This window comes from Salmonirosea aquatica, assembly GCF_009296315.1.
Taxonomy (GTDB): Bacteria; Bacteroidota; Bacteroidia; order Cytophagales; family Spirosomataceae; genus Salmonirosea; species Salmonirosea aquatica.
This window is the reverse complement of the sequence record NZ_WHLY01000002.1, coordinates 6,185,385-6,243,055: the sequence shown is the minus strand read 5'-3', so window position 1 is coordinate 6,243,055 and position 57,671 is coordinate 6,185,385. Positions and strand designations below refer to the sequence as shown.

The following is a 57,671-nucleotide window of genomic DNA, read 5'->3' as shown; positions in this document are numbered from 1 at the left end:
CCCTGAGCGCCGGCGACCTGGCCCGGCTGGACTTCCACCGGCGCGCCGGCGAGGACGTGGCCGTGCACCTGCGTGGGCTGGACTACTTCGTGGCGGGCATCAAGGCAGGCCTGCCCCTGGGCGGATACAGCACGCTGAGCCTGTGGCGGCGCTGAATTCCCGTCCTATGAGCGCGCGCCGGCAAGGATGAATTTTGGGTCGAAGTTCACTCACCCAAAATTCAATTCCGATGAAAAAGCTCCTGTCCGTCCTGCTCCTGTTCGCCTTCTGCTTCCCGATGGCCCGGGGCCAGACCACCGTCACCTTTCCGCCTGGCAAGCTGGCCAGTGAGGCGTATGTCCGCTCCTACGTGGATTCGGTGCTGAAAGCCGCGCCTGTCGTGAAGCTTCCGCCCGTAATTCCTTCAACGCCCGAAGAGCCGGTGCTGCTGCCTTGCAAGGCCGGACCGGAAATCCGCTCCATCAGCAACGTCACCGAGCAATCACTGGTCGTCGTTTTCCACGGCGAAAAGGTGTTCGGGCTGGATTTCCAGATCAGCCAATCGGGTACCCCCCGGCGTACCGGCCAGATCGAACCCGAGTCCAACACGCTGACGATCGGCTACGAAACCCTTTCGCCGGGTACCTACACCCTGCGGTTGATTGGTAATACCTGCCAGGGTACCTCGGAGCCCAAAGAGTTCACGATCCCGAAATCCGTAGGAGAAACCTTACCGTCGGCTCCGACACCTATCCCCGACCGGACGCTGGGACCGCAGTATACCTACGTGGGTCGCACGGACACGACCTACCTGGATATCGTCCTGACCCCCACCGACAACGGCTACCTAATCACCGATCGGGCCAATTTTTCCCTGCGTGCGGGTTATGAGTACTGGTACGCCATCAACAATACTATAGTGAAGAGCGCCACGCCGTTAAAAGATTATGGGTATGCATCCCGCTCGGGAGTCCTGAGCATCACCAAGCACCATTTTATCAGCGGACTGGATTATTCGGCCCGCTGGAACACCTCAGAGCCCGGCAACACCTGGTACAATCCGAATGCCTCTTACAGTTGGGGACAGCGCTCCGACGTGGGCGGGCAGTCGATCATCCTACTCAACTCCGACGACGACGTCGCCGGTGATCTGGCCTGGCTGGACATCACGCCGGCCTGGTACCAGGGCGATCACACCATGAGCTGGCCCTACCGCGCGCCGGCCAACACCGTAGCGTCCGGCAAGATGCTGGGCTACAACGCCAGCGTCGCCGGAATATCTAGCAAGCTGCGCCAGAGCCGGGGCGAGACCCACATTACGGACACGAGTCTGCCCCTGTCCCAACAGCTGGGCCGCGTGGTGGGCTGTCGAGTACTCGGTATTACCACGACCACGGGTACCCGCGACTACTACCGGGCGGCCGCCGACCGCTGGCCCCTGCACGGGGCGGCGGCTTTCGAGACCAACGAAGGCGAGGTCTGGCTGCCCCACGGCTCCACCCAGGTCCGCCAGATCATGGAGCGATTGACCGAACGCTATAAGCAGGCGGGGTACCCGTATTTCCTCTCGCCCGACTACGGCGGCTACGGCTTCATCACCAAGCCGATCTGGGAGGCGGATCATCGCTGGAAATACAGCGCCAGCGGGCCGGAGCTGATCCTGAGGGACGAATATTTCCGCAGCTACGGCGGTACCATCAATACCGTGAACGTGAAAAACTACGGCAGCGATCCGGTGGACTTTGGTCGTTCGATCTACAACCGACTGTCGCACTACGAGATTATCAAGCGCGCGGGTTATAAGGCCATCGGCTTCACCTGGAATTTCCTGGAAATCTTTCAGCAGGGCTACGCGCCCGGTTTTGCCTGGCAAAACCAAATTTCTGGAAACACGGTACTGACGTCCTCGCTGGCGGTATTGCCCTACGAGGAAGCTGTGACCGATGGTTTTGTGAGCATGTGGTATGGTGATGGGCTCTGGGTGTGGGATGGCCAGAGCACCCGCAACCGGGATGCGACGACGCTGAATCTAAGCTATAACCCGGCGAAAACCACCTTGAACGGATTGAGAATCCGGCAGGACCGGACAGCTTTCGAGGGGGAGTTCCAGCCCGAGCCGGATGCTGCCCTGGATGGATTCTACGTCGGGGCCGTTACGTTGGCCGGCCAGTGCCAGGCTACCGAGGGAGGCCAGCGCCGGTACCTGCCTTTTTCCATCGATGGAAAATACTACAGTACCGAAGCCGACGGCTCGGACGTGCTGACGGCCAACCGCGAAAAGCGTGGCATCTGCCAGGTGCGGGTGAAAGGCAACCAGGCTACAGTCTTTTTTCTTGACCCCTACGCTGGCCTGGAATGGCGGAATTTCTCGGTGTCGATTGGTGGAAAAACCTTCACCGGAAAAGTATTTGGCAAGCGTCCCCACGTGGCCAACATCGCCTTATGAAAACCCTTCGCTTACTCCTGCTGCTGACCCTATTCAGCCTGCTGATCGACTGCCGTACGGTGCAGAAAGTCACTACCCGCGCCGACAGCACCGTCTACCGATCCGCCGATTCGGGCGAGCAGTGGCAGCGCGAGGTCATCCGCGAGTACCTGCCCGGTGCGGTCCACTATGACACGCTCTGGCGCTACGATACCCTGCACGTGCCGCAGATTGTCCGCGTGCCGGCTCCCTATCCCGTCCGCGAGATCATCCGCGAGTCGGCCGCCCGGCAGCAGTCCCAGACCGAAGAAAAACAAGTACAAACCGAAACCAAGGAAAAGGACGCCCATGTGCCCCTGGTGATCCAAGCGCTCCTGCTGCTGTGCGGCCTGGCGGTGTTAGGCGCCATTGGCCTAGCGGCCCTGACGCTTTTACGCAAATGAAACACCTGTTATTGGCGCAAGCCCTCGAACAAAAAGTAGTAGCCCAGGGCTTTGACCTGGCCCGCGACGTGACGCCGGCCTCGATGGCCGGCTACGCCTTCGCCGTGATCGTGCTGGTGGTGGGCCTGTACGTCTTCTTCAAGCTCTACGCCAAGGAGAAGGACTACAACAAGGAGGTCACCAAGGCTATGGGCGACTTCAACCAGAAGTCGCTGGAAGTGCTCGTGTCGGTGAAGGGCCGCCTGGACGACCAGCAGCGCATGGGCGACAACATCACCGAGATCCGCCACCACATGGACTCGCTGGGCAGCAAGTTCGACACGCTGAGCCAGAAGCTCGACCGCGTCAGCTGATGGGTTGGCTTCTGGCCACACTCCTGGCCCTCCATGCCTCACTGGCCCTTTTTATCTACCTGGCATTCAAAGACAAACATGGAAATCCTGCAAAAACGCGTCAAGCGGGGGAAGAACAGTACCCTGTCGATCCTGTACATTGATGGAGTCCGGCGCGGCTACGTCGTGGAAGACAAGGACCGCGACCTGACCTCCGACATGCCGCTGGCTGAGCTTATGACGACAAAAGTCCACGGGCAGACGGCCATCCCCACCGGCCGCTACCGGATCGGGCTGCGCGAATCGCCGACCTTCAAGCGTACCTACCCCTGGCTGTTAAATGTGCCGGGCTTCGAGTATATCTACATCCACAAGGGCAACTGGATCAAGGACACGCTGGGCTGTGTGCTGGTGGGCCTGAGCTGGGGCTACGAGGGCGGGGAGTACTGCGTGCGGCAGAGCAAGGATCTGTTCGACCCGATCTACGAGGAAATCACGGCGGCCCTGGCCCGGAAAGAAAAAGTCTGGTACACCATCGAACAGGCCTACGAGGATTCCGCTGGGAAGCTGCTGGTGTAGGCTACCCGTGATCTTTCGACGGATCTGGGAAAATATCCAGCGCGTCCTGATCCAGGAATAGGCCAAGATCCCGCAGGTAAATATCCGTGGTGCTGATGTCCTTATGTCGGCACTGCACCTGTACCAGTTTGATATCCTTCGTGGCCAGATAGAGCGAGATCACTCCTGTATGCTTCCAGCCGTACAAGTCGTACTCCTGGTCGGTAAACCCGGCCTTGACCAATATCTTCCGGTTGTGCGCATAGAAATAACGCTCATTGACGGGTTCCGGGCCCGGCTTGCCATCGGTCGAGAAGATGTAGTAGCCGGGTGGGTAGGAGCGGAGCTTGTACTCCTCAATAAGTGCTTCCAGTCCTGCCGGAATCCTGACGTGTTCGGTTTCGTTATTCTTGGCCAGGTCGCCCGGTACGATGATCGTCTTTTTCTTGATGTGTCGGATTTGCAAATTACGGGCTTCGGCCCCCGGCCTGAGAAAACAGTAATAGATGAAATTGACAAAAAGCCACAGCTGCTCATCCTGCTCGACGTGCAGGCAAATCCGCTTGAACTCCCGCACCTGCCAGGGCTGGTAGGGGATATGCTGGCTTCGTCCCCCCTTGCGCTTGGGGATTTTTAAAAAGGGATTCTCGTCGATGATTTGCCGCTCGATCAGGTGCGCCCACATGCCCCGCAGGGTACCGATGAAATTACTGTAGGTTTTTTTAGCGATCCGTTTCTGATCCAGGAAATCGGAAAACGCCCAGGCGTCCTGTAAGTCGAAATCGACTAAGGGGATTTTATCAATTTGCTCCAACTCCAACCAGCTCAGGAAAACCTTCAGATCCTTTTTATAGGTCTTCATCGTATTCCTGCCTACCGTGGCACTTTTGCTTTGGAGGAAAAAATCTACGGCTTTTCTCAGCTCCATCGTGGGCCTGATCTCCGGTTCCACGATAGGGATGGGCTCGACGATAGCGCCCGCCCTCAGTTCGGTATTGATGGCCTCAATGATGATCTTGGCCTGGGCATACCGCTCTTTGGCGGTGGGGTGATTGATCGTGACCCGCTTCCGGACCAGCTTCCCCTGCTGCTGCGACCAGGCGTAGTAATTGATGTACCATTTTTTCGCCAGGTCGCCGTTTGCATCGGAAAGCACGGCTTCACGAAATGGGTATTTTTCAAGATTTTTAGGCATGGAAAGGCCCGTTTTTTCAATCAGTAACTGGCACGAAATTGGCACCAAGGGTGTTTTCTGATGCCAAAAATGGCTCGAAGTGCTTGACTTCGAGCCATTTAGGGTTGGTGGAGACGGAGGGATTCGAACCCTCGTCCAGAACAGGGGAACCCTGTGCTTTCTACATGTTTAGCTTTGATTCGGTTTTCGTGCCGGACAAGGTTCAAATCAGACCTTCATCGCGACCTTAGATACTGGTGTCTCACTGGTTTTTCGTATCACTATTCCAGCCAGCGCTGCGTTTCGACACCCCTGAATCCACCCGGCAGCACGTAGGGTGGAGGGATGATGGCAAATTGTCTAATCTATCAGATTAGGCAGCCATGGCGTAGTTATACTCGCCGTGTATTGTTTGAAAGGCATTGGTTACGGAAGGTACCCTCAACTCCCGACATGCTTACACAAACCTCCAACCCGCTGTCAAAACCAGTCGCCCCCCAAGATTATTTGGAACGAGAAGTGAGGAGGAATACTCACTTCCAGATAAGTCTTACAAAATTCATCCAGGAAAAGTTCATGGAATAGGCTGATGGCCTATGGCTGTTGGTAAAAAGGTTTCTATGTTGTTAATAAATAGATCTTTACAAAATTTAATTTTCAAGGGTACTAAAACTCCCATCGGTAGCTCAGAATAGGAATCAGACCCAGTTGATACTTTTTAACGAGCTGGCGTTGCAGAATGTCATAATAACTGTACGCTTCGTTTTGGGTACCGCTGATATTCTGGATGTCCAGGGCGAGGGTACGGCTATATCCCGGGTGGTTTTTCTTCCAATAAATACGGAGATCAGGCCGAAAATAATCCCTCATTTTAAGACTAAACGCATCTTTCAGGGCATAGACGGTGGTACCCTGCTCCCGGGAGGCATCCACGTTGATGGGGGTGTCACGAAAACCGCCCATCCACAGTATCCTTGCATTCAAACCCCAGCTACCGTTTTTCTGCGTTTTGAGCTCGCGGCCGGTAGTGAGGCTGAACGTATGGTTTCCGTTGTAGCGGGTACTTCGTCGCATGCCATCCCCTGCCACGTAGGTGGAGTTATAGAGCGAACCTGATACCAGCAGATAAAAATCGTGGGTCAGGTACTTCTGATAGCTGGCTTCTATCCCGTAATTGCGGCCTGTTCCAGAATTTTGGAGGGGTAGATGCACAAATCCTTCCACCAGATTCAGCGTCGAGAACGTCGGTAGGGGACGCTCAACGAGTGTGGGATCGCCGGCAAAAACGGGTACATCGAAGATATTTTGCAAGTACGCCTCTACTTTCAGATTGGCCGAACTACTGAAATTCCGCTGATAGCCCACGACGAAATGGTGCGCGCGGGTAGGGGCCAGTTTCCGGTTGGGTTGAGGGTCCTGGCCCTTGCCGACTTGAATTACCGAAAGATAAACCGCTGGCTGCTGCAATTGACTGTGCAGACCGTAGGAGAAACTGAAAGACTGCATGGCATTCGCCTGGAAACGAAGGGCTGCTCGGGGTTCCAGAGATTGGGTGCCATTGTAGGTATAATGCAGATAATGCAGGCCAATGTCGGCCGTAAGCCGCGGGACAGGCTTCCACTGCCACGACAGGTAGGGTTGCACGATGAGGCCCTGAAGTCTGCCCTCCGAAACCTCGTCCCGGATAATCGATTTTACACTGTCCGCCTGGTAAGTAAGAAAAGCTCCCGCTTTAATTAAATGGCTGGCGTTGAATCTGTGACTAAGGGAGGTGGTGAAAGACAGTCGGGTTTTGGTATTGGCATCCTGTTCAGTCAGGAACCGGTTGTCGGTATTGGACATCGAATGCATGTAGCCCGTCCGGGAATTTTCCAAGGCAGAGGCTACCAGTACCGTTTTCAAGGCGGTTTTTGCACCTAACTGAATTGAATGGGTTATACCGAGGGCTCCCATTTTACTTTTAAAATCAATATCGTATCCATCTTTCTGATAGACCCATTCGCTGGTGTCGCGGCTGGCTTTGAATATATTACTACTCATACCCCCCATGCCAAAGACGGTAAAATCTCCGCCTTTTTGGGTAGGCAGTGAAATATTGAAAGACAAATCCTGGTAGCTGATGTCTTCACCACCGAAACTCACCCCCAATGCCGCTAGCAGTCCGGTGAACGAGTAGCGGTAATTGACCAGGTAGGAAGCCTTTGATTTTTTGGAAAAGGGCCCTTCGGCGGCCAGGTCGAAACCAATGAGTCCGGCCTGGGCGGTAAACTCGGTTTTTTCGTTGTTACCCTGCCGGAGACGCATATCCAGCACCCCCGACAAAGCATTTCCGTATTCGGCGGGGAATGCTCCTGATAGAAAATATGAATCGGACAGCAACTGGGTACTCAAGATATTGACTCCCCCACCCGTTTGGGTGGCGCGGTCGCTGAAGGTACCGGCATTGGACGTATGATTGGGGTTCACAATTTCGACGCCTTCCAGCCGCCACTGCATTCCGTTGGGCGAGTTCCCTCGAATCACCAGCCCGTTGGCCTGATCATTGGAGGTGGCCACGCCGGGGAAGGAGGTAGTCAGTCGGGCGGGGTCGAGGTAGGTTGCGGCGTACCGCAGAGTCTGCTCGGTCGTAATGGTCTGGATGCTGTTGAAGGCGATCGGGCGGGTGCTGCGCACAATGGCTTCCTCCAGCTGACGCCCCGCCTGGCTAAGGCCGACTAATACTACCTTTTCCTTGCCTGACTCCAGCAGTAGCTCAGGGAGAGCGACTGTTTCGTATCCGAGGTACGTTATTTTTAGATTATAACGTCCGACCGAAAGCTGGTCGAATCGGAAATTTCCTTCAGTATCGGTTAAGGTACCCTGGTCGCTCCCCATGATCTGAATAGAAGCTCCAGCCAGAGGTTTGCCGGTATCCGAGTCTTTCACAGTACCGCGCAGGGTAGAAGTGAGCGGTTGGGAAAAAGCCGTAGTGGCGGTGACGAAAATAATCAATAGAATTCTTAACATAGGTACTCGTTCAGGATGGATTGCGCGAAGATACGGGCAAATCGGGAATGGGTTAGTCCCCCTACCAAAGCTCATCAAAAAAAAGACACCCAAGGGGTACCTTCACTGCCAATCCAATCAAAACGTATCCCAACTACTTACACCCGATGCAAATAGCAAAACCGCCAGGGCTTTTTCGTATTTGGCACGCAGCGACTCGATTTTGACCTTGAATTCGTTAAGTTTTGATTCCCGGCTATTAACCAGAAAAAGCGAGCTTTCACCCAGCTCAAATTTTTGTAATTCAAGCCTGAGGAGTATTTCCTGATTCTGAAGGGATCTGGTTTGCGTCAGAATCTGAGCTTCCAGATTTTTGACATCATTGAAGGCAGCGGCTATTTCATTGGCTATCTCCCGTTGTACCTGCTTCTGCTCTAACTCATTTTGCATCTGCTTGATCCGGATTTGCTGCAATTTTCCCCGTTCTTTCCTTAGGAAGATGGGAAAGTAGAGATCCACCATGAATTTATAGTTATTGCTCAGGTTGAACAGACCCGTATTGCTTTCGGTGCCGTTCAGTGAAAGACCTTTGTACAACGTAGCAGCTTGTAGATTCACGGTAGGTTTCAGCATTTCGCGGCCGAGTCGTTCATCGAGCCGAAGCTGCTGACTCTTGGCCTCAAATTTGAGAAGTTCAGGATGGCGCTGTCGTGCCATGCGCAGCAGGGTGTCGAGTTCTCCTGCACTGATAATTCGTCCAGCCGTACCTTGCGGAATGGCTGCTTCGGGTAGCTCTCGGGGTAGTTGGTCCTGTCCCCACAGGTGATTGGAAAGCAGCAGCCGGGCATTGCGGAGTTCCAGTTCCGACTGCTGGAGCATCACCTGACGGTCCTGCAATGTGACAAGAGCCTCCACGGTATCGATGGCAGCGGCCTCGCCCAACTGGGTACGTTGACGGACGGCGCGGTACCTAGTGTCGGCCAATTTATAGAATTCAGCGGACAACGCATATTGGCGGTAGGAGAAGTACCAATTCCAGTAGTCTTTGGCGGCGGTCAGGACAATCTTGTTAATCATTTTGACCCGCTCTGCATCGGCCACGTCCTGAAACAGGCGGGCCTGCCGGAGCGTTGTCCGGCGATTGTCGATGAACAGCCCCTGCCCGATGGGGACGGTCAGGCCTATGTAAGAGATGCCTTCGGGTCCGGTGCGGATATCGTCGCTGAGAGTCTCGCCTACGTTGCGGTCGTAGCCGAGTTTGAGATCGGCCCCTCCCAGCCAAACGGGTACTTTCAGGAAAACATCGCCCCGGTTGAAGTACTCCTTGGCCTTGTACACTTTGCGGTCAAATGAGCCTTCGAGTTTGGGGTCGAAGCCACCCCTGGCGATCAGCAGTTCCCGCTGGGCTGATTCCGTGATCAATCCGCTGAGTTTGATCACAGGGTGGTGGGCCACAATCTGTTCGTAATAGGTCTGGTAGGTAAAAACCAGGGAATCCTGGCCCCAGGCGGTATGGACCCAGAAAAACAAGAGGATGAATTTACTGGCCGTTTTCATTATTTTTTCTTTCCATCTGCCGAAGACTTGGTCGTTATTTTGTCAATCTCACTTTGGTTAAGATTGGGAGGGAAACCGTTCAATTGCCGCCAGATCTCGTACCAGATGGGTACGTCGGAGAGCATCACCCAGCCATAAACCCCTGACCCCTGACGGATGGCGGCAGGCCATTCCTCGCCGGGTTTGGGTCGTACCAGCAAGCGGAACTTACCGTTGGCACTCCCGATGCGGTCTATGACGGCCACTTTTCCACCAAAGGTACCCACTGAAATACCCGGCCAGCCCGCAAATTGCAAAGCGGGCCAACCGTCGAATTCCAATCTCACCTCGCGACCTGGTGAGACCAGGGCTACATCCATTGGATTTACGTAGAGTTCCACGGCTATTGCGGGGTTTTCTGGCTGGAGCGTCGCGATGGTTTCGCCTTCTTTGATGGTTTCGCCGAGCCCCGCCTTCATCGCGCGCACCACATAGCCCGACTGGGGCGCCCTGACCACATAATTTCCCTGTCGAATCGCCACACTGGCGTATTTGTTTTGCAGCTTAGATAATTCAGACGCTGCTTCGGCCTGACTTGAAATAGCCGAACTACGGTCAGAACGGGCTTTAGCCAATTTCTCCCGATACTCGGCCTGCAATGACCCCAGTTCGATCCGGGCATTGAGGAGTTCCTGGCGTGCTATATCGAGTTTGTTTTGTTGCGAAACTACCTTCGCTGCTTCTTCCTGAGCTTTCAAGCGCCTCGATTCTAAATCGGTGAGAGAAAAAAGACCCGATTTGTAGCCCTCTTCGTAGCGGCCTAGCCGGTTTTTTGTGATTTCGTAATTAATCTTCACCGCCACCAAATCGGTGCTATCGCTAACTACCTTCATCTGCGACTGTTTAAGTTTATTCCGGGCTTTGTTCAGGCTCAGACCCAGAGCATCTTCCAAGGCAACCAACTGCTGACCGAGGGCGGCTACTTTGTTTTCATAACCCGTTATGCCCTGTTTCTTGGCTTCAATCTGTTCCTGTATCCGGGGAAGTACCTGGGGATCGATGTACTCGTCTTTCGTTTCGGAGAGGATGGCCAATGTGTCCCCGGCTTTGACATAATCACCTTCCTGCACATACCAGGCCTCGATGCGGCCTCCCACGATGTTCTGGACAGTCTGGGGCCGATCCTGGGTAGAAAGCGCCGTGACGCTGCCCGTGCCCGAAATGTTCTGCTGCCAGGGTAGGAAGAGGATCACGACCAGCATCAGGATTATCCCCTGCATCCAGCGGGCAAACCGGCGGGCGGTTTTGGGCGTGGACAAGGTACCCAATGCGTGCAGTTGGTACTTGTCCACCATTTCGTCGTTGACTCGGTTTCGGGAGATGTTGAGCATCTTGATTCAGTAGGATTTTGTTGAAAAAACCGGAAGTTCTATCAGTTCAGTCGATTCAACATTTCATTCAAAATGGGCTACGAAAACCGGGTTCGCTTTCACCCTATCGTATGGGCCGGTTGCAACGATTGTGCCGGCATCCATAATCAGGATGCGATCACACTGTTGCATAACGGCGGGATCATTGGATAACATAATCAATGACCAGGGATTATTTTTATGGGTCAGAGCTTTGGTTAGTACATGCCTTTCCCTGGGCGTTAGGCTATGCAGAAAATCATTGATCATCAGAATCTTGGGTTTTGTAACGATGCAACGGGCCAGCGTAACCCTGGCGATGAAACTCTCTGAAAACCGCCGTCCTCCCGGAAGCATGGTGGTACTGAGCCCATCGGGCAGCTTACTGATATAATCCGTAAGGTCAAGCAACTGTAATGCCCATTCCAGGTCGGCCAGGCTGATCTGATTGCGGCCCATGGTGATGTTTTCCAGAATTGATCCCTCAAAAATATCGTCCACGGCGATGTTCTGTTCGATGTAGGTACGTAAGCTTACCACATTGAGGTCACGCATGGAAATACCATTGAACGTAATACCGCCTTTGTAATCCCTGAGTAGCCCCGACAGTACGCGGATCAGGGTGTTCTTGCCCGAACCGTTGGAACCGGTAAGGCAGACGGAGTCGCCAGGTGCAAGAGAAAACGAAACGCCATTGAGGGCGGGGGAGTTGCGACCTTCGTAGTGATAGTGCAGGTCGGATACTTCCAGGTATAGCCCTTCGGTGTAATCGACAGGCGCAAAGCGGAACCCCTGTTCACGTTCCAGCGGCATGTCCGTCACGTACCCTAGTTTTTCTACGGCCGTCAGGGCGTCGAATATATTGTCAATGCTCTGAATGAGTTTTTCTACCGAATTGGTCAATAGTACAATAATGATTTCTGTTGCCACAAACTGCCCTAGTGATATCTGTCGGTCCACCACCAGGAAGGTACCTAGGATCAGCATTCCGCCAATCACCAGCGTTTTGAAAGCGACGGCATTCCAGAAGAAAATTTTAAGAATCTTGAAGTGCTTTTTGCGGTACACCAAATAGTTGTTCACCAGCCCGTCCATTTTTTCCATGGGGAGGTTTGCCGTTCCCGAAAGCTTGAAAGTATAGAGCGACCGGGCAATGTCTTCCAGCCATTGGGCTACCTTGTACTTGTACTTTGACTCCACCAAGCTGGTCTGTAAGCCTTTGGGGCCGTTGAAATAGACAATGAGGACAATGATCGTGATGGTAAGGAAACCGAAAGCGATGAAAAACGGGTGGTAAAAGGACAGCAGCATAATACCCAGCAGAATCTGCAGTACCGCCCCGGTAATATCGATCAGAATTTTTGGCAGGGATTTTTGTACGGTAAGAATATCGAAGAAGCGGTTCATCAACTCGGGCGGATAGTACCCAAGCAGGGATTCGGCCTTCACGCGCGGTATCCGGTAGGTGAACTCGAAAGCGGCTTTGGCGAAAATACGTTGCTGAAGGATTTCCACAAGGGTAATCTGAATGATCTGCATGATACCCGAAACGAGCACTCCACCGATGACCACGAACAGCAGCAGATAGACCGAGCTGAACACCATACCTCCCGAAATGAGGTTGATAAGTGCCTGAATGCCAAGAGGAAGTGAAAGGCTGATGAGCCCTATGACAATTGCGTAGAGGTAGATATATCCTATGTCTTTTTTCTCTTTGGCTAATAACCGGAAAAACCGCTGAACTGGAGACAAAGGTACCCTCGAGGCCAGCGTATTTTCGCTCACCAACGACTCCATTGGAAAGGCCGTTATGTACAGGGCTTGTCCGTTTTTGCTTTTCTGGGAGGTGTTTTGCCAAAGGTAGGGGTCACGAATCGGTGAAGCTACGTTTTGGACCTCACCAGTAGGCTGAAACGTAATACTCAGGGTGGAGCCGTCCAACTTTTTTCCCCTCAATACAGGGGTGACCCCGGTAGACGTTTTTTCAAAATACAAGATGGGGCTGTTCGCATTTTGCGCCAGGTCGGGCAAGTTGGGAGCGGGGGTATGGCTACTAATGAGGGTAAGGTCGTAGTCACGGGCCTTCGTAATCAGATCTCCGATGAATAGGGGCAGATCCTGCACACTATACTGCGTGAGATGCAATGAATCATATTGTTCGCGTTGGGGGATGTTTTTGGATTCAAAGGCCGAGGCCAGTTGTTGGCAAATGGACTGGATAAGCTGGGAATTCATGCAAGGGTAAATGAGTAGTGACCGAAAAGGGGATTAACGTTACTCGCATTCATTAACTGAATAGCGGAATGAATTGTTGTGGCTTGCCGATGAAAAAAGACCATTTTGAAACCGTGTCGTGTTTTGGGTAAGGTACCTTTCTAGGCGTGTACCTACCCTACAATTATTGTGCTCGCTGATGGAAATCGTGTATTTTTGGCCAAAAATTGTCAGCATCAATAATGGAAGTTGAAGAAATAGAATCGTTTTTTAAAACTCTACAGGATAGAATCTGCCACGCTCTGGAGGCGGAAGATGGACTTGGCCAGTTTAAAGAAGATGCCTGGGAACATCATTCCGGCGGCGGCGGACGTACCCGGCTCCTACAGGGTGGTAATGTCATCGAGAAGGGCGGCGTGAATTTTTCCAGCGTGCAGGGCGAGGTACATCCCCGGCTACGGGCACAAATGGAGCTCAATGCTACCGACGATTACCATTTTAAGGCTACGGGCGTATCGATCGTCATGCACCCGCATTCGCCCAGGGTACCTATTATCCACATGAATGTGCGGTACTTCGAACTAAGCAATGGTACCTGCTGGTTTGGCGGCGGCATCGACCTCACACCGCATTATGTGGTGGAAGAAGATGCCAAGCGTTTCCATAGGGAATTGAAAGCGGTATGCGATCGACACCACGCCGATTTCTATCCCCGGTTCAAAAACTGGGCGGATGAATATTTTTATATCCCGCACCGTAATGAGACCCGCGGGGTGGGGGGCATTTTTTTCGACTACCTCAAACCCGACCAACCGGGCAACGGCCAAAACTTGTCTAAAGAAGCGTTGTTCGATTTTGTTAAAGAAGTTGGAGAAAACTTTGCCCCGCTCTATACATATTTCATGCGCAAGCATCGAGAAGAGTCGTACGCCCAACAGGAAAAGCAGTGGCAGTACCTGCGCCGGGGCCGCTATGTGGAGTTCAATCTGGTGTGGGATCGAGGTACCAAATTTGGACTGGAAACCAACGGACGCACCGAATCCATCCTGATGAGTCTCCCGCCGCAGGCCCGCTGGGAGTACGATTTCATTCCCGAAGAGAATTCGCCGGAAGCCCAAACCCTTGCCCAGCTACGGAAGGGAATCGATTGGGTATGAACCTGCTACACAGTCCGCCACAAATTTTCGAGCGGGGATAAATCCCAGCCGGTATTCGGGTCGGCGTGCAGACAGCCGTGCTCCATGTACAGGGGGGAGGGGAAGTTGTTCTGGTAAATCTGCCCGGTACCCAATCCCTGAGGTAAGGTGGGATCAAATTGTGCCGTGAACTGTGCAATGGCATTGAGCCCCACATTGGACTCCAGCGCCGACGTAATCCACCAGCCAATCGAGAGCCTTTGCGCAATTTCGATCCATTCGCGGCATTGTTGGAAGCCGCCCAAAAGGGTAGGTTTGAGGATAATGAAAGGAGGATGGATGGATTTTAGGAGCGAAAATTTCTCCATATAGTCCATTTTGCCGATCAATTCCTCGTCCAGGGCAATGGGAATGGGTGAAGTAGCCACGAGTTCGGCCATGCGTTCGGGCTGTCCGGGCGCAATGGGTTGTTCGATGGAATGCAAAGAAAATTCCGCCAGCCGGTTCAGTTTTTCCATGGCATCATCCGCCCCAAACGCGCCGTTGGCATCCACACGCAGGGTGATTTCTTCGGGAGAGAACCGACTCCGGAGATTTTCCAGAATCCGGCATTCCCGATCGAAATCGAGCGCTCCTACTTTGAGCTTAATGGTAGTAAATGACCGGGCTATTTTATCGTCGATCTGACTTTGCATGAATTCTTCCGTACCCATCCACACCAGCCCATTGATCGGGATACCCTGTTTGTGGCGGGCAAAAGCATTGGGAAATGGCGTCCGATTGCCGCCCTGCATGAAATCGAGCAGGGCCATTTCAATGCCGAACCGGATGGAGGGAAACTGCTGGGGAATGACTTGCTCAAGAATGATCGGGAGGTTGAAAGGAAACACATCGAGTTCTAGACTATTAAATAGCTGACAAATCTCGGTTAACTTTGTTTCAAAGTCAGGTAGATCGTCGGTACTTAGTCCAGCCAGAGGCCCACATTCACCGTATCCAATGACGCCCGGCTGCTCCTGGTCTGAAACCCTGACAAACCAGGATGTTTTCGCTGTAAGCACTCCCCGTGAAGTACCGGCCGCAAAGTTGAACTGAAGGAGATAAGGCTGGTATTGGATTAGCAAAGGCATGAAAAACGGTGCGTCAAGCGATAAAAGAGGTCAAGTATATGAAAAAAAATACATTTCGCGGTCAACCAATTACTGAACGTAACACAATTCAATGGTTACTTGCACCTTTCAGCTGGTTATATGGGCAGCTTATGGAATTACGTAACTTTGGGTACGACCGTCAGCTACTAAAATCATTCCCAACTCCCCAATTTTCGGTCGTGGTGGGTAATCTGACCGTCGGCGGCACAGGAAAGACCCCCCTGGTCGAGTACCTTGTCCGGGAATTATCGAATACGAATCAGATCGTCGCGTTGAGTAGAGGCTATGGTCGGCATAGCCGGGGTTTTGTACTGGCTTCGCCCGATTCCACGGCGGAGGAAATTGGCGATGAACCTTTGCAATATTATGAAAAATTTGGTGGAAAAATAAAGGTGGCAGTTTGCGAAGATCGGGTGAAGGGCAGCGAAATGCTGCATGAGCGTTTTCCCCACCATGAGCTGCTGGTGTTGGACGATGCTTACCAGCACCGGGCATTACGGGCCGACAGGTACCTGTTGCTAAATGATTTCCAGCGGCCTTTCTACCAGGATTACCCTTTCCCCGGGGGGCGGCTCCGGGAAAACCGAGGTGGAGCGGCTCGTGCGGATGCGGTCATCACCACGAAGTGCCCGACGAACCTGGGGGCTGTCCGTCGTGCCGAGATCCAGGAAGAAATTTTACGGTACTGCCACCCTGCCACCCCCTGTTTTTTTTCGAGTGTCCGGTATGGTACCCTACGTAATTTTGAAAATACCGAAGTGAGTGCCCGGTCCGTTACCTTAGTAGCGGGTATCGCCCGGCCCGAAGCTTTTATCGAACAGGTCCGTAGTCAATTCACTCTGGAAGATGTAAGCCTGTTTCCCGACCATCACAGCTATACTGCCGATGAGGTCCAGGAATTGTTAAATAATGCTAAAAACGCGGATTTGATTCTGACAACCGAAAAAGACAAAGTCAAATTGCGACCTTTGGCCGAGAAAGCCGGAGCTTTGCGTCGGTTTGGCTATATACCAATAGAAATTGATTTTGGACGCGACACCGATGTTTTCCGGACCTGGCTCCGACAAAATGTGGAGGTACCCCTGCACGATCGATCGGCGAGCACGTAATTTTATATGAACGACAATACTTTTTTACGCCCCATTATCGATACCCGCATCCACGGTCTGAAGACCAAAAGTTCTGTACGGCGAAGCTGCTGGCTACTAATGACCTTGCTAGGTATGTTGTTGCTGGCTTTTACGCCGGCCGGTGCGCAAATCAGGCCGGGAGGGATTACACTACCCCAAGGCATACCTACCCAGGGAGGCGGTGGTGCGGCCCAGCAGGGTGGGGCCGTTCTGGACGATAGCACTCAGAACCTGTATGGACCCAATACTGCACTCCATTTTTTTGAAGAGGATGTGCTGAATAATCGAGACTCGGCGCGCTACCGGCTGGATACTACCCTGACGGGCATACACCGATGGTCGTATGTAAGCCGTAGTTGGAATCATCTGGTCGATCTGGGGAACCTGGGTACGGCCACGCGGCCCACTTTCTACCAACCGCATCAGCAGGTAGGGGCGCAGCTGGGCTTTCGGGCGTTTGATCCGTATGCCATCCAGGAAAATGAGGTGAAATACTACGACACCCGCTCACCGCTGACCGAAATGACTTTCATTTCGGGAGGACAGGGGCAGAACATCCTGCGATTCGGCTTCAACCAGAACATTACACCCCGTCTTAACCTGGGGTTCCGGGTGCAAAGATTCACCTCCAATAAATTATACGGTACCTTTAGTACGTTGAAAAAAGAGGCTAATCTGGTGCAGAACTGGAATTTTCTCTTTCAGGGGAGCTATACTTCCAAAAACAAAAAATACACGGCCCTGGCCCACTACCGCCACCTCAACCATTCGGTAAAAGAACAAGGCGGATTGCTCAATGTCCTCGATACGGCAGACGTGGGCGGCAAATTGTATGTCTACGATGGTGTGGCGCGACTTAGTGACAAAACCCGCTCCTGGGAGCGGCGGCATGTGTATCATCTGTACCAGCAATATCGACTCGCCAACGGTTTTCAGCTCTTCCAACAAGGCGATATGAGCTTTGTAAAAGATCGATATGAAGATGCAGACCCGCAAGTGGGTGTGGACAATGGCGTATATCCTCCCACCCGGCTCGATACTTCCTTCACCCGTCAGGCTATATTCTATCGGCTGTTCGACACGAAGCTCGGCATCAAAGGTACCTTTTCGGGTTTTAATTACCGGGCCTACTACCGACCCCGGATTTACAGCGTGCGGGGCGAGTATAATCTGACGGATTCTACGACAACGAACAGGTATAAAAACGCCCGCTTCGATAATATCGTGGGGGTGTGGCTGAGCTACTACCTCAAGGATTCGTCCCAGCATCTTATCGCCGAAGGCGAACATTTACTGGGCAAGGATTTTCTGTTGCGGGGTGAACTGTCGACCCGCTGGTTCAAGGCAGGGTACCAGACGTCATTCTGGACGCCAGATTTATTGATGCAACGCTACATCAGCAATCACCTCGTCTGGGATAATAATTTCAAACTCACCGGCGCCAATACCATTTTTGGATCTATTCCTGTCAAAGTCAAGGGGCTGGAAGTAATTCCCGAAGTACAGTACCATCTGGTTAGCAATTATGTCTATTATGATACGGCGGCTGTGGCCCGCCAGTTGAGCGGCTCGTTCAGTTTGCTCAGGTTGGGTACCACCCTGAACTGGCAGGGCGAAAAATTTGCTTTTCGGGGACAGGGCTACTATACCATCAATTCCAACAGTCGGGTACTTAGGATTCCTTCCCTTTTCGTATCAGCCGAGGTTACCTACGACTTTGTGTACGCCAAGGCCCTTTATGTGCAATTAGGACTAGCGGCGCATTATCGCTCGTCGTACCTGGCGGATGCCTACATGCCCCTGACGCAGCAGTTTTACCTACAGAATGACTTTCTGGTCGATCGCTATCTGGTGGCCGATGCCTTTGCGAGCCTCCGGGTTAAGCGGGTGCGTCTGCTGCTCAAAATGTCACACATCAACGAAGGACTGGGGGTACCTGGCTATTACGTGACTCCCCGGTACCTAGGTATGCAGCGCACATTCAGTTTTGGAGTCTACTGGCCTTTGTTCGATTAAGGGTACAAGATTTCGTGTAAATAGTATTACCCAGTAAAAATAATATTGGATAAGCTATTGATTTAAAATAAGATATATTTTATTCAACTGTCAACGTGCCTACGTCCTTAACTACCCTCGGCCTTCAACTTCCCACCGACCCGCGCTGGGTCAATGTGGCGGAAATGAACATTGGCAAAATTCTGGTCGACCATGCCTACTGTGAACAGAAAGCGGCTTCGGCTTGCATTTCCCTGATCGTCCATTTCCCCGGCCGCGCCAAACTGGTGGAAATGTTAACACCGATTGTGAGTGAGGAATGGGGACATTTTCAACGGGTACTGAAAGAGCTGAAAAAGCGTAAGGTACCTCTGGGTCACCAGCGGAAGGACGAATATGTGCGTCGGCTTCAGGAGGTATTACACAAGAAAGGCAATGGTGACGATGTTTTCCTGGATCGGCTGCTGGTGTGTGCATTGATTGAAGCCCGGAGTTGTGAGCGGTTCAAGCTCCTTTCCGAACAATTGGCTGACGAAGGGCTGAAAAAATTTTATCACGAACTGATGGTGTCCGAAGCCGGGCACTACCGCTGTTTTATCGAATTGGCCGAGACGTACCTACCCAAAGATCAGGTTCGTCAACGCTGGAAAGAATTACTCGCCGCTGAAGCGGAAATCATGCGCACGCTGGACGTTCGCCCCGACCGGATGCACTGAAGGTACCCCCTCCGCATCCTGGCGGTTAATATTAGTAGTACAAGTATGGAAATGAAAACCTTCCTCCGCGAAGTCGCCGAATATATTCTTAGCAAGCATCCCTCTGGTCTGGAACCGGTGGCCATCGTGGTACCTACGCGGCGGGCGGCATTCTTTGTGAAGCAGGAGCTCGCCCTGGCCACCGACCGCCCCATCATAAGTCCGCAGGTTGAGGCGATTGAGGATTTCGTGGAAAACATCAGTACCCTCAAAGTGGCCGATTCGGTGAGCCTGCTGTTTGAACTTTTCGAAACGTTCAAAGAAATTGATCCCACTATTCAGTTCGACCGATTCATGGGTTGGGCCTCGGTGCTGCTGAGCGATCTGGACCGCATCGATCAGTACTTGGTCAAGACCGAGTACTTGTTCGACTATCTCAGCGAAGCCAAAGCCGTGGAGCGCTGGGAAGCCAACCTGCCCGAAGGACGCACGCTGCATGATTCCTCGGGTACCCGGCATTATTTCAGTCTTTTCGAAAACATCAAGCAGGTGTACCAAGCCTTCCGGGACCGATTGCTGGCGCGGGATATGGCCTACCGGGGCATGGCCTACCGCCACGTAGCCGAGCATGTAGAAACGCTGCTGCTGGATCAGATGCCACACGAAAAAGTCTATTTTGTGGGCTTTAACGCTTTTACGGAAGCGGAAAAAGTCATTATCCAGAAGCTGCGCAAATCAGGGAAGGCAGAGGTACTCTGGGATGCGGACCGGTACTATATGTCGGAGAATGCCGACGTGGAAGCTGGCATCAGTCTGCGTTCGTATCAACATTCGGTCGCCTTCGGTCCCTGGCAGTGGACGCACGATTACCTGCTCAGCAGTTCCAAAAAAATTACGGTGTACGGGGTACCCAATGCTACCCTCCAAACCAAAGTAGCGGGAGGGCTCTACGCCGAAATGCTGCGGGATGACGACCCCGAAAACCCCATCCCGACCGCCATAGTGCTGGCTGATGAAAACCTGCTGCTCCCGATGCTATATTCGCTGGATGAGAGCATCGAGGATTTCAATATCACGATGGGACTGTCGCTGCGTAACTCCATGTTGTACACGCTCATCGATAGTATTTTTGAGTTGCAGCAGAATGTAGCCGAGTTTCGGTCGAAGGAAGGCAAGACGATTAAAATTCCGAAATTCAATCACAAATCGGTTAGTAAGGTACTCAATCATCCCTTCATTCGGCACTACGAACAAATCGTGCTTAGGAAGCCGGACGCGACGGAACCGACGATCATTCAAAAAGTGCTGCGGGAGATCAACCAGAACAACCAGGTGTTTCTCAGTACCGCCGATTTCATGGCGATCAGTGATCATCACCCGCTATTCAAAACGCTCTTCACCCGTTGGGAAAAAGACAATTCCAATCAAATCATCCAGTCATTCTACGACCTGATCGATCTGTTGCGGGAGGTATACAAGGAGTATAAGAATGCGCTGGAAACAGAGTACCTCTACCTTTTTTATACTCTGCTCAAACAGTTTGAACAGACGATCGCCCACCGCCCCGAACCCCTGGGTTTGTACACATTGCGGGCTTTTCTGTACGATCTGATCCGCAATACCCGTATTCCGTTTAGCGGCGAGCCCGTGAGTTCATTGCAGATTCTGGGGATGCTGGAAACCCGGGCGCTGGATTTTGAACGGGTCATCATTCTTTCGCTCAACGAGGGTACCTTGCCCCAGGCTAAGCGCCAGAATTCGCTGATTCCATTCGACATTGCTCAGGAAGCGGGCCTGCCCACGCATCTGCATCAGGAAGCCGTCATGTCCTACCATTTTTACCGTCTGCTGCAACGCGCGAAAGAGGTACATCTCATGTACGTAAGTACTACCGATGCACTGGGCGGCGGCGAAAAAAGCCGGTTTATCCAACAGCTCGAATACGAATTGGTGCAGTACAATCCCGCCATCCAGTTGGAAAACAAGATGGTGGAGTTTCCCCAAATGACTACCGAAACGCTCACGCAGGAGGTACCTAAGGACGCGGCTATACTGGAAAATATCCGCACCTACCTCACCGAAACGGGCCTGTACCCCACGCACCTGAACGATCTGGTGCGTTGTTCGATGAAATTCTACCTCAGCCGTCTGGTGGGGGTGCAGAGCAAAGAGGAGATCGAGGAAGAATTGGGCATGGACAAGATAGGTACCTGGCTGCACGCCTCGCTCGAAAAGCTGGATCAGGATTATTTCCTGCTGGGGAATGATCCGAGCGAGGAGCAGATCAAGGCGGTGTTGACGACTGAATTTCAGGAGCAGTTCCAGGGGTACGTGACCGAGATGGGCCTTAATAGAATTTATTATCAGATTGGCGAACAACAGATCCTGGCTTTTCTGGCCCACCAAATGCAGGGCCAAAAGCGGCGGAAGATCGTGGCGGCCGAACAAAAACTTTCTACGGAGCTTAGCCTGAATATAAATGAGCGATCATTAATGGTTAAGCTGGGTGGGAAGATTGACCGGGTGGAGAAAGACGAGGCCAACAAGTTGTTTGTGATGGACTACAAGACAGGTAGTGTGGAACTCAATCAGGAAACCCGGAGTACCCTACAGGACCGAAAGGAAAAGTTGCTCACCTCCGCTGAATTGAAGGCAGGCTACGCCCGGCAGCTGTGGTTTTATAAATATTTGGTGTATAAAAATGTAGCTAATCCGGAGGGTTTATCACTCGGCGAAGAAACCTACCGCCTGCCGGATAGCCGGGTGCAATCGGGTTTTTACTCGTTTCGCGAACCAACCAAGATGTTCGAAAATCAGCTGGAAATTACGGATACGGACGATCCTCAGGCTTTTATTGAAGAATCGGAAACCCTGCTGCGGCAAATGATTACGGATTTGTTGAATCCCGACTTACCCTTCACGCAGACCCGGGATATTAAACTATGTGAATACTGCGATTTTCGGGGGATTTGTGCCCGGTAGGTTCTAGATTTAGCTGGTTTTCGGGGCATTAGGATCATTCAAAAGGTACCTCCGGCGCACGTCATTGATCAGAAATTTCTTTTGAGCCGTAAAACTGTCGGGGTGAATCGAGGCAAAGAGGGTACCCCATTCCAGAAACCGGGCTGGTTCAGCCGCCTGGAATTGGGCCTGGTCGATGTTTTTCTGAACAAGGTACTCTTCGAAAGAAAGCATATAAAATAAGGTTTTGGATGCTGGATTTATGATCAGAACTATTGGCCATTTGATTAAAAAACTTGTATACGCCTGATCTGGCGTTTAGTATCAAATATCCAGAATCCCGAAGTTCAATCTATCCTCAAAACCAATCCTTTCAGGTAGCTACCCTCGGGGTGAAAAACATTTACCGGATGGTCGGGACCCTGCGTGAGTTGGTGGAGTACCCGGGCCTTGCGACCTACCTCCATGCAGGCCGCCACGATGGTATTGTAGAACAATTCCCGATCCACCACCTGCGAGCAGGAAAACGTGAATAACAATCCACCCGGCTTTACTTTCTGAATTCCCTCGATATTCAACCGTTTGTAGCCCTGAACCGCCCGGTGCCGGGCGGACAGACTCTTGGCAAACGCGGGTGGATCAAGTACTACGATGTCAAATTGCTCATCGGAGTTTTTAAGCCACTTCATCACATCTTCCGTTACGGATTGGTGCCGGTCCTGAAAATGATTTAGTGCGATATTCGCGTCGCAAAGAGCAGTGGCTTTACCCGACACATCCACGGATACCACCGATTTCGCTCCCGCGTGGAGGGCATATACCGAAAACCCTCCGGAATAACTGAATGCGTTCAGGACGGTTTTTTCGTGAGAATAGTGAGCCAGCAACGCTCGGTTTTCGCGTTGATCCAGAAAAAAACCGGTTTTTTGTCCCTGCTCCCAGTCCACCAGAAAGTGCAAGCCGTTCTCCTGCACCGTATGGGGCGAAGGTACCCTTTCAAAAATATACTCGTTCGGAAACTCGGAAGCATACTGCCCCGGCAGGGTATCGCGGCTTTTGCTGAAAACGGCCTTTAGATTAGTACCCAGCACGATCCGCAGGGCGTTTACCAGTGAAGGCAGACTTCGGTGCATTCCGATCGTATGCGCCTGAACCACCGCCACGCCATTGTAAAGGTCGACGATAAGTCCCGGCAGTCCGTCGCCTTCGCCGTGGACGAGGCGGTAGCAATTGGTGTTGGATAGCAACAAATCGGTACGTACTGCAAAGGCATTTTGCAATTTTTCCACCCAAAAATGTTCATCAATCGCCTCATTCTCATACGTCAGGATACGTACCTTGATGCTGCCATCATGGTAGTGGCCGCAGGCCAGGAATTCGCCCCGACTGCTGACCACCTCCACTAGATCACCGTCTTCAACTTCACCTTCCTGACGGGCTATGGCACCGGAAAATACCCAGGGATGCTGGCGTCGAATTGCGTCTTCGCGGCCTTTTTGCAGAATGAGTCGGGGAAGTGGAGATACGGGTGCGTTTTTCAAAGCTCGGTATAAAGGATAGAATAAATAGTACTAATCGGATTCTTATGTTGTATTATTGCTGCAATTTTACGCATTTTTTAACCCAAAGCTTACCCTACCATGCATTACAATCGACGTTTATTTCTCAAAAGTGCCGGATTTGCTACCCTGGGAGCTGCCGCTCTTCCCCTGATTTCCTGTTCGACCAACACCAGCAGCGATTCGGCCGCCGACAGTACAGCGGTGGCCGGAAGCGGGTCTGAACGCAAAATTTCGACCTTTGGAGTGCAGCTTTACAGCGCCCGCGATATTATAGGCAAGGACCCCAAAGGAGTACTAAAGCAAATCGCTGATCTGGGATACCAGGAAATCGAGGGGTACCAGGGCGATCAGGGGGTGTTCTGGAGTATGACTCCCAAGGACTTCAAAGCCTACGTGGACGGGCTAGGTATGAAAATGGTCAGCACCCATGCCGATACATCCAAAGATCTGGAGAAACTGGCGGGCGAGTGTGCCGAAGCGGGATTGAGCTATGTATTGCAACCTTACATCGGCCCCCAATCCTCGGTTGATGAATGGAAAAAGCGGGCGGAGGAGTTTAATAAGCGTGGGGAGATTTGTAACAAAGCGGGCATAAAATTCGGATACCATAACCACGATTATTCCTTCAAGGAACTCGATGGGCAAATCCCACAAGAAATTTTGCTGGACAATACTGACCCCTCGCTGGTCATGTACGAATTGGATATGTGCTGGATCGCGGCGGCTAATAAAGATATTGCCGATCATCTGCGTAAGTACCAGGGGCGCTATGAGTTATGCCACGTCAAGGATTTGGTGCGCGAACCTAAGCCTCATTCTACCGACTTGGGCAAAGGGATTATCGACTATCCGAAAGTTTTGGGGGTAGCTGAAGATACGGGAGTCAAGCACTTTATTGTAGAGCAGGAGGAGTACCCTGAATCTGTTATGGCCAGCCTGAGCCACGATGCGGACTATATGCGAAACCTGGTTATTAGCTAGATTAATTTTCCATAGGGGCGTCATCGGCCTCCGGTCGAATACGAAGAAGCCGCTGCAACCAGGATCGCTGGTCGGCGGCTTCTTTTGCTTTCTCGACTTCATCAAACTTAAAACCGGCCAGCGCCTTCAGGTCAGGCTGTCCGGCATTTACCCAGCAGGTGTACCATAAGTCACTCACCAACTGCACCGAGGAACGCATCTGACGCTCTACTTGCCCGTCGAGCCGGGTAGCATACCGGGCGGTAAATTCATCGGAGTAGGTACGTACCAGCACTCGGTTGCGTTCTACAAAAGTGTACTTACGGTCCGGTTTAAATTCCTCACTCAACTCTTTTTCGATCCGTAGTACCGAATCACAAGCGGCATGGGCTTTTGCGACAGCACCCCATACGGCTTGGGCGGGGCTCTCTACGTATTCAGCGCTCCCCAGCCACATCTCGTACCCTTCGGCATAACGTTCGGGTATGCGCGACTCCCAAAAAGCATGAATACCCTCCTGACCGGTCAATTGACCATTGTAGTTTCGAGTAGTGTGAAGGGGTACATTCGCATCGGCCACGTAATGTCCCAAATCGGCCGAAAGACGCAGGATGCGGGAGGGGCTTCTGTCCCGCATGGCTTCAGTCAGCTGAAAAACGGCGGTCTGTACATACCAGGGTACGATGCCATGCCTGCGCAGGCTATCTTCTCCGAATTTTTCTTTGGCCTGATTCCAGTACAAGGGTAATATGGCCAGGGCACTATCTCCATATACATCCAGATCGATGAAATGCCGTTCGGCTTCCCCCACGATCGCATACCGTCGCCGATCGGGATTTACGGCATTTTCCGTGATGAAATCAATCTGCTTTTTGTAAAAGTATTGCATATCAATCGGCAGCCGGTATACCGCCAGCCGATTGATATGCCGATGCGCCCAAAAGCCCCACTTAGGTTGAAAGGAGAGTAGAAGTGATAAAACCACACTATATAGAATACAAAGCAACGTTTTTCTCACTTGTTGGGTACTATTTGGAAAGTAGGAAGGCAAATGCTAACCAAAGAATATTTTAAATGTGCAAAATTCCGTTTTTGAAAGGGATTTTTCTTGTTTTATTCATAATCATTTCAAAAAGCGCGAAATATTAAATCTGTATTTTTCTAAAAAGCAAAAAAATAGTTTCAAAGCCTAAATGATACAACGTATCTAGACAGATTTTACAGATATTTTGTAACATAATGAACCAATTAATATTCTTTATTTTGTTAATTTCAATATGGAATATTTGGCATTTTATGAAATTTGCAATATTTAGTGCAATTTAATATTCAAATAGTACAAAAATATTGAACTATACGTACCTTTGTGCAGTTATACTCATATCATTGACAACGTAAATCAAATGAAACCAAAAAATAAAACTTTGGGCTATTTAATTCCCGTATTCATTCTGGGATTATTTATGCTCATCATCTACGGAGCTTATACGCCCCACCAAAAAGCCGAAGTGCAGCGGGTGGTATGCATCAAGTTCAAAGCAGGTACCCCAGCGGCCGAAGTTGAAAAGCACATGCAGGAGTTCTCGAACCTACGCCGGCAGATTCCCGCCATTGTGGGTTATACGGGAGGAAAAGTGCTGAATAATGACAATGTTGCTCGGGACTTCGATGTAATTCACTACCTGACTTTCCGGAATGAAGAAGGGATTCAAACGTACGATCAGCATCCCAAACACACAGAGTTTGTCAAAAACAACAGCCCGTACTGGGAAAATGTACTGGAACTGAACTCGGTGATTGAAAAGTAGCCAGCGCAGGTACCTTACTGATTTTAAGCACCGTCTCACTGACGGTGCTTTTTTTTACCACACAATTTCCGGTTTTCCAAGCTTCCGAAGGTAGGTATTGGTCTGACTGAAATGTTTACTCCCAAACCATCCGCCCCACTTGGCAGCCATAGGGGAGGGGTGTTTGGCCTCCAGGATATGATGTCTGGTTTTATCAATGATCTTTCCCTTTTCCTGCGCGTATTTTCCCCAGAGTAGGAACACAATCCCTTCCTTTTCCTCATTGATACGCTCAATTACAGCATCGGTAAACGTTTCCCATCCTTTCTTCTGATGCGAGCCAGCTTCTCCGGCCCGGACCGTGAGCGTAGCATTGAGGAGTAACACCCCCTGCTGTGCCCAGCGCTCAAGATTTCCCGAAACCGGAATCGGCGTGCCCACATCGTCCTTGAGTTCTTTGAAAATATTCAGTAAAGAAGGTGGTTTAGGAATGCCGTCATTCACCGAAAAACACAGGCCATTGGCCTGCCCGGGACCATGGTAGGGATCCTGGCCCAGAATTACTACCTTGCAGGCATCAAAGGGACAGGAGTCGAAAGCGTTGAAAATCAGTTTTCCGGGAGGATAAACGGTATGGGTTCGGTATTCCTGTTTCACAAATTCGATCAATTCTTTAAAATAGGGCTTCTCAAATTCGGCATTTAATTTCGCTTTCCAGGATTCTTCGATGGTAACGTCCATATTCTTTGTTAATTTAGGAATTTAAAAAGGTACCGCTTGTCAACATAAACATCGGAATGCTAATTTCGTTATACAAATAAACTATTTTAGCCATGGTATCGGAAGTAACTGAGGGGGTGAAAGTATCGGTAGTTACTGAATATCAGCCCGATTATTCCAATCCGCGACAAACTCATTTTGTATTTACCTACAAGGTAATTATCGAAAATCACAGCGACAACACCGTCAAACTCCTACGCCGCCGCTGGAATATCTACGATTCCAACGGAGTCGTACGGGAAGTGGAAGGCGAAGGTGTGGTTGGTCAGCAACCCGTGCTGGAACCCGGCGAGATCCACGAATACGTTTCGGGTTGTAATTTACGTACCAACCTGGGTAAGATGGCCGGAAATTACCTTATGGAGCGGGTTCTGGACGGGCGTCGTTTCAATGTGGTCATCCCTGAATTCACTCTTATCGTTCCCTACCGACTTAACTGATCCGGGCTATATCCTACTTGTTGGATTGCTATTTTCTTTCGCATTCGACCTGTTCAATCGTACATTTCCATTTCCCTTTGATTCTTCCTTACCTCAAGCACCAGCTACGTGCCGGCAATGCTCATTCGATCCATTCCCCTTTTATTTACGATTTGTATACCCAGGCAATTTGTCCATCAGCTGAGGATAAATCCGATTTCGAAGCAATCGCTTCCTTACGCCGACAGCTTTTAAAAAACACCGATGAAATCGAGATTCTGGACCTGGGGGCCGGTTCGCGCCGCAACAGATCCAACCGCCGAAAAATTAGTGACATTGCCCGCAACGCAGAGAAACCGGCTCGCTTTGGAGAACTGTTCTATCGCCTTACCCGCCATTTCAATCCCCAAACCGTACTGGAATTAGGTACCTCATTGGGGTTGACAACTGCGTATTTTGCCCGAGCGGCTACCGATGCACACGTGACCACCATGGAAGGCTGTCCCGAAACGGCCCGTTTGGCTTCCGAAAACTTTGAAAAATTGGGGGTAGGTACCATTGAACTGGTAGTAGGGAATATTGATCATACACTACCCGCCTGGCTCAACGCGCAACAAAAAACAATTGATCTGGTCTTTTTTGATGCCAATCATAGATTGGAGCCTACCTTGCGGTATTTTGAGGATGTGCTTCCCTATACAGATGATGCGTCTGTGCTTATATTCGACGATATTTATTGGTCAAAGGAAATGACAATGGCCTGGGAAAAAATCAAAGCACATCCTCAGGTACAGGTGGCCGTCGACTTGTTCTGGGTGGGGCTGATATTTTTCCGGAAGGAACAGGCGAAGGAACAGTTCCGGTTACGCTTTTGACAAATTTTATGTGTAAATTTTCGTTAGAAAACGACTGATCGCTATAAATCGGGTACCCTATGCTAAAATTGAGGACAGGAGTCGTAATGGCCGGTGCTAGTGTGGTGTTGGCGCTCGGATGCCAGGAAAAAATGCAAGAGCCGGCGGTGACCGAAATGACCTCGTTTGGGTTTATTCAGGACCGGATTTTTACCCCTACCTGCGCCACTGCGGGCTGTCACGCTTCCGAACAGGATAATGCCTTTAATCAGCATGGATTGGTTTTGGCAAAAGGAAAATCGTATGCTAATCTTATCAATATCCTTTCCAGGCAGCCCGATGCCCAGGCCGAAGGTCTGAAACGAGTGAAGCCTTACAATGCCAACGAAAGCCTGCTGTACCATAAATTGAATTGGGACGCGGGCCACCACGGCGGGAAACAGTACGGACTTTCCATGCCGCTGGGAGGTACCCCGCTCAGTGCCGGGCAGCTCGAGTTTGTGCGGCGTTGGATCGAAGCGGGTGCTACCGAAAAAGACAATTTAGTGGATACTACGCTTCTGAATGACAAAACACCCAGCTATGTGGCGGTGTTCAACGGCTTGCAACCTCCTGCTCCGGGAACTGGATTCCAAATGAAACTGGAAGCCTTTCCCATCAGCCCCCGCTTTGAACGGGAGTTTTTTCAGCGGAAATTGGTAGGGAACACTGAGGAGCAGTACGTCAACCGCGTGCAGGTACTAATGCGACCCGGTAGTCATCACTTCATTCTCTACGATTTTTCGGACAAAAGTAAGTTGCCTTCGCTCAATACCATTCGAGACCTTCGGAATCCAGATGGTACCTCCAATGTCACGACCTTCCTTTCCATGCAGAATCATGTATTCTGGGCGGGTACCCAAACCCAGTCCCATGATTACAGTCTGCCCAATGGTGCCGCATTATTGTTGCCCGCGGGGGCGTCTTTCGACCTGAATTCCCACTACGTGAACAAAACCAATGAGCCTACCACGGGTGCGGTTCATGTAAACTTGTTCACGATACCGAAGTCTCAGGTTATGCATGTGGTGAAGGCGCTGAACCTGCCTAATGAGGGTTTTGTATTACCGGCAGGTCAGAAAACAGTGGCTACGAAATCGTTTCTTTTTAAGAAACCAACTTCGGTGCTGATGCTGACGTCTCATACCCATAAACTGGGTGAAAAATTTGTGATAAAAATAAAAGGGGGTACCAGGGATGGAGAAATTGTATACGAAAGCGCGGATTGGGAACATCCGCTGATCAAAAACTTGGCCACCCCGCTCGTGTTAAAAGAGGGTGAAGGACTTACTTCGGAAATAACCTACAATAATACCACAGACCGGACAGTCCGTTTCGGTCTACTGAGCGAGGACGAGATGGGAATTATTTTTGGATACTACTACGAATAAAGGAGCGAATCCCCGGGGAATCCTTGCCTATAGGTACCTTAAGACAAAAAAGAGCCTCCGAATTCCGGAGGCTCTTTTTTGTCTTAAGGGTTAGTAAAAGCAAACCCTTTCAATTATACATTACTTCGCAATGTCCACTTGTACCGGACGTCCCTTAATGGTATTGCCATCCATAGCACGAACCACAACGCGGGCATCCCGCTCGGGAACATCCACATAGGTGAATTTGTCATAGATCTCGATGGCACCGATGTCTTTACCCGGGATATTGGATTCACCAGCAATAGCACCCACAAAATCGCGGGGCATGATGTGATCCTGGCGTCCTACATTGAAAAACAAACGGGTCATGCCAGCTTCCACAGGCCCAGGAGCCGACTTCTCGCGGCGTGGCCCCCGGTCGCTTTCGCGGCTTTCGAAACGGCCACCCCGGTCACTTTCCCGGCTGCCAAAACGGGCGCCCCGGTCGTTATCACGGTTTCCGAAACGGCTGCCCCGGTCGCTTTCGCGACTTTCAAAACGGCCACCACGTTCACTGCCACGTCCGAAACGATCTCCGCCACGATCCCTTTCACGACCACCACGGTCGCTCCGGTCACGATCCGAACGCCTTTCTTCCCATGCCAGGTTCGCATCAGCATAATCGTTTTTCTGGACACCCAGCATTTGCTTGGCCATGGCGGATACAATCTGTTCGGTCGTAAAGCCACTGTGGTGGAGCAATTCCAGTACATCATCGTAAAGACTATCGTCACCAGATTCCCGGATGGTTTCGGCCAGACCTTCCACAAAGCGTGCTTTCCGAATACCCACAATGTCTTCGTAGGAAGGAATAACACCTTTCTCGATCTTCACTTTCGTGAAATTTTCGATTTGACGAATACGGAACTTCTCATCCCGGGCGACCAGCGAGAAGGCCTTACCCGACATACCCGCGCGACCCGTACGGCCAATCCGGTGTACGTAGTACTCTTCATCAAGAGGTATGTCGTAGTTGATTACCGCATCCAGGCCACTTACGTCGATCCCCCGAGCCGCTACGTCGGTAGCTACCAGAATCGTCGTTACGCCGGCTTTGAACTTGCTCATCACATTGGTGCGTTGTTGCTGACGCAAATCGCCGTGGATACCCTCTGACGAATATCCCCGTACCTGCAATTGCTCTACGATTTCGTCCACCTTGCGCTTGGTGTTACAGAAAACCAAAAGCGATTGCAAATTGTACATATCGATCAGACGGGTCATTACTTCCAGTTTGCCCTGGGGCTTCACTTCGTAGCAAACCTGCTCAATGTTGTCATTGGTCAACTCATTGCGTACGACTTTGATCAGCACGGGGTCGTTGAGAAACCGCTTGGTAATGGACATGATGGGCTTGGACATCGTGGCCGAGAACAGGATTGTCTGGCGTTCGGCGGGCATATCGTCCAGAATACTTTCGATATCTTCCCGGAAACCCATATCCAGCATTTCGTCGGCTTCGTCCAGCACCATCATGCGTACCTCATCAAATTTGAGGGTACGGCGCTGCATATGGTCCATTACGCGGCCGGGGGTACCTACCACGATCTGGACACCTTTTTTCAGAGAACGGATTTGGCGTTCAATCGAATCACCACCGTAAATGGCCTCGATGCGCACCCCGCGCTTGTATTTGGCCAAACGGCCAATTTCTTCGGAAACCTGCACGGCCAGTTCGCGGGTCGGGCAAAGTACCAGTACCTGTACGGCGTTATTGGTGGGATCAACCATTTCCAGTGCCGGAATACCGAAAGCGGCGGTTTTACCAGTACCGGTCTGAGCCTGACCGATTACGTCCAACCCTTCCATGACGGGTGGAATACCCTGGGCCTGGATGGGCGAGGGGCTTTCGAAACCCATTTCGGTAACGGCCTTCAGGATTTCTTCCGATAAGCCCAAGTCGGCAAATGTGCCCGTTTTGGGGGTTTCAACGGCTGTTTCTTCTTCTAATTCTACTATTTCGTGATTCATTATATTATTGATATTAAAGATTCTACTTAAAATTTTTACGTACGGAAAACACAAGACACATTTTGCCGGATGCTTGTTTTCCGGCAAGAAAAAACAGGCATAAAACAATTACCTTCCCGGCGGTTGAAAACCGGTCGGTCGGAACGTAGTACTAATTTTCACAAAGGGATTTTGCGCAAAGCCCACCACAAGACATCCGTGTGGCTCTGCAAGACTTTTTAGGGGATTCCAATCACTTTTTGATTGGTGGCGTACTGTATCGCCTGACCCGGACTGAAGCAGAGGAGTGAACGGATGTTCGCTCAATTATTTTGCAAAAGTAAGGAGAACTTTTGAATTAAACACGTATGTGTGAAAAATAAATTGTAATATTTTTAGGAGGCAGAAAAAAGAAGCGGGTAGCTGACTTCGTTCAGCTACCCGCTTTCACTATTTTTATCTTATCTATTTGTTTATTGAACTGGACGAATCCAATACTTCCTGTACGGGAACATAGGGGAGACCAAAGGCATCAGAAACGCCTTGGTAGACAATTTTCCCATTGACAATATTTAACCCCTTCAAAAGCTCTTCGCTCCGGGCGCAGGCCAATTGCCAGCCCAGGTTGGCCAATTGTAGCGCATAGGGTAGAGTGGAGTTGGTAAGTGCAAGGGTGGAGGTGTAAGGTACCGCTCCGGGCATATTAGCCACACAATAATGTACTACGTCATCGACCACATAGGTAGGATCCTGGTGAGTAGTAGCGTGGGAAGTTTCAAAACAGCCACCCTGATCGATGGCCACGTCGACCATCACAGTGCCCGGGCGCATGAGTTTAAGCATGTCTCTGGTAATCAGCGAAGGAGCCTTGGCCCCAGGAATCAATACGCCGCCAATAATGATGTCAGAATGCTGGATGTGGCGTCGGATGTTATATTCATTGGACATGACCGTGTCCACATTGGCCGGCATGATATCTTCCAGGTACCTTAGCCTGGGTAGGCTAATGTCCATGATAGTCACATGAGCGCCCAGTCCCGCCGCCATTTTGGCGGCTTCGGTACCTACGATTCCACCGCCCAAAACCAGTACGTCGGCAGGTTTTACACCGGCGACCCCGCCAAGCAATATACCTCGCCCGCCCATGGGTTTTTCGAGGTACTTGGCACCTTCCTGGATGGCCATGCGGCCCGCTACCTCACTCATAGGTACCAGCAGCGGCAGGGAGCGATCGGCGCGTTCCACCGTTTCGTAAGCCAGGCAAACAGCCTTCCTTTCGATCATGGCGTGGGTAAGTTCCTCAGAAGAGGCAAAGTGGAAGTAGGTAAACAGTAGCTGGTTTTCCTTAATCAAAGGGTACTCTGAAGCAATAGGCTCTTTGACCTTCACAATCATCTCGGCAATATCATAGATTTCCCCGATGGTATCCAACAATTGGGCTCCGGCTTCGATGTACTCATGGTCTGAAAAACCACTACCCTGTCCCGCACTGGCCTGAACGTACACGGTATGACCATAGCGGCGAAATTCGGTGACGCCAGCGGGGGTGACCGCCACGCGGTTTTCATTGTTTTTAATTTCCTTTGGAACGCCAATGATCATAGTGTTACGAGTGGTTTAGTGAAGAATCTAGGTATACCTATAAAGTAAGTCTAATTGCGTACAAAAGTACCAAGTTCAGAATTAAAGCCTTTGTCTAGTAGAAAATACAGGAAATTTAACTGTGCTTATCGATTTTGGGCTGCAATTTTTCTTTATTTTGATAATTGCCATTCTTTGAACAAAAAAAATGACTTTTCATGAATCCTGATGCTACAGACCGCACCATTCTACGGTTGCTGCAATCCAACTCGCAGCTCACCATTAAAGAAATCGCTTCCCGTATCAACTTATCGATCACCCCGGTTCACGACCGCATCCGAAAATTGGAGCGTGAGGGCTTTATTGACCGCTATGTAGCCCTGCTGAACCGTCGGAAACTTGGGAAGTCGCTGATAGTATTTTGTAATGTCACGCTTGACAAGCAAAGAAAAGAAAGCTTCGAGGAGTTCAATGAAACAGTGGCACGCTTGCCCGAAGTGCTGGAATGCAGTGTGGTATCTGGCAATTTTGATTATCTGCTCAAAGTTGTAGCCGACGACGTGGAGGGGTATAATACCTTTTACCAGCAAAACCTGTCGGTATTGAAAAGCGTGCTGCACATTAGCAGTTTCTTTGTCATGTCGGAGGTAAAAAGTACGACGGAATTACCCATTTGAATAGGTAGACTAACGACTGATCTTTGGTTTTGACCAAAATCCAAACGTGTTTTAGATTATTCTAACCTCATCAATTTTCCGTGGGTACCTTTGATTACTACATTCAATAAAGGGGGCGCAAGTCGAAAAAAGCCTAAGGCCAGCTCGGAAAGTACCTCCCGGCCGAAAACTTTTTGGACTGCCCGCCCTACAAGGAGCCTACTCGCGAACTCCCGTTGCCAGGATTTCCGGTAGGTACCTTCCAATTCGGAACGGGAACGGTGTTGCTGGAAATAAAGCTTCACTTCATGAGCCACCATGTTCCCCGCCCGTATGGCCATAGCCATGCCATTACCACAAAGCGGGGTGATCAGCCCGGCGCTGTCTCCGACCATCAGTAGGTGGTTTTCTATGCAATTTTTGGGAGCAAACGAAATCTCGTTGATCACCTCGGGTTTGGCATACAGGAATTCGGCATTGGAAAAAATAGCTTCCAGATGGGGGTTTTTGGATAAAATATTCCGTTCCATTTCGGGAATGCTTCCCGCTTGCCGGAGATTGGTGCGTTCAGTGAGGTAGCAGAGACACTGCTTGTCATCCTCAATGGCCGACATGCCGCAGTAGCCGTTTTTAAAGTTGTGCAGGGCGATGACATTTCTGGGGAAGTCGCCCCGGATATGGTACTTTATCCCGACGTAGGGTGATTCTTTTTCCATAAAACCACGACCTAACTGGCGGTCAAGCCGGGCGCGTTTGCCGTAGGCCCCGATGGCGATTTCACTGGTGTAGGTACCTCCGTCAGCAGTATTGATTTCAAAATGCTCTTCCAGCCAGTCTACTTTGGTTACCGTGGTATTCAATCTGAAGTCCACCCCGGCTTTCAGGGCTAAGCGATACAGGGCTTGATCCAGAATGTAGCGACTTACCCCAAAGCCCCCCAGGTCGAGTTTTGTATCCAGCACTGAACCTTTGGGCGAGGTAAAGCGAAAATTAGATATCCGTGCGGCACCTAATGCGGCCGGATCGAGGCCCAGCGATTTGAGATAGGGCAATACCTCATTGGAAACATACTCCCCGCAGACCTTATGATAGGGGTAGGATTTGCGTTCGATCAGAAGCACGCGGATGCCGCCACGAGCCAATTCGATTCCACTGATCAGGCCGGCCAGTCCCCCACCAATAATCACGACCGGGTAATTCATTCTAATGTGATTTTGTTAGTTTCGCAAAACAATACAATCTGTTTTCTGCCTAATTGTTCATCTAATCCGTATGCCTGATATTTTTTCCCCAGCCGCAGATCCGGAGTCTGGCTTTGGCCCTACCTCCGTAGCCGACTATGAACGGGGAAAGAGGAGTTTTATCGTAGGGCTCGATCCTGGAAGTGCCCAATTATTAACGGCCTACCAGGTGGTGGAAATACTCAGCCGTCGCCTGGGAGCCGATACTGTACAAAAAGCGCTACAGGCCGAATCTACCCTAGAAAGTTCGTGCTGCGGCGAAGTGAACGGGAACTGGCTGAAATCATCCCGAATGGTAGGTATCAACGTGAGAACGGTCGGGAGTTTTTTTAACGTTGTTAAATACGCCCTCACCTTACCGGCTTTTCATGACTCCATTCACCTGTTGCCCATCTGGGAGCCCGGGGTGGTGGGAAGCCTGTACGGCATGGTAAGCTGGGAAATTAATCCTGAATTTTTTTCTGCTGAACTGCATGCAATGATGCCGGGACTAAATACACCGGACGCGCAGCTTAAAGCTACCATCAATCTACTGCACGCCATGGGATTTGCCGTGGGTATGGACGTGATTCCTCATACGGATCGGTTTTCGGAGATGGTACTGGCCAATCCTCGTTTCTTCGAGTGGGTACGGCAGCGGGAGGGGTACCTGTTGGATCACAAAGAAGAACTATGGCGGGAGGTAGAGCAGTTGGTTTATGCTTTTCTGCAAGAATTCGGTACGGCCGATGGTTCAGAATTGCCCGATTTCCCGGCTTTTTTCTTGACAGATGAAAGTGATATTACCCAGGAATCTCGGTTAAGGATGCTATTCGGCCATCCGGCCAACTATGGGGATCGCCAGCGTCGCCGGGTGGCGCTGATGCGGTATGTGATCGCCGAAGGCTACGAGACGTTGCCCATGACCATGGCCCCGCCTTATCGGGTACTTCATTTGAATCCAAATCACTATACTGTGGACGAAGCCGGCTGTCGCTGGTACCAGTACGAATTTGACGAACCTCAGCAAATGTCAAGGGTGTTTGGCCCCCTGACCCGATATCGGCTTTTCAACAGTAAAGACAGCAACCTTTATTGGGAGCTTGATTTTGAGCGCCCTATAATCGAGGTATGGGAATACGTAGCCCGGAACTATGCCGATTGCCGCCAAAAATATAATTTCGACTTCATGCGGGGAGACATGACCCACGTACAGATGCGCCAGGAGGGGGTACCTTCCCAACTGCCGTCCTATTACGACCTGCTGGCTTATGTGAAGCGCCACATTGTCAGCGAGGGGTGCGGGTACTTTGCTTTCTTTGCGGAGTCGTTTCTGGGCGCGCCCGATTATATGAGCTATGGTGACGAAATTGCGCATCTGGAAATGATTGGGGCCGAAGTGACGCTGGGCGATCTGCAATCCACGGTCGTCGGCTCTGCCTTGTTTACAACCCGATTTCGTCAGTACCTCGATATAGCCTATACCCGGACTTTTAAGCCTAGTTTTACCGTAATTACGGCTGATAAGGATGATCCCCGCTTCGATAGCTTTTACCAGACTGGAAATCTGGTCCGCTATTTTGTGGCCCTGTTCATGCCTGAACTACCCTCCTATGTAGGGGCGGGGTTTGAACTGAGGGGCATGCATAAGCAACGGGCTCCCAACGAAGCCTACAGTAAGCTCTTCGTATTTCAGATTTCCGATCCCTCCGAATCGGATAAAGTGACCACCGGACCCTATCAATGGGGACAAAACCGACAACATTTTTATTGCATCACACGCCTCAGAGAGTGGGCGGAAGTACTGGTGCCGCACTTTTCCGGTCGCCCCGTTGAATGGCTGGCTTATCCTGACCCTACCTTGAGTTGCTTTTATATTGCCTGGTGCATCGGGGACTATCTGTTTCTTTGTAATCTGAACGGCACGGATATCACCCGGCATATTTCCATTGGCCAGAAACAAACTGGAATTATCCCGCAATTGTTGTACACCACAGCGTCTGAAGCCGGGAAGGACACGCCTAGTGGTAATGGAATATTTTACACGCTTCCCCCTTTGCTTCCTGACGAATGCCGGATTTATCGCCTAGCTTTGCCAGTAACCTAGGACAGCGATCGTATCCCTGCCGCGACCGAATGTAGCAAATGAAAGAATGCTCTATAATACCTAACGTGAACGAGTAGACATGAACAAGAATTGGAAAGACGGGTTGAACTTGATGTCAAAAGTCACACCCCTACGCGCCTGGAATGCTTTGCAGGTGGTGGGTAGTTACTGGTATTCCAAGCTATCGGGCCAGGCCACGCACTATGGTATGCCCATTGCTATTAGTTTTGAACCCACCACCTCCTGCAACCTGCGCTGCCCCGAATGTCCCAGCGGACTCCGGTCTTTTACCCGGCCTACGGGCATGATGGAGGCTGATTTGTACAAACGAACCATCGATGAGCTCGCTGACCGGTTGCTCTATCTGATTTTTTATTTTCAGGGCGAACCCTACCTGCACCCCTCTTTTTTTGAATTGGTACAATATGCCCACGATAAGGGAATCTATACCGCTACCTCGACCAATGCCCACTACCTTACCGATGAAAAAGCCCGCCAGACTGTGGAGTCGGGACTGGATCGCCTGATAATTTCAATTGACGGTACCACGCAAGAGGTCTATCAACAGTACCGTATCGGGGGCAAGCTTGAAAAAGTTCTGGAAGGTACCCGGAACATCATCAAATGGAAAAAAAAACTAGGATCAAGTACCCCGCATACTATTTTTCAATTTCTGGTGGTAAAACCCAATGAGCATCAGATTGAAGAAGTGAAGCAGCTGGCTCGGGAGATGGGCGTAGACGAAGTAGGGCTGAAAACCGCCCAGATTTACGATTATGAACAAGGGTCGGAGCTGATTCCGACGATCGACAAATATTCGCGCTATGAGAAAACGGGGGAGGGGTATTCCATCAAAAATGAGTTTGTGAACCACTGCTGGAAAATGTGGCATTCCTGTGTTATTACCTGGGACGGGCTGGTGGTACCGTGCTGTTTTGATAAAGATGCTCACCACCGTTTGGGTGACATGAAGAAGCAAACATTCAGGGAGTTGTGGCGGGGAAACCTATACCGGGATTTCCGGCAAACCCTCATACGGTCGCGCTCCGAAATCGAAATGTGCAAGAACTGCACAGAAGGTACCAAAGTGTGGGCGTGAAACAGTGCGCATTTTTAACCCGACCTGCGGGGCACTCAAAAGAAATATTGCTCTGTAAGCTGTTAGCTGCCAAGACTTAACGATTTTGGCTTAAAACTCCGTGGAACATTTCTTGGGTATTTGCCGTGAATAGATGAAATTTGAGGCTGGTAACTAACTAGACAATGGGTAAAGTAATTGCAATTGCCAATCAAAAAGGAGGAGTCGGTAAAACCACCACGGCCATCAATCTGGCGGCTAGTTTGGCGGCGCTGGAATTCAGGACATTGATAGTGGACGCTGATCCGCAGGCTAACTCTACTTCGGGGCTGGGTTTCAATCCCAAGGAAATAGAATATAGTATTTACGAATGCATGGTAGAAGGGATCCGTACCCGCGACACCATCATCCAGACTGATTTCCCTAATCTCGATTTGCTGCCTTCCCATATTGATTTGGTTGGGGCCGAAATCGAAATGATTAACATCAAGAATCGGGAAGATCGGATGAAAGACGCCCTCCTTGGTATCCGCGACGATTATGATTTTATCATCATCGACTGCTCACCCTCCCTGGGGCTGATTACAATCAACTGTCTGACCGCAGCCGATTCAGTAATCATTCCGGTGCAGTGTGAGTACTTTGCGCTGGAAGGCCTGGGTAAGCTACTCAATACGATCACGATCATTCAATCCCGGTTGAATACCAATCTATCTATCGAGGGCATTCTGCTGACGATGTATGATCTGCGGTTGCGGTTGTCGAATCAGGTCGTGAACGAAGTTACCACGCATTTCCAGACCATGGTTTTCGACACCATTATTCCCCGGAATGTCCGCCTGAGTGAGTCGCCTAGTTACGGAGTACCGGTGCTGGCCCAGGATGCAGACAGCAAGGGGGCAATCAGCTACCTGAACCTGGCGCGTGAAATATTGACAAAAAATGGATATCTATCTCAGGATCAGCCGGTGGGAATAAGCTAATGGTAGGCTGAGTCTCGTGAATTTAATTTAAATCACAGTGCAGTATGGAAAATACCAATAAGAATAAAAGGATGGTAGGTTTGGGTAGGGGATTAGGGGCGCTTTTACAAGACTCGGATTCGGTAAATTCCAATAAACCCTCCGGACGGACGCCTCCCTATGAGACGATCAGTTCGATGAATGAAATTGACGTCGATTTTATCGAGGCCAATCCTTACCAGCCGCGCTCCAATTTCGACCAGGAGGCATTACAGGAATTAGCCGACTCGATTCGGGTGCAGGGAATTATCCAGCCCATCACGGTACGCCAGATGAGCAAGGATAAGTACCAGCTGATTTCCGGGGAGCGGCGTTTGCAGGCATCCAAGTCCATTGGTATGCAGCGGATTCCGGCCTATATCCGGACGGCCGATGACCAGCAGATGCTGGAAATGGCTCTGATCGAGAACATTCAGCGTGAAAACCTCAACGCCATAGAAATAGCCCTAAGCTACCAGCGCCTGATCCACGAGTGTAATCTGAAGCAGGAGGAACTCGGTGACCGTGTGGGTAAGAACCGCACGACAGTCAATAACTACATCCGGCTCCTGAAGCTACCCCCACTATTCAGGCTGCCCTGCGCGACAACCAGATCAGCATGGGCCACGCCCGTGCCCTGATTACGATTGATGATTTGGAAAGCCAACTGAAAATTTTCCGCAAGATTATGGAAGAAGGCTGGTCGGTGCGCAAAGTAGAAGAAGAAGTGCGTAAACTGTCCATGGTGGTGGATGCCGGTGAAAACAATCGCCGTATCCAGACAATCAAACAGGAAATCAGATCGTTACAATTCCGACTTTCTTCCTACTTTGGATCTAAGGTTTCCATCAAAAGCGATGACAACCATAAGGGTGAAATCAAAATTCCCTTTACTTCACAGGAAGAACTGGACAGGATTCTGGGTACATTAAATTTTGAAAACAAAGGTTGAAAAAGGGGTTGTGGATTGTGATGGTGTTGCTCTGCTTTCGGGCGGGAGCACAGACGGTACCCTCGGAACAGTTGCCGAAGACGGTGGTACCTGCGGTCGTCAAGGATACGGTACGGCCGGTAATTAAGGAAGTGCTGCGGCCGGATAACTTGGCTGCCCTTGAGCAGGATACAATACCTGCTACCATCAGGACGGGGGCTCGTATGCCCGTGCCCAAAAAATCCGCGATATTCTCGTTGATCCTTCCCAGTGCCGGACAAATCTACAACCGTGATTACTGGAAGCTACCCTTTGTCTACGCTGGCTTTGGGGGGCGGGGTATATGATTTATTGGAATACCGTGCGATACCATGATTTTCTGAAACCCTACCTTTCTTCGGTGGACGCCAACGGCAATCCGGTGAATAAAGAAACCTATGAGGTGTACATTCGGACCGATAACGAGTATCGCTCATTGTCGCTTGACCAGGTCAAGCGGGGAAAGACTTTCTATCGTCGCTATCGTGAGTATGGCTTCGTGATTTTGGCGGTAGTATATGCTCTTACGGCGGTGGAGGCCAATGTGGCTGCCCACCTGAAGAATTTCAATGCAAACATGAATGAGGATCTCACGCTGCGCATCGAACCGTCGGCGGAGCGTACCTTCATGGCTCAAACCGCGCCGGGCATTAAACTGGTCATTGGTTTTTGATGCACTTCTTTAACCTAAATGATTGTGAGTCTTAGCGTATCGGAAATTAACTCACTTCAACAGTCATTAATCGCACCGGTGACCCGGTCAGAATTAGTTATATGAACATACTTCTCCTGGGATACGGGAAAATGGGCAAAGCCATTGAGCAGATCGCTTTGGAACGTGGCCATCACATCGCCGGAAAAATCGACATCAACAACCTCAGTGAACTGGAAGTACTGCCCGCCGAATCGGTGGATGTCGCCATTGAATTCAGTGCCCCCGAAGCCGCCTATGCCAACATTAAGCTTTGCCTGGAAAAGGGATGGCCTGTGGTGAGTGGTACTACGGGATGGCTTGATTTCAAAGGAGAAATCGAAGGTCTAACTTCCGAAAAAGGCGGTGCTTTTTTTTATGCTTCCAATTACAGCATTGGGGTCAATCTGTTTTTTCGGCTCAACCGTACCCTGGCCCGCCTGATGAAAAACCAGCCTTATGCAGTGTCCATGAAGGAAATCCACCATATTCATAAAGTAGATGCTCCCAGTGGTACAGCCATAACCCTGGCCGAAGGCGTCCGGTTAGAGAACAGCGAAATCCAGGGATGGAGCCTACTGCCCGAGCAAAAAGAGAACCACGTCCCCATTCTGGCAGAACGGGACGGTGAGGTACCCGGTACCCATATTGTCACATATCAATCGGAAGTGGATACCCTCGAAATATCACATACCGCCCACAGCCGTCAGGGTTTTGCACTGGGTGCTGTGGTTGCCGCCGAATGGTTACGGGGGAAGCAGGGGGTATTCGGCATGGACGATCTGTTGGGAAATACAATTTAATACGAAACTAATTTCGAGTCCGTATCTTTACACCTCCTGAAACATTCATTAACTCATGGCCTTAGAAAAAGAAATTTATAAACCTCGCACTTCGACTCCTGTTAAAAAGAAATCGGCTTTCCGCGAGTGGCTCGATTCCATCGTGTTTGCCGTTGTGGCCGCCACACTCATCCGCTGGCTGTTCATGGAAGCTTTCACTATTCCGACGCCTTCGATGGAGAATAGCCTGCTGGTGGGCGATTTCCTATTTGTCAGTAAACTGCATTATGGTACCCGTACGCCTAAAACCCCGCTTCAGGTACCCCTGACCCACCAGACCATCTGGGGCACCGACATACCTTCCTACCTGGACTGGATCCAGCTGCCCCAGTACCGGCTGCCGGGATTCTCGGAGGTGAAAAGTGGTGATGTGGTCGTATTTAATTATCCCCCCGAATTGCAGCATCCCGTTGATTTGAAAACCAATTACATCAAGCGCTGTATAGGTACCCCTGGCGACAAAGTGGAAATACGCAATGCCCAGGTATTTCTGAACGGAAAACCAATGGAAAATCCGGTCCGGTTAGAGAACGAGTACTTTGTGTCAACTACGACGGCGGTAAATGAGGACAAGGTGTTCCGGGAGAACGATATTTCGGAGTTCAGTACCTATACCGAGACTTACAATGACACCATTCCGACCAATGATGAGTCAGGGTATATTGTATACACCACGGTTGACAAGGCCGCCAAGCTCAAGGAGTACGATTTTGTACGGGATGTACGGCAGGTGGTAGCTCCGGCCGATATCAGCGAACCTTCACTGTATCCTTCATCATCCCTGATCAAATGGAACCGTGACAATTACGGCCCCATTACCGTACCTAAGGAAGGCGTGACCATCCAGCTGACCCCTGAGAACGTGGCCTTTTATGGCAATGTAATCAAGTATTACGAAGGCAATGAAAATGTGGAGGTCAGCGAGGGCAAAGTGACTGTGGATGGAAAAGCCATTGATGGGTACACCTTCAAGCAGGACTATTACTTCATGATGGGTGATAACCGCCATAATTCTGCCGACTCACGTTACTGGGGCTTTGTGCCAAAAGATCATATAGTAGGCAAAGCCGTATTCGTCTGGATGTCAATTGATCCAAATCCTACCAGTTTTTCCAATAAAATCCGTTGGAACCGACTGTTCCGTGTAATAGACTGAATTTTGGGGGAAGCGACTGTAAGCATAGAAGAAAAGATAGCCATACTGGCGCTCATCCGTACGCCCGGGGTAGGGCCGGTCACGATCCGGCAGTTGATCAGCTATTGTTCAGGAGCCGAAAATATTCATCGTTCGGACTTCAAAAAACTGATCAAAATTCCAGGTATCAGCGAAAAAATTGTCCGGAGTATCCAGAAGAAGGAAGGATGGACGGAAGCCGAAAAAGAGTGGGAGCAATGTCAGAAAACGAATATCCATCTCATTTTCTACACGGATGCCACCTACCCCAAGCGTCTCAAATCCCTATATGACTCCCCCGTATTGCTTTACTCGTCGGGTACTACCGATTTTAACGCCGCGCGTTCGGTGGGGATCGTAGGTACCCGGCAAATCAGTGAGTATGGTAAATCAGTCACCGAAACTATCATTCGAGAGTTAGCTCCATATAATCCTTTGCTGGTAAGCGGCCTGGCGTATGGAGTAGACATTACCGCTCACCGGGCTTGCCTCAAAAATGGGGTACCTACCGTAGGCGTAATGGCCAGCGGGCTCGATGTGGTATATCCGGCGGTCCACAAAAAAACCGCCCTGGACATGACTGAGAAGGGAGGCATCGTAACCGAGAATCCGCTGGGTACCAAGCCCGACTTTATGCGATTCCCCGCCCGCAATCGTATCATTGCCGGACTTAGCGACGTGACTATAGTGGTAGAATCGGCCAAGCGGGGCGGTAGCCTCATCACCGTCGAGTATGCACAAAACTATCACCGTGAAGTATACGCCGTACCGGGCAATCTGGGTAGCCCAATGTCAGAAGGCTGCAACCAGTTGATCAAAACCAACAAGGCCTCCCTGTTTTTATCTGTCGATGATATGATGCAGGACCTGCAATGGAAACCCGGATCGGCGGTGGAAACCAAGACCAGGACGGATATTCCCGAAAAGGAGTTGTTTTTCGAGGGATTTACGCAGGATGAAGGGCAGGTACTTGCACTTTTGAAAAAAAGCGGAGATATGCAAATTGACGACATGAGCTGGCAGACTGGCATTCATTTGGGAAAGTTGGCTACCCTGTTGCTGAACCTCGAGTTTCAGGGAATGATTCGTTCCCTACCCGGCAAAAAATACGCGTTGATCTAGCCTATGGTTGACTTCAAAAAGTCTACACTTGAATTGATTCAAATGGGGGAGGGGCTGACCGTCGAGTTCAAGCGAACCATTGATAGTCCTTTCAAGATTGCCAAAACCCTGGCTTCTTTCGCCAATACTTCTGGAGGAATAGTACTCGTGGGGATCGCCGACAACCGTAGTACTGTGGGAATCACATCTGAACTCCGGGAATTGCAAAAACTGGAGCGGGCATGCGGCCAACTAGTCGAAAAGGAATTACTGGTACGTTGTAAAACGATTTCGCTGGGGCTCAAAAATATTCTCAGAATTGAAATTGAAGAAAGCGCCGAAAAGCCTCACTACGCAATTAATGAAAAGGGGGAACGGATCATCTATATCCGTATGAAGGATAAGTCGGTCCCGATTAACCGCCTGCTGCTTCCCGGGGAGGGTGATGCGGCCACGGACCGGCTTCTCAATACCCGACCGGTAAAAAACCTGATTCAGTACCTGAAACAGAACGATGCCATTTCGGATAAGGAATTCTCCAAGCTTATCAATGTATCCGAAAAGCGGGCGACCCGCCTGATGAATGATTTGCTCGAAGCGGGGGTCGTGATGAAGCGGGGAAGTGGCAGGTCCGCCCTGTACAGTTTGAAATTAGTAAAGTAAAAAGGGGAAATCCGGTTTCAGATTTCCCCCTACAGTATTTACAGAAGGCTCAGGATTATTCAATCCCTACCAACTCTAATTCAAAAGTCAGGTCTTGTCCGGCCAGTGGATGATTGGCATCTAAAATCACGTGATCGTCAGCTACTTCTTTAACAACCACGGGTACCACTTGTCCATTTCCTTCCTGGTGCATATTCAATGTGACACCAGGCTCTAACGGAATGTCGGAGGGGATTTGACTGCGATCAAAATTGATTAACAACTCATTATTCACAGGGCCGTAGGCGTCTTCGCTGGGTATCAGGATCGTTTTTTTTTCACCGATCTCCATGCCGGTCACTCCATCGTCGAAACCTTTGATGACCTGCCCGCTACCCAGTTGGAAAGCCAGGGGATCACGGCCGGTGGAGGAGTCAAATAATTGCCCATCGGAAAGGGTACCCTTGTAATGCACTTGTACGGTATCGCCGGATTGTGCCTTTTTCATACTACTGTTTTATTTTGATTGATGATTTAAAGTAGGTAAACAGTCGTTGGCCTTTAAATCGTTCAATGCTAATAGGCGCGGGCGAAAACTACCCGACGGCTGGAGGGTTTTCCTGAATAGATACAGGTACCCTGTTCTTCGACTGCGTCGAGCGGTATACAACGGATCGTGGCCTTGGTTTCTTCTTTGATCTTTTCTTCCGTTTCGGAGGTACCATCCCAGTGCGCATAAATAAATCCTCCCCGGGAGTCCAGAATCTCCTTAAATTCATCGTAGGTGTCGGCCTTGTGCGAGTTAGCCTCACGGTAGGCGAGGGCCTTATCATAAATGGCTTGCTGAATGGTTTCCAATAAAGTCTCTACATGGTCCACGATGTCCTCGTAGGTCCGGGTTTCCTTGGTTTTGGTATCCCGGCGTGCCACCTCTACGGTTCCGTTTTCCAGGTCGCGCATTCCCAGCGCCAGCCGTATGGGTACCCCACGCAGTTCGTATTCGGCAAACTTGTAGCCTGGTTTGTACGCATCGCTATCATCGTACTTAACGCTGATTCCCCTTTTCTTCAAATCCTTTACGAGTAGGGCCACTTTTTCTGAAATCCGGGCCAGCTGGTTTTCGTCACGATAAATGGGCACAATCACTACCTGAATAGGAGCTAGTTTTGGGGGCAAAACCAGACCGCTATCGTCCGAATGCGCCATGATCAGGGCACCCATCAGCCGGGTGCTCGATCCCCAGGAGGTACCCCACACATACTCGAGTTTCCCATCCTTATCCTGAAACTTTACTTCGAATGCTTTGGCAAAATTCTGGCCCAGAAAATGAGAGGTACCTGCCTGTAGCGCCCGATTATCCTGCATCAAAGCTTCGATACAATACGTTTCCACCGCTCCGGCGAAGCGTTCGTTAGGCGTTTTTATACCCCGGAGGACTGGCAGGGCCATCCATTCTTCTACAAAGGTGGCATATACCCCGAGCATCTGTTCGGTTTCGGCCACAGCTTCCGCCGAAGTGGCATGGGCCGTGTGGCCTTCCTGCCACAAGAACTCGGTGGTACGTAGAAAAATCCGGGTCCTCATTTCCCACCGTACCACATTAGCCCACTGATTGATGAGCAAGGGCAGATCACGGTATGACTGAATCCAGTTTTTATACGTACTCCAGATCACTGTTTCGGAGGTAGGTCGCACGATCAGCTCTTCTTCAAGTTTGGCCGCCGGGTCCACCACCACACCTCCGGTTACGGGATCGTTCATAAGGCGATAATGGGTAACGACCGCGCATTCCTTGGCAAAACCTTCCACATGGTCGGCTTCCTTGCTCAAAAAAGATTTTGGAATAAACAAGGGGAAGTAGGCATTGCTGTGACCCGTTTCTTTGAACATATCGTCCAGGGCCCGCTGCATTTTTTCCCAGATCGAAAACCCATAGGGCTTGATCACCATGCATCCCCGGACGGGTGAGTTTTCGGCCAGATCGGCTCGTTTGACCAGTTCATTGTACCATTCGGAGTAGTTTTCGCTACGGGTGGGCAAGGCTTTACTCATAATATGTTTTAATAAATAAATGTATGACGTATTGTCAGTAGAATAGTGTTATTTGGGGTTGCAAATATAGTTTTTTATGCTATATTTGTATTTAAGAAAGTTATATCAACGTTCTAGAATCAAAAGGAATAAATTTTGTATACTTATGTTTGATACTACTAAACCATATTAACCCATCTGTGCCATGAATTCCATGAAAAAATTGACTTCATTAGCGATGGTTGCTGCTTTTGGGATGTGGGGATGCTCTTCCAATCAATATGCCACTAACTCCGGCGAATCTTACGACGATCTGTACGGTTCTTCATCGAGTGTACAGGTGGCCGCCCGAGCTAACACCACTCAACAAGACAACCGTTACGCCAATCCTGATTATCAGGAATCCAATCCCAATGCCCAAAGCGGGCAGAATGCCGACTATTACGACGAGTCATACATGACTTCCAGAAATATGCCGCGGCGTCTCTCCGACGATGTTGGTTATAATGCCGGATTTCGCGAGGGGTACTATGCCGGACAAAGCTCGGGCTTCTTTCCAGGCTACATGAATTATGGGTCCTACTGGCCCATGGCAGGCTCTGCGTTCAGCATGGGTTTCCAGATGGGCATAAGCCGGTCTTTGCGTTTCGGATATAGTCCGTTTAGTTATGGAATGGGTTATAGTCCTTTTGGCTACGGCTCATACGGCTATAGTCCCTGGGGATACTCTGGTTATGATGCTTTCGGATATAGTCCTTATGGCTATGGCTCGTATGGATATAGTCCCTTTGGATATGGAAGTATGGCTTATGGCTATGGTGGATACGGATATAGTCCGTTCGGTTACGGTGGCTTTGGAGGCTACAACCCCTACTACGGTGGTTTTGGGAATCAGCTTATCGTCGTAAACAACAACTACGATCAGGGGCGTGCCTCACGTGGGTATGGACCCCGCTCGGCTACTGCCCGCAGCAATGAGACCTACAACCGCGATTTTACCAATACGGCGCGCACCTCACGCAGCAATGGCGGTCGTGAGGCTTACACGGCACCCCAGAGTGGCTACACCACCCGCGGCGGTAGTGCCACTTCTTCGGATAGCTACTACGCACGCCCCCGGGCTAATAGCAGTGGTACCTACTATAATGGCGACGGGACATCGGCCGGCCGTACCAGTTCAGAAAGCCGTTATTCAGGACGTTCCAACTCTAATTCACAGTACTATTCGACACCGCGTTCAAGTACCAACAGCTCCAGGACTTACCAGAGCAGCCCTACCTACAACCAGAGTCGGGGAAATACTACTAATTCCACCTATCAGGCTCCGAGGCAGTCTTCTTGGGAGAATAGCTCCCGGAGTACTCCTACCCCTTCATACAACAGTAATTCAAGCCGGGGAAGTAGTAGTATGAGTTCTCCCAGCAGTTCATCATCGAGCAGCGGAGCTAGTGCCCCGCGTTCGCGAGGTCCCAGATAATGTACCAGTAAATCGATAAATTTTGAACAAAAAGACCCTGCAAATAATCAATTTTGTAGGGTCTTTCGTTTATTAAGTACCTCAGTTTTCACTATTAGCTATTTAATTCATGAAAATAATTCACATCAGTTTAGTCGCGTCGGGTATCTGTCTGCTGGCTTTGCCATCCCGGGGCCAATACGCCGCGGATGCCTTTCGTTTTTCGGAAATAATCCAGACGGGTACCGCCCGATTCCAGGGCGTAGGAGGAAACCATGCCGCGCTGGGTGGCGATGCCAGTACCATCAGCGGCAACCCCGCCGGGCTGGGGTTCTATAACCGCTCCGAGTTGAGCGTGAGTCCCGCTTTCAGCAATTTGAGTACACAGAGTACCTACCTGGGCCGGGTAACTTCCGACAGTAAAACCAACCCCAATCTGGCTCAGGCGTCACTTGTGATCGCTGGTAGTCCGCAGAACTATAATCGCAAATGGAAACGTACCTCCCTGGGTGTTTCCTTTAGCCGGCAGCAGTCGTTCCAAAATATTTTTTCGTACCAGGGACGTAACAACCGAAGTGCGTACGTGGATGCTGCTGTTGATCAGGCCAACAACCGTAACATTTCGGCAGAAGCATTGGATCAGGAATACGACGTCGATTTTCAGCAAGCTACCTCCCTGGAAGGTGCCTACTATCAACTGTACATGATCAATCCTTCTACCGCAGCGGGACCACCCTATGTTCGGTACGATCGGGACAGCCCTACCGATCAGTTCGGCAGCTTCGAAGCTACGGGTGCCCATACCCAGTGGAATTTTGCTTATGCCGGAAACTATGATGATAAGGTGTACGTGGGGGCTTCAATTGGCTTTAACCGGATCAAGTATAACTATTCAAGCGCACTTGAAGACCAGTACGTAGGCGGAACAGTACTCCGGGGTAGCCGCCATACGGAAGATCTGAATGTGACGGGAAGTGGCGTCAATATTGCCCTGGGTGTCATTTACAAAGCCTCTCCTGAATTGCAATTCGGTTTGGCCGTTACTTCTCCTACGTTTATGGCCATCAAGGAAACCTTCAATGAACTGGTGCAGGCCGACATCATCGGAATTCCCCAAACGGATGCAAATGGAAACCCCGTTTATTTCGTACCTGACGTAACTGAAATAGGGCTTCAGCCTAACGATTTTGAATATACAATCCAGAGCCCACTGCGTGCGTCGGCGGGAGCTACCTATTTTTTTGGTAAAAACGGATTCATTACCGGTACAGCTGAATATATGGGCTACCGGGGTATGCGTGTGAGTACCAGTACCCTCAATGCGAATGATAATTCGGCTTTCAGGAACGACAATAAACGGGAAATCGAAGATACCTACACGAGTGCGGTCAATGCTCGCCTCGGAGGAGAATACCGGGCCGGGGTTTTTCGGGCGCGGGTAGGGTTTGCCTATCTGATCGATCCCTATCGTATCAACCTGGATAATATCGACCGGAGTAAAATGCTATTTTCGGGAGGGGTAGGTTTTCGGAATGATCGCTTTTTTGCCGACGTAACCGGGGTATATAATGCTTATACATCGGCGTATACTCCCTATGTGTTAAATAATCAGGGCGATTATGGTTCAGTCGAAATCCAAAACCGCTCAGTGAATGTGCTGCTCACGTTGGGTACCTTTTTCTAAGAAACTCACATAGAATCAATCCAATGCCGGATCAGGATATAAAAACCAGATCCGGCATTTTTTATAGGTATGATCTGAGAAGTTCAAGAATCAGATTGATTTTGCAAGTTTCGGGCGTTACAGTGAAATCAGCTTGTGTGTAAAAAGGAAGACGAAACCGCAACCGCTCCTCGAGTTCATGTTCGAGCTGAGTTACGCCCGAAAGTAGGGGGCGGTCATCTTTCCCGTGCTGCAAAATCCGGTGGGCGAGTTCGGCAGGAGGGATGTTTAAAAACACGCTGATCCCGGTTGCTTTGATGAACGCCATATTCTCGAAAAAACAAGGTGCTCCGCCACCAGTAGCTACAACCAACCACTGATTAGGCCGGGTTTGGTGCAAAATGCGACTTTCCACCTCCCGGAAGTAGCCTTCCCCCTTTTCCCTAAATATCTCAGGAATTGTCTTTTTCTGGTCCTTTACGATTAATTTATCCAAATCAACGAACCGGTAATTGAGAGCACGGGCCAGTTTTCTGCCCAAAGTTGACTTACCCGAAGAGGGCATTCCCACCAAAAATACGTTCTTCATGCGTTGCCGGGAAAACTAGGGAGTCTTTTGACCAAGCCTTTCCATCACCGTTTCGGCGGTTGGGGTATCGTTGTAGTGCCACTTACCCTTTACGGTTCCGTTGCTCAGTAGCCAGATTCCCGGGTTGGAACGGGAAATCGTTTTCAGTACAGTGGCATCCACGAAAAGGTATGGGACCGACAACTGCTGTGATTTTCTGAAAGCATCGATCTCATCACTGCTGGCCGAGGTTAGTATCATGGGTTCTACATCCTTACCCTTCAAATTACCGACCAGTTTTCTGATTTCAGGAAACGCTGCCGTATTGAGATCCTTCAGGTTTTTGATAATGATAAAAAGCTTATTCCCTTTAAAAGTCGCCTGAGTAAAATCTCCTTCATCGGTCCAGGCTCGGTAGTCCGTTATTTTTGGTTTGGCATTTTCATTCAGAAGTACCATTTCTTTGAATTTCAAGGTAGTATCCGTAGGAAAGGACTCGAATTCCTGCGTTTTTCCATCCTTTTCAAACACGTATTTGTACCGCATTTCCTCCGAAGGTTTCATCTGCTCGGGAATATTGGCACCAACCCGGTAGGGTAGCAAATCCAGAATGGGCAAATGCCGGATGGCATAAAAAGCAACCCCTAGGGAAGCTACCGTAGCTACCGCAACGATCATACCCGTAGGCATGGGTCGGAATTCCTTCCGTTTATACAGGATGAGTACTATCAGTACCAGCAGGAAAAGGTCTTTCCCAAAAGAGGTCCAGGGTTTCAGTTTGATGGCATCGCCGAAGCAGCCACAATCGGTAACCCGGTTAAAATAGGCGGAGTAAAAAGTCAGGAATGTGAAGAAGACAATGATCAGCAATAGCAGCCAGGAGGTGGTTTTGGGCTTGTAGTTGACCAGTAACGCAACCCCCAAAACGACTTCGGCCACACACAACACTACCGAAAAAGCCAGGGCATAGGGTACCAGCATCATGAAGAAGTCATGCAGGGCGGGTACATCCGTGGCAAACACCTCAAAGTACTCTTCCAGTTTTATCTCGGTACCTACGGGATCGTTCAATTTGATCAAGCCCGAAAATATGAAGAGAATTCCAACGATGATTTTAGCAACCTGGGCAACTCGTTTCATGTAAGTGAGGGATGCCGGATCGCCGGCGCGATAGAAAATTGAAAATTACGGCTTCTATTCAAAATCGGACAGTGAACCCTACCAGGTACTATCCGTTTGTCTGCAGGCCATTGGAAGTGATAAGGCAGAACACTGCATAATTAATCATATCCTGATAGCCCGATTTGACTCCTTCGGAAACCAGTGTCTGACCGGCATTGTCTTCAATTTGTTTGATTCTCAGTAGCTTCATGAGGATAATGTCCGTCATGGAACTGACCCGCATGGCACGCCAGGCTTCGCCATAATCGTGATTCTTGTTAAAAAGCAATTCACGGACCTCGTTGATCTGCTGGTCGTACAGATCGGTTATAGTGTCTACGGCCAGTTCGGTGGTACGCCCCTGCAAGGCGATCTGGATCAGTGCCATTACACAGTAGTTAACGATCCCTACGAACTCTTCGGTAATTCCGTCCTGTACTTTTTGGCTGCCTTTCTCCTGAATGGTACGGATGCGCTGGGCTTTGATGAAAATTTGGTCGGTAATGGAAGGGAGTCGCAGAATTCGCCAGGAGGTACCATAATCCTGATTTTTTTTAGTGAATAGTTCCCGGCAATGATCGATGACGGCCTGGTATTCAGCCTCGGTGGTTTTCACGAAACGACGATTGGATTAATGCTTTACGTATATCTGATAGACAAAGGTAAGTATCAAGACCTACCTTGCCTTTGCCAAAGATAGCGACAAAGTCTAGAATTGGAAAAGATGGGTCTTATAGACTGGCCAAACAGGCGCTAGAATGCTTCCTAGTTGGACGGGAGTGGACATGGGACCAGATGGGTGACGTTTGATCGGGTAATTCTTCCGTTTCAGTCTGGATTTTAACCAGGTTTGCAGGGTTTTCCATTGCTGAATATTGGCAAAATATATAGTTTTACTACGATTCATTTCTCTCCCAATCCTTCCCCAAGCATGAACGTATTGATCATTGAAGACGAAGCATTAGCAGTTCGAAAGCTTACCCGCCTGCTGCAGGAGGTGGACCCTACCCTTAGTATCGTAGGTACCACCCCCAGTGTGAGGGCTTCGGTAAAATGGCTCGAGGACAACGCGCCGGGTCAACCCGGCGCTCCGGACCTGATACTGATGGATATTGAGCTGGCGGATGGGCAGAGCTTCGAAATATTCGAGCAGACCACCGTTACAGCCCCGGTGATTTTTACGACTTCATACGATGAGTATGCCCTACGTGCTTTCAAGGTGAATAGCATTGATTACCTACTGAAGCCCATCAAACGATACGAACTGGAAGCCAGCCTGGAAAAATACCGGAAACTCAACAAAGAGTCTGCTCCTACGGTGGCCATTGATGCCCTGGTGCAGCAGTTACGTCAGCAGGTGGCCCCCGCCGACTATCGCCGCCGGTTTCTGGTGCGGCACCTTTCACAGTGGGTACCTGTAGAAGTAGGCGACATCGCCTATTTTACCTCTGAGACGGGTGTGAGCCTGTTCCGTACCCGTTCCAATCAGAAGTTTTCGCTCGATTATACCCTCGACGAACTCGAGGCCATGCTTGATCCCGGACAATTTTTCCGGGCCAATCGGCAGTATATCGTCAGCGTTGCATCAGTCCAGCAGATTCACCCTTATTTTAACAACAAACTAAAACTCACCCTTAAGCCCGCCACCGACGACGAAGTGCTGGTCAGCCGCGAGCGCGCCACGGACTTTAAGAAATGGATGGGGAAATAGGGGTACCTAGTTCGTGGCTTCCACGGTGGTTTTGCTGATAAGGGGTACACTGACCAGGAACCACTCCGGCTGTTCTTCGATCAGCAGCTCCCCCTCGTTGAGCAGGGCGTAGCGCATGGTTAGGTTGGTTAGCCCGCCCCCGGTCGTTTCGACGCGGAGGGATCTGCGTTGGAGCGTATTGGCCACACCAAGCCTTCGTTCGGGGGTGGTGAAAATCCGAATGTGCAGAGGTTGCTCGGGCAGCGTTACATTGTAGCGCACGGCATTCTCCACCAGAATCTGGAGCGTCAGTGGCGCAACCGCCAGCGATTCGTAGGCATGATCAATGTCCAGTTCGAGGCGTATTCCCTGTTGATAGCGGGCTTGGAGCAAATGGCCGTAGGAGTGGATGAAGGTCACTTCCTCTCCCAGAGTGACCAGGTACCTTTCACTCGCCTGTAAAAGGTACCTGAAGACCGAGGTAAGCTCTTCCAGAAAAGCATCGGCATGGTGCGGATTTTCGCCTATGAGTGAGGAGAGCGAATTAAGGCTGTTGAATAGAAAATGGGGGTTGACCTGGTGCTGTAAGGAAGACAGCTGACTTTGCAGCGACGTCTTCTCCAGGGCATTGGTTTCTACCGTTTCGCGATGCCATTGCCGCAGAATGTACCATACCTCATATACTGTGAAGTAGATGAAGTGGTAAAAAAGTTGAATTCCTATGGTTCGGCTTAGTTCAATTGTATTGTTGAAGTACAGAAACTTGCCATCAATCAAAAAACGGGCGGCATGGCGCATCACCCAGGCAAAATTGGCCAGCACGGGCAATACAGCCAGCAGCCACAGCAGACGGCGTGGGGAATTGGCCAGGCCGGGATAATTTTTCTGAATCCGCAGTACCACCCACCGGGCAATTTGCCAGGAAACCAATCCGGCAATCAGCGCAATGGTATCGTTGATCAGGATCGTTTTGAAAGGAAGTTGAAAGTACCAGTCGAGCCGGAAAAATACACCAACGAACACAAAAAGCCCCAGCGGGCCAAGCAAACGGAGTCGGGTATCGTTGGGTGGGGCCTTCATATGCCGGGATAGGTTTGTGATTCAAAAGCCAATAAAGGAAGCGTAACCACAAAATAGCCATCTTCCTCCCGGACTGAGATAGACTGGCTACTGAGTAATGTGTACTTGGCGGAAATATTGGCCAGGCCTACCCGGTTGGATTGAAGGGTTGAGTTTTTTCGGTTAAGATTGTTCCGCACCTCCAGGTATTGCCCCCGTGCCTCAATGAGGACCATTAGGGGTTGCTCGGGCAGGACGGCATTATGTTTCACGGCGTTTTCAACAAGCAACTGCAATGTCAGCGGGGGGATTTTGGCCTCCAGCTGTTCGGCTTCTACCAAAATCCGCAAATCGATACCAGGGCCATAGCGGGTTTTGAGCAGTTGGAAATAGGATTGAATAAACTGTAATTCCCGCCTCAAAGTAGTTAGGGGCTGCTCGTTGGCCCGAAGCAGGTACCTATACACATTGCTGATTTCGTCCACAAAAGCCTCGGCCTGCCGTGGGTTATCATGGATCAGCATGGAGAGTGAGTTGAGGCTATTGAATAGAAAATGGGGGTTAATCTGGCTTTTCAGGGTTTCGAGCTGATGCTGTAGCTTGTTTTTCTTGAGCCACTCATTGTGTTCATAGCTTCGCTGCCATTCCTGTAACACGTACCCACCTTCATAAATAGTATAGTAAATGCCGTGGTAGAAAATCTGTATTCCCAGCGCGTAGGTATAGGCCGAAACGGACACCCAGATGTAGGATGCATCGTTGAATCCAATATGTAAAAACTGGCGCAGCAGCCAGGCAATGTTGACCAGGAGGGGTAGCAATAGTCCCATCCAGAGTAAGCGGCGGCGGGTGTTCGTCAGACCAGGGAAGCGTATCTGAAGCCGCTGTACGACCCAGCGGGTCAAATTCCAACACAGGTAGCCCGCCGTCAGGCCAATGATGTCGGAGCGGATTAATTCGCCAGTCGGCAATTCGAAATACCAGTTCAGTCGAAAAAACAGGGTACCTATTAGAAACAGTAGGATCGGGCCCGCCAGACGGATTTTCTGTTCGATGGAAAGTGTCATGCGCAAAAGAGTTTATTTGGCCCCATATTTCTTCAAAAATACGAGTTAATTACTCGCATCTATCAACGGCAGGGTTACCTCAAACTGGCCGTTTGCCTCCCGGATGGTAGGGGTAGGCTGGCTCAGAACCCGGTACTTGGTCAGGATATTGCTCAACCCCACGCCATTCGAAGCCACCCTTACATTCTTACGCTGTATATTATTCTGGATAAGAAGATTACCGGCCTGATCGGTACGGATATCTATCACGAGTGGCTGGTCGGGTAACACGATATTGTGCTTAAAAGCATTTTCGACCAGCAATTGCAGGGTTAGCGTGGGTAGCTTGTAGGTCCGGTAACGGTCGTCGATGACCAGATTCAACTGCAGGCCGTCGCCCAGGCGGGTTTTCAACAAATGATAGTACGATTGGATGAAACCCAGCTCCTTCTCCAAATCAATCAGGTGGTGTTCGTTTGAGCGGAGCAGGTAGCGGTAGACGGTACTGAGTTCTTCCAGAAAAACCCGCGCCCGGGGCGGGTCATCCTCAATGAGGGAGTCCAGGGCATTTAGACTATTGAACAGAAAATGGGGGTTAACCTGCTGCTTGAGCGCATCAAGTTGACTTTGCAGATTGGCCGCGCGAAGCATTTCACGTTCCTGCTCGGCCAGCCGGAGTTGTTTTTCCCGGATGATGGAATCATGGATGAAAAAGACGATTTCGTACATGACCTGAAAAAAAAGGAAGTTAACGACCGCCAGCACTATATCAAATCCATACAAGCCCAAAGAAAGCTTATGGTTGTTGACGGTAATACTGGCCATGTCATGGTAAATGCGGAAATCGGTCAGCGAGCCGTAGGTAATCAAATGCTGGAGGGCCCACGACAGCCAGATGATTACTGTGTTAATGAAGCTACTCGCAAGAAACGTTAACGATAGCCGCTTTATGAACTGGGATTTCCGCGGGTAACGCTTCCGAAAATAAATGAGGAGGTACCGCATCACATGCCAAATCGCTGTGATTGTACCGAGGGTGACCATGATTTTGAACAGCATCCGGGGGCTGTACGGCCGCTGGTAGTAGTCGTTCACGGAAATACTGATCGCCAGCAGGGTGGAAATACCGATGATACGGAGCCAGGTATCGTTAAGACGGTTCAAGGTACAGGCCAGGTTGAGAAAAGAGTGCCGGAAAAACCAGCCTAAAGTTTATTACTATTTCCGGCATGTCTAAACTCCCTGCCCAACAAAACGGAAATTATATCCCATGAAGCGGTACTTTCTGGAAATGACCCGTCATTCACTCACTTCAATATTTAGTTTGTAGCGCCCCTCAGCACCGGGGTAGGCAGGATCAAAGCTGGCCGTCACACTACTACGGTATTCCTGACCGCTGTTTCGTACTCTTACCTGAAGGGGCTGCCCACCTAGCTTGGCCGACACGGTGTATTTGCCCAGGGGTACGTCCTCAAGGTACCCCTGGCTTAGTTTGCCGGCAATCGTTTTACCCGTTGTGCCATCCAGCAAAGTACCCACGGGTTGAAGAGTCAGCGTGATCTGTTCGCCAGGAAGACCCCAGGTGAATACCTCCACCTGGCCGCCATAGTATCCGTCGTTGCCAAACTGACCGGTTCGTTCTCCCGCGATTTTCAAGCTCAGGTTTCGAATCGCTCCCTCCGTTCCGGCAAAGGCGGCATCAGAATCGGGATGGAGATCCAATACATACTTTTTATTGTCGAACAGTATTGGCACCGTTCCCCGTACATACCACGAACCGGGCGTGAGGGCCAGCTTATACTGTCCGTTTCCGTCGGTTTGCCCCAGAATATTGTGGTTATAAAATTGCGTGTTATTGATTACAATGTTTGCGTTGGGCAGAGGTTTGCCTGCGGCATCGGTCGCACGGCCCGAAACCGTACCCTTCTGCGAAGAATCTGGGTCAATACCATCGTGACTGGGAACGGTACAAGCCAGTAGAGACAGTAAAAGCAGTGGCAATGTACTGCCATTCAGATGTTTAGATTTCATGACTACATTTGTTTTTG

General features: G+C 50.4%; 48 protein-coding genes, 1 other RNA gene and 2 pseudogenes (1 of these 51 only partly in view). 28 read left to right on the top strand and 23 right to left on the bottom strand.

The features are described 5' to 3' along the window. The 5 genes from GBK04_RS27160 to GBK04_RS27140 form a co-directional block, all read left to right on the top strand. A protein-coding gene (locus tag GBK04_RS27160) for a hypothetical protein (RefSeq protein WP_152765215.1) crosses the window boundary here: on the top strand, positions 1-155 show its 3' portion. It extends 1,291 nt beyond the left edge of the window; 155 of the gene's 1,446 nt are visible here — the last part of the coding sequence; the start codon falls outside the window, past its left edge; its stop codon occupies positions 153-155. A 74-nt stretch (positions 156-229) separates the two neighbouring features. Further along, positions 230-2,425, top strand: coding sequence for a hypothetical protein (locus tag GBK04_RS27155; protein ID WP_152765213.1), 2,196 nt, complete (start codon positions 230-232; stop codon positions 2,423-2,425). After that, positions 2,422-2,847, top strand: a complete 426-nt coding sequence (locus GBK04_RS27150) for a hypothetical protein (protein ID WP_152765211.1) — start codon at positions 2,422-2,424, stop codon at positions 2,845-2,847. The genes GBK04_RS27155 and GBK04_RS27150 overlap by 4 nt, the downstream gene beginning before the upstream one ends. After that, a complete protein-coding gene (locus GBK04_RS27145) occupies positions 2,844-3,200 on the top strand; it encodes a hypothetical protein (protein WP_152765209.1) in 357 nt (118 codons plus the stop codon). The genes GBK04_RS27150 and GBK04_RS27145 overlap by 4 nt, the downstream gene beginning before the upstream one ends. Before the next feature lie 78 nt (positions 3,201-3,278). Further along, the gene (locus tag GBK04_RS27140) at positions 3,279-3,758 is read left to right on the top strand and encodes a DUF5675 family protein (RefSeq protein ID WP_152765207.1); all 480 of its coding nucleotides are present in this window, start codon (positions 3,279-3,281) and stop codon (positions 3,756-3,758) included. A gap of 1 nt (position 3,759) precedes the next feature. On the opposite strand, the gene GBK04_RS27135 is transcribed toward GBK04_RS27140, so the two are convergent. The 6 genes from GBK04_RS27135 to GBK04_RS27110 form a co-directional block, all read right to left on the bottom strand. Next, positions 3,760-4,932 (bottom strand): tyrosine-type recombinase/integrase, encoded by a 1,173-nt coding sequence (locus GBK04_RS27135; protein WP_152765205.1) that lies wholly within the window; start codon positions 4,930-4,932, stop codon positions 3,760-3,762. 105 nt (positions 4,933-5,037) lie between these two features. Next, positions 5,038-5,409, bottom strand: a transfer-messenger RNA (tmRNA) gene (gene ssrA, locus GBK04_RS27130). 168 nt (positions 5,410-5,577) lie between these two features. Then, on the bottom strand, positions 5,578-7,917 hold the full coding sequence (locus tag GBK04_RS27125) for a TonB-dependent receptor (RefSeq protein ID WP_152765203.1): 2,340 nt from the start codon (positions 7,915-7,917) through the stop codon (positions 5,578-5,580). A gap of 117 nt (positions 7,918-8,034) precedes the next feature. Beyond that, positions 8,035-9,453 (bottom strand): TolC family protein, encoded by a 1,419-nt coding sequence (locus GBK04_RS27120; RefSeq protein WP_152765201.1) that lies wholly within the window; start codon positions 9,451-9,453, stop codon positions 8,035-8,037. Beyond that, on the bottom strand, positions 9,453-10,823 hold the full coding sequence (locus GBK04_RS27115; protein WP_152765199.1) for an HlyD family secretion protein: 1,371 nt from the start codon (positions 10,821-10,823) through the stop codon (positions 9,453-9,455). The genes GBK04_RS27120 and GBK04_RS27115 overlap by 1 nt, the downstream gene beginning before the upstream one ends. Positions 10,824-10,886: 63 nt before the next feature. Further along, on the bottom strand, positions 10,887-13,076 hold the full coding sequence (locus GBK04_RS27110; RefSeq protein ID WP_152765197.1) for a peptidase domain-containing ABC transporter: 2,190 nt from the start codon (positions 13,074-13,076) through the stop codon (positions 10,887-10,889). Positions 13,077-13,297: 221 nt separating this feature from the next. On the opposite strand from GBK04_RS27110, the gene hemF reads away from it, so the two are divergent. Then, positions 13,298-14,212 carry an oxygen-dependent coproporphyrinogen oxidase gene (gene hemF, locus GBK04_RS27105; protein WP_152765195.1) on the top strand — a complete coding sequence of 305 codons (915 nt, stop codon included), beginning with the start codon at positions 13,298-13,300 and terminating at the stop codon, positions 14,210-14,212. A 5-nt stretch (positions 14,213-14,217) separates the two neighbouring features. On the opposite strand, the gene GBK04_RS27100 is transcribed toward hemF, so the two are convergent. Continuing rightward, positions 14,218-15,321: an o-succinylbenzoate synthase gene (locus GBK04_RS27100; protein WP_152765194.1), complete on the bottom strand. Its 1,104-nt coding sequence runs from the start codon at positions 15,319-15,321 to the stop codon at positions 14,218-14,220. 38 nt (positions 15,322-15,359) lie between these two features. Between GBK04_RS27100 and lpxK the strand changes: the two genes are divergently transcribed. The 4 genes from lpxK (at position 15,360) to GBK04_RS27080 (ending at position 22,144) form a co-directional block, all read left to right on the top strand. After that, positions 15,360-16,451 (top strand): tetraacyldisaccharide 4'-kinase, encoded by a 1,092-nt coding sequence (gene lpxK / locus GBK04_RS27095; RefSeq protein ID WP_152765192.1) that lies wholly within the window; start codon positions 15,360-15,362, stop codon positions 16,449-16,451. A 6-nt stretch (positions 16,452-16,457) separates the two neighbouring features. Further along, positions 16,458-18,488, top strand: coding sequence for a putative porin (locus tag GBK04_RS27090; RefSeq protein ID WP_373331395.1), 2,031 nt, complete (start codon positions 16,458-16,460; stop codon positions 18,486-18,488). Between the two features lie 95 nt (positions 18,489-18,583). Then, positions 18,584-19,183 carry a MiaE family protein gene (locus GBK04_RS27085; protein WP_373331394.1) on the top strand — a complete coding sequence of 200 codons (600 nt, stop codon included), beginning with the start codon at positions 18,584-18,586 and terminating at the stop codon, positions 19,181-19,183. A 51-nt stretch (positions 19,184-19,234) separates the two neighbouring features. Continuing rightward, a complete protein-coding gene (locus GBK04_RS27080; protein WP_152765190.1) occupies positions 19,235-22,144 on the top strand; it encodes a PD-(D/E)XK nuclease family protein in 2,910 nt (969 codons plus the stop codon). A gap of 9 nt (positions 22,145-22,153) precedes the next feature. Here the strand turns inward: GBK04_RS27080 and GBK04_RS27075 are convergent, their stop codons facing one another. Both GBK04_RS27075 and GBK04_RS27070 read right to left on the bottom strand, forming a co-directional pair. Beyond that, complete coding sequence (locus GBK04_RS27075) at positions 22,154-22,357, bottom strand: hypothetical protein (RefSeq protein ID WP_152765188.1); 204 nt, start codon at positions 22,355-22,357, stop codon at positions 22,154-22,156. Between the two features lie 113 nt (positions 22,358-22,470). Continuing rightward, a complete protein-coding gene (locus GBK04_RS27070; RefSeq protein WP_152765186.1) occupies positions 22,471-23,664 on the bottom strand; it encodes a class I SAM-dependent rRNA methyltransferase in 1,194 nt (397 codons plus the stop codon). Positions 23,665-23,763: 99 nt separating this feature from the next. Here GBK04_RS27070 and GBK04_RS27065 point away from each other — a divergent pair, with 99 nt between their 5' ends. Continuing rightward, the gene (locus GBK04_RS27065; protein ID WP_152765184.1) at positions 23,764-24,666 is read left to right on the top strand and encodes a sugar phosphate isomerase/epimerase family protein; all 903 of its coding nucleotides are present in this window, start codon (positions 23,764-23,766) and stop codon (positions 24,664-24,666) included. Position 24,667: 1 nt separating this feature from the next. Here the strand turns inward: GBK04_RS27065 and GBK04_RS27060 are convergent, their stop codons facing one another. After that, the gene (locus tag GBK04_RS27060) at positions 24,668-25,534 is read right to left on the bottom strand and encodes a zinc dependent phospholipase C family protein (protein ID WP_373331393.1); all 867 of its coding nucleotides are present in this window, start codon (positions 25,532-25,534) and stop codon (positions 24,668-24,670) included. A 535-nt stretch (positions 25,535-26,069) separates the two neighbouring features. Here GBK04_RS27060 and GBK04_RS27055 point away from each other — a divergent pair. Further along, entirely contained in the window at positions 26,070-26,453 is a 384-nt protein-coding gene (locus GBK04_RS27055; RefSeq protein ID WP_373331392.1) for a Dabb family protein, read from the top strand. Positions 26,454-26,507: 54 nt separating this feature from the next. Here GBK04_RS27055 and ung read toward each other — a convergent pair whose 3' ends face one another. Beyond that, positions 26,508-27,173, bottom strand: coding sequence for a uracil-DNA glycosylase (ung, locus tag GBK04_RS27050; protein ID WP_152765178.1), 666 nt, complete (start codon positions 27,171-27,173; stop codon positions 26,508-26,510). Positions 27,174-27,265: 92 nt separating this feature from the next. Here ung and apaG point away from each other — a divergent pair, with 92 nt between their 5' ends. The 3 genes from apaG to GBK04_RS27035 all read left to right on the top strand — a co-directional run bounded on the left by apaG (position 27,266) and on the right by GBK04_RS27035 (position 29,915). After that, on the top strand, positions 27,266-27,652 hold the full coding sequence (apaG, locus tag GBK04_RS27045; protein WP_152765176.1) for a Co2+/Mg2+ efflux facilitator ApaG/CorD: 387 nt from the start codon (positions 27,266-27,268) through the stop codon (positions 27,650-27,652). 77 nt (positions 27,653-27,729) lie between these two features. Continuing rightward, positions 27,730-28,506: an O-methyltransferase gene (locus tag GBK04_RS27040; protein ID WP_152765174.1), complete on the top strand. Its 777-nt coding sequence runs from the start codon at positions 27,730-27,732 to the stop codon at positions 28,504-28,506. Positions 28,507-28,565: 59 nt separating this feature from the next. After that, positions 28,566-29,915, top strand: a complete 1,350-nt coding sequence (locus GBK04_RS27035) for a monooxygenase (protein WP_152765172.1) — start codon at positions 28,566-28,568, stop codon at positions 29,913-29,915. Between the two features lie 120 nt (positions 29,916-30,035). Here the strand turns inward: GBK04_RS27035 and GBK04_RS27030 are convergent, their stop codons facing one another. Both GBK04_RS27030 and ald read right to left on the bottom strand, forming a co-directional pair. Further along, entirely contained in the window at positions 30,036-31,907 is a 1,872-nt protein-coding gene (locus tag GBK04_RS27030; protein WP_152765170.1) for a DEAD/DEAH box helicase, read from the bottom strand. 444 nt (positions 31,908-32,351) lie between these two features. After that, positions 32,352-33,488 carry an alanine dehydrogenase gene (ald, locus tag GBK04_RS27025; protein WP_152765168.1) on the bottom strand — a complete coding sequence of 379 codons (1,137 nt, stop codon included), beginning with the start codon at positions 33,486-33,488 and terminating at the stop codon, positions 32,352-32,354. A gap of 197 nt (positions 33,489-33,685) precedes the next feature. On the opposite strand from ald, the gene GBK04_RS27020 reads away from it, so the two are divergent. Further along, on the top strand, positions 33,686-34,144 hold the full coding sequence (locus GBK04_RS27020; RefSeq protein ID WP_152765166.1) for an Lrp/AsnC family transcriptional regulator: 459 nt from the start codon (positions 33,686-33,688) through the stop codon (positions 34,142-34,144). 56 nt (positions 34,145-34,200) lie between these two features. Here the strand turns inward: GBK04_RS27020 and GBK04_RS27015 are convergent, their stop codons facing one another. Next, on the bottom strand, positions 34,201-35,325 hold the full coding sequence (locus GBK04_RS27015) for an NAD(P)/FAD-dependent oxidoreductase (protein WP_152765164.1): 1,125 nt from the start codon (positions 35,323-35,325) through the stop codon (positions 34,201-34,203). Positions 35,326-35,395: 70 nt separating this feature from the next. Between GBK04_RS27015 and GBK04_RS27010 the strand changes: the two genes are divergently transcribed. The 9 genes and pseudogenes from GBK04_RS27010 (at position 35,396) to GBK04_RS26965 (ending at position 44,970) form a co-directional block, all read left to right on the top strand. Then, entirely contained in the window at positions 35,396-37,450 is a 2,055-nt protein-coding gene (locus GBK04_RS27010) for an alpha-amylase family protein (RefSeq protein ID WP_152765162.1), read from the top strand. A 79-nt stretch (positions 37,451-37,529) separates the two neighbouring features. Beyond that, positions 37,530-38,549 (top strand): radical SAM protein, encoded by a 1,020-nt coding sequence (locus GBK04_RS27005; protein ID WP_152765160.1) that lies wholly within the window; start codon positions 37,530-37,532, stop codon positions 38,547-38,549. 164 nt (positions 38,550-38,713) lie between these two features. Continuing rightward, positions 38,714-39,511 (top strand): ParA family protein, encoded by a 798-nt coding sequence (locus GBK04_RS27000; protein ID WP_152765158.1) that lies wholly within the window; start codon positions 38,714-38,716, stop codon positions 39,509-39,511. Positions 39,512-39,555: 44 nt separating this feature from the next. Further along, positions 39,556-40,481: pseudogene (locus GBK04_RS26995) on the top strand (ParB/RepB/Spo0J family partition protein). Positions 40,482-40,501: 20 nt separating this feature from the next. Beyond that, positions 40,502-41,172: pseudogene (locus GBK04_RS31210) on the top strand (DUF5683 domain-containing protein). A gap of 101 nt (positions 41,173-41,273) precedes the next feature. Beyond that, complete coding sequence (gene dapB, locus GBK04_RS26980; protein WP_152765152.1) at positions 41,274-41,993, top strand: 4-hydroxy-tetrahydrodipicolinate reductase; 720 nt, start codon at positions 41,274-41,276, stop codon at positions 41,991-41,993. 55 nt (positions 41,994-42,048) lie between these two features. Continuing rightward, the gene (gene lepB / locus GBK04_RS26975; protein WP_152765150.1) at positions 42,049-43,188 is read left to right on the top strand and encodes a signal peptidase I; all 1,140 of its coding nucleotides are present in this window, start codon (positions 42,049-42,051) and stop codon (positions 43,186-43,188) included. 3 nt (positions 43,189-43,191) lie between these two features. After that, positions 43,192-44,328, top strand: coding sequence for a DNA-processing protein DprA (dprA, locus tag GBK04_RS26970; protein WP_373331391.1), 1,137 nt, complete (start codon positions 43,192-43,194; stop codon positions 44,326-44,328). A 3-nt stretch (positions 44,329-44,331) separates the two neighbouring features. Further along, positions 44,332-44,970, top strand: coding sequence for an AlbA family DNA-binding domain-containing protein (locus GBK04_RS26965; protein WP_152765148.1), 639 nt, complete (start codon positions 44,332-44,334; stop codon positions 44,968-44,970). Positions 44,971-45,025: 55 nt separating this feature from the next. On the opposite strand, the gene GBK04_RS26960 is transcribed toward GBK04_RS26965, so the two are convergent. Continuing rightward, positions 45,026-45,457 carry an FKBP-type peptidyl-prolyl cis-trans isomerase gene (locus GBK04_RS26960; RefSeq protein ID WP_152765146.1) on the bottom strand — a complete coding sequence of 144 codons (432 nt, stop codon included), beginning with the start codon at positions 45,455-45,457 and terminating at the stop codon, positions 45,026-45,028. Between the two features lie 68 nt (positions 45,458-45,525). Continuing rightward, positions 45,526-47,001, bottom strand: a complete 1,476-nt coding sequence (gene proS, locus GBK04_RS26955; RefSeq protein ID WP_152765144.1) for a proline--tRNA ligase — start codon at positions 46,999-47,001, stop codon at positions 45,526-45,528. A 184-nt stretch (positions 47,002-47,185) separates the two neighbouring features. On the opposite strand from proS, the gene GBK04_RS26950 reads away from it, so the two are divergent. Together GBK04_RS26950 and GBK04_RS26945 are read left to right on the top strand one after the other, a co-directional pair. Continuing rightward, a complete protein-coding gene (locus tag GBK04_RS26950) occupies positions 47,186-48,457 on the top strand; it encodes a hypothetical protein (RefSeq protein WP_152765142.1) in 1,272 nt (423 codons plus the stop codon). Between the two features lie 109 nt (positions 48,458-48,566). Next, positions 48,567-50,120, top strand: coding sequence for a hypothetical protein (locus tag GBK04_RS26945; RefSeq protein WP_152765140.1), 1,554 nt, complete (start codon positions 48,567-48,569; stop codon positions 50,118-50,120). A 61-nt stretch (positions 50,121-50,181) separates the two neighbouring features. Here the strand turns inward: GBK04_RS26945 and GBK04_RS26940 are convergent, their stop codons facing one another. The 3 genes from GBK04_RS26940 to GBK04_RS26930 all read right to left on the bottom strand — a co-directional run bounded on the left by GBK04_RS26940 (position 50,182) and on the right by GBK04_RS26930 (position 52,444). Continuing rightward, the gene (locus GBK04_RS26940; protein WP_152765138.1) at positions 50,182-50,688 is read right to left on the bottom strand and encodes a shikimate kinase; all 507 of its coding nucleotides are present in this window, start codon (positions 50,686-50,688) and stop codon (positions 50,182-50,184) included. A 15-nt stretch (positions 50,689-50,703) separates the two neighbouring features. Next, positions 50,704-51,807 carry a BT_3928 family protein gene (locus GBK04_RS26935; protein ID WP_152765136.1) on the bottom strand — a complete coding sequence of 368 codons (1,104 nt, stop codon included), beginning with the start codon at positions 51,805-51,807 and terminating at the stop codon, positions 50,704-50,706. An 88-nt stretch (positions 51,808-51,895) separates the two neighbouring features. Next, positions 51,896-52,444: a DUF1599 domain-containing protein gene (locus GBK04_RS26930; protein WP_373331390.1), complete on the bottom strand. Its 549-nt coding sequence runs from the start codon at positions 52,442-52,444 to the stop codon at positions 51,896-51,898. A 315-nt stretch (positions 52,445-52,759) separates the two neighbouring features. On the opposite strand from GBK04_RS26930, the gene GBK04_RS26925 reads away from it, so the two are divergent. Continuing rightward, the gene (locus GBK04_RS26925; RefSeq protein ID WP_152765134.1) at positions 52,760-53,539 is read left to right on the top strand and encodes a LytR/AlgR family response regulator transcription factor; all 780 of its coding nucleotides are present in this window, start codon (positions 52,760-52,762) and stop codon (positions 53,537-53,539) included. Positions 53,540-53,545: 6 nt separating this feature from the next. Here GBK04_RS26925 and GBK04_RS26920 read toward each other — a convergent pair whose 3' ends face one another. The 4 genes from GBK04_RS26920 to GBK04_RS26905 all read right to left on the bottom strand — a co-directional run bounded on the left by GBK04_RS26920 (position 53,546) and on the right by GBK04_RS26905 (position 57,654). Then, positions 53,546-54,598, bottom strand: coding sequence for a sensor histidine kinase (locus GBK04_RS26920; protein ID WP_152765132.1), 1,053 nt, complete (start codon positions 54,596-54,598; stop codon positions 53,546-53,548). Beyond that, positions 54,595-55,644 (bottom strand): sensor histidine kinase, encoded by a 1,050-nt coding sequence (locus tag GBK04_RS26915; protein ID WP_152765130.1) that lies wholly within the window; start codon positions 55,642-55,644, stop codon positions 54,595-54,597. Before GBK04_RS26915 ends, GBK04_RS26920 begins: the two co-directional genes overlap by 4 nt. Before the next feature lie 45 nt (positions 55,645-55,689). Then, on the bottom strand, positions 55,690-56,787 hold the full coding sequence (locus GBK04_RS26910; RefSeq protein ID WP_152765128.1) for a sensor histidine kinase: 1,098 nt from the start codon (positions 56,785-56,787) through the stop codon (positions 55,690-55,692). A 135-nt stretch (positions 56,788-56,922) separates the two neighbouring features. Beyond that, positions 56,923-57,654, bottom strand: coding sequence for a carboxypeptidase-like regulatory domain-containing protein (locus GBK04_RS26905; protein WP_152765126.1), 732 nt, complete (start codon positions 57,652-57,654; stop codon positions 56,923-56,925). Between the last annotated feature and the right edge of the window lie 17 nt (positions 57,655-57,671).

Coding starts and splice junctions, on each gene's coding strand:
- hemF (WP_152765195.1), top strand. CDS start 13,298: ATGGAAGTTGAAGAAATAGAATCGTTTTTTAAAACTCTACAGGATAGA.
- GBK04_RS27115 (WP_152765199.1), bottom strand. CDS start 10,823: ATGCTCAACATCTCCCGAAACCGAGTCAACGACGAAATGGTGGACAAG.
- GBK04_RS27100 (WP_152765194.1), bottom strand. CDS start 15,321: ATGCCTTTGCTAATCCAATACCAGCCTTATCTCCTTCAGTTCAACTTT.
- GBK04_RS26965 (WP_152765148.1), top strand. CDS start 44,332: ATGGTTGACTTCAAAAAGTCTACACTTGAATTGATTCAAATGGGGGAG.
- GBK04_RS27140 (WP_152765207.1), top strand. CDS start 3,279: ATGGAAATCCTGCAAAAACGCGTCAAGCGGGGGAAGAACAGTACCCTG.
- GBK04_RS27150 (WP_152765211.1), top strand. CDS start 2,422: ATGAAAACCCTTCGCTTACTCCTGCTGCTGACCCTATTCAGCCTGCTG.
- GBK04_RS27120 (WP_152765201.1), bottom strand. CDS start 9,453: ATGAAAACGGCCAGTAAATTCATCCTCTTGTTTTTCTGGGTCCATACC.
- GBK04_RS26945 (WP_152765140.1), top strand. CDS start 48,567: ATGAAAATAATTCACATCAGTTTAGTCGCGTCGGGTATCTGTCTGCTG.
- ald (WP_152765168.1), bottom strand. CDS start 33,488: ATGATCATTGGCGTTCCAAAGGAAATTAAAAACAATGAAAACCGCGTG.
- GBK04_RS27015 (WP_152765164.1), bottom strand. CDS start 35,325: ATGAATTACCCGGTCGTGATTATTGGTGGGGGACTGGCCGGCCTGATC.
- GBK04_RS27035 (WP_152765172.1), top strand. CDS start 28,566: ATGCTAAAATTGAGGACAGGAGTCGTAATGGCCGGTGCTAGTGTGGTG.
- GBK04_RS26915 (WP_152765130.1), bottom strand. CDS start 55,644: ATGACACTTTCCATCGAACAGAAAATCCGTCTGGCGGGCCCGATCCTA.
- GBK04_RS27135 (WP_152765205.1), bottom strand. CDS start 4,932: ATGCCTAAAAATCTTGAAAAATACCCATTTCGTGAAGCCGTGCTTTCC.
- GBK04_RS26905 (WP_152765126.1), bottom strand. CDS start 57,654: ATGAAATCTAAACATCTGAATGGCAGTACATTGCCACTGCTTTTACTG.
- GBK04_RS26950 (WP_152765142.1), top strand. CDS start 47,186: ATGAATTCCATGAAAAAATTGACTTCATTAGCGATGGTTGCTGCTTTT.
- lpxK (WP_152765192.1), top strand. CDS start 15,360: ATGAAAAAAAATACATTTCGCGGTCAACCAATTACTGAACGTAACACA.
- GBK04_RS26925 (WP_152765134.1), top strand. CDS start 52,760: ATGAACGTATTGATCATTGAAGACGAAGCATTAGCAGTTCGAAAGCTT.
- GBK04_RS27080 (WP_152765190.1), top strand. CDS start 19,235: ATGAAAACCTTCCTCCGCGAAGTCGCCGAATATATTCTTAGCAAGCAT.
- GBK04_RS27090 (WP_373331395.1), top strand. CDS start 16,458: ATGAACGACAATACTTTTTTACGCCCCATTATCGATACCCGCATCCAC.
- GBK04_RS27005 (WP_152765160.1), top strand. CDS start 37,530: ATGAACAAGAATTGGAAAGACGGGTTGAACTTGATGTCAAAAGTCACA.
- GBK04_RS27000 (WP_152765158.1), top strand. CDS start 38,714: ATGGGTAAAGTAATTGCAATTGCCAATCAAAAAGGAGGAGTCGGTAAA.
- GBK04_RS27125 (WP_152765203.1), bottom strand. CDS start 7,917: ATGTTAAGAATTCTATTGATTATTTTCGTCACCGCCACTACGGCTTTT.
- GBK04_RS26920 (WP_152765132.1), bottom strand. CDS start 54,598: ATGAAGGCCCCACCCAACGATACCCGACTCCGTTTGCTTGGCCCGCTG.
- GBK04_RS27155 (WP_152765213.1), top strand. CDS start 230: ATGAAAAAGCTCCTGTCCGTCCTGCTCCTGTTCGCCTTCTGCTTCCCG.
- apaG (WP_152765176.1), top strand. CDS start 27,266: ATGGTATCGGAAGTAACTGAGGGGGTGAAAGTATCGGTAGTTACTGAA.
- GBK04_RS27060 (WP_373331393.1), bottom strand. CDS start 25,534: ATGCAATACTTTTACAAAAAGCAGATTGATTTCATCACGGAAAATGCC.
- lepB (WP_152765150.1), top strand. CDS start 42,049: ATGGCCTTAGAAAAAGAAATTTATAAACCTCGCACTTCGACTCCTGTT.
- GBK04_RS26940 (WP_152765138.1), bottom strand. CDS start 50,688: ATGAAGAACGTATTTTTGGTGGGAATGCCCTCTTCGGGTAAGTCAACT.
- proS (WP_152765144.1), bottom strand. CDS start 47,001: ATGAGTAAAGCCTTGCCCACCCGTAGCGAAAACTACTCCGAATGGTAC.
- GBK04_RS27110 (WP_152765197.1), bottom strand. CDS start 13,076: ATGAATTCCCAGCTTATCCAGTCCATTTGCCAACAACTGGCCTCGGCC.
- ung (WP_152765178.1), bottom strand. CDS start 27,173: ATGGACGTTACCATCGAAGAATCCTGGAAAGCGAAATTAAATGCCGAA.
- GBK04_RS27030 (WP_152765170.1), bottom strand. CDS start 31,907: ATGAATCACGAAATAGTAGAATTAGAAGAAGAAACAGCCGTTGAAACC.
- GBK04_RS27065 (WP_152765184.1), top strand. CDS start 23,764: ATGCATTACAATCGACGTTTATTTCTCAAAAGTGCCGGATTTGCTACC.
- GBK04_RS26960 (WP_152765146.1), bottom strand. CDS start 45,457: ATGAAAAAGGCACAATCCGGCGATACCGTACAAGTGCATTACAAGGGT.
- GBK04_RS27020 (WP_152765166.1), top strand. CDS start 33,686: ATGAATCCTGATGCTACAGACCGCACCATTCTACGGTTGCTGCAATCC.
- GBK04_RS27075 (WP_152765188.1), bottom strand. CDS start 22,357: ATGCTTTCTTTCGAAGAGTACCTTGTTCAGAAAAACATCGACCAGGCC.
- GBK04_RS27010 (WP_152765162.1), top strand. CDS start 35,396: ATGCCTGATATTTTTTCCCCAGCCGCAGATCCGGAGTCTGGCTTTGGC.
- dapB (WP_152765152.1), top strand. CDS start 41,274: ATGAACATACTTCTCCTGGGATACGGGAAAATGGGCAAAGCCATTGAG.
- GBK04_RS27145 (WP_152765209.1), top strand. CDS start 2,844: ATGAAACACCTGTTATTGGCGCAAGCCCTCGAACAAAAAGTAGTAGCC.
- GBK04_RS26935 (WP_152765136.1), bottom strand. CDS start 51,807: ATGAAACGAGTTGCCCAGGTTGCTAAAATCATCGTTGGAATTCTCTTC.